The following is a 55,085-nucleotide window of genomic DNA, read 5'->3' on the forward strand; positions in this document are numbered from 1 at the left end:
GCCTTAGGCAGAGGTAGACAGCAAGTTATTGATTTAATGAGAATATTTGAAACACGCTCGCCGCAAAGCCGCATGGATGCTTGCTCGCGCTACCGTCGTAATCTGCAGTAAAAACGAAAGCACCCCTTTTACCATGTTTGCGATAGGGAAATAGATCGCTTCGTATATGACCGAGGAATCGGTACCAGTATCCACTTTGCTCGCATCGTTTGACTGTTGATGGGAAGGGGTTACTGCTACGCCCAACCAGCCCAAAGAGGTTACGCTCTATCCCCAGCCACCGTGTGTTCTAAGCCAAGTCAATTCCTGCTTACCAAGCAATATTCTGATCCCGCGCAAAAAAAGCCTGTTGCGCGGGATTCCTTTGACAGCATATGCTGTCTGTGGAATACTCGCGCTCCATGACATGGGAAGTTGAATACATAGATGAGTTCGAAGCGTGGTGGGACGGCTTAAAGGAAGATGAACAGGTTTCCATTGCGGCATCTGTACAACTACTGGAAGCGGAGGGCCCTCACTTGGGTCACCCACACACCACAGGCATCACGACGTCCAAGCATGGGCATATGCGTGAACTACGTGTGCAGCATGAGGGGCGACCATACCGCATCTTGTATGCCTTTGATCCGCGCCGCGCCGCGATCCTGCTCTTGGGGGGCGACAAGACCGGAAACGACCGTTGGTACGATGAAAACGTCCCGGTTGCCGATGTTCTGTACGACGAGCACTTGGAAACGTTGAAGAAGGAACAACAGAGGAATCGCCATGGCTAAAAAATTCACAGAATTGCGCGCGAAGCTGTCGCCGCAAGCCCAGCAGCGCGTTCAAGACAAATTCGAGCAACTCAGGGAGGAGATGCCGCTCCATGAGCTGCGCCGTGCGCGCGGCCTGTCGCAAAAGGCCTTGGCTGAGGTGCTGCATGTCGAGCAGCCGGCCATCGCCAAGATAGAAAAACGCGCCGACATGTACATTTCTACCTTGCGCAGTCACATTGAGGCGATGGGTGGTGAGCTGGAGATCGTGGCGAAGTTTCCAGACGGAGCGGTCCGAATCAAAAATTTTGTCACGCTCGATCAGGCATAAAACGGTGCCCGCCGTTCTACGGTAGGACAGGAGCACAGGGGCACCCGGGACATTCAGCCGTCAAGCATCTCTGAAATACGTCTCCTATATCTCCGTCCAAAGGCCTCTGTTAGTCATGCTAGTCCATGACAACGCAGACTTGGCCCACATAAATGCACAATCTTTCAAACTCTGAAGCTGCCGCGTTGTGCTAGCTGAGGATTCCGGCACCACCCTTCAGCTGTCAGAAACAGGAACTCATACGCCCACTCACTGATCACCGAGGTGTCCCAAAACGCGGCTATTACTGCTAACGCATCAGGTGGATTTCCCTTCGGTAAAAGCAACTTGTAATCGCGCACTGAGCAGCAGGCAGGATCACTCAAAGAATCGACCACCTCTAAGTAGGCACTAGCCACGACCCTGCGGGCAAACGCGTAAATGTGCAGCAGGGCAGCGCAATGGCACTTTGGGCTTCTGAAATCGCGGCCCGTAGCAGCGTAATGGTCGGCAGTTGTTTACATGATGAACTCGATCACTGAATCGTCGAGGAAAATTACCGACAACATCAGAGTTATTGGCAGTACCGCCTTTCGGACCAATATTGCCTGCTCCTCGATAAGCACAGTGGTGATCTGAACTTACAGAGGCGGAGCGGTTGTGGAAACAATGGATGGATCGTTTTGCTAAACCAGTATTTCTTTAATCAGACCGCGAAGAAGCTCGACCTACAGATCAAATTTATTGCCATAATGAAATATTGGACCTACAATTGTTTAATTGCTTGGCACATGATCACAAAACGATCAATGTTGACAGTACCTATCTTGAGATAACGTCTGGAGAATAGTTTGAATAAAACCGAAATCATCGATAAAGTCGCTGGCGACCACGAGTTGACCAAAGTGAAGGCGAAAGAAATCGTGGAGCAGGTATTTGGCTTCGTCGGAACTGACCTGAAAAAAGAAGGCCGTTTCTCTTTCCCGGATTTGGGCACGTTCACCGTGTCGCAGCGCGCCGCGCGGACTGGCAGGAACCCTGCAACTGGCGAGACAATCAAGATCAAGGCTTCCAAGAACGTCCGTTTCAAAGCGGCACCGGCGCTTAAGGAGCTCGTAGCCAAGGTCAAAGTGAAGTAATTCAAAATCAGGGCGACACTCGTCGCCCTATTTTTCAAGCTGCGTCTCATGCGCGCTCTCATTCGGTACGCTAGAACGCTATTGATCGAACCGCCCCCATTAGCTTTTTCACTTCGATTAGCTCAGCCGCAAGCTCGATAAGACGACACGCTTTTCCTTACGTCGGATAGGACAGTCGTGCAGCAAGCTCGTCTTCGTCTAGGCTTGAATCTATTCACCATGGCCATTCCCAGTTCTGCCCTCAGTGCGCTGGCGAACCGCTAGAGATAACATCCCGTTATGCGTTTTATGCCGGCATTGTTCGAGAATGTCAGTGCGGCGCGACGTTCAGGTACGTCTCCTCCCCCCAGATCATTCAAGTCGCAAGTTTGTCCGCCAAGGGCCGGTAAAGGCGGTAAGGACCTATGGCTGCTTTCGCGTCGTCGGTTTTGTTGGGACTGCGGCCGGATTCGGTTGCGGCCTGCCTACGGCATTTGCGTTTTGAAGCATCTGGACGGTTATGCGGGTCCTAGCGGCATCAGCAATGCCATAGCGGGCAGGAGAATCCATCGTCCCCTTTGGAGCCTTGGTGTGTGTCATCGATATTTGCCTTTCCAATACTGCACGCGCATTCTATCGGTTCACCTCTTCGCCCGCTTCAGGCTTGCAACGTTTGTCTAGCATCACGAGTTGAACAACGAGTCGGAAAGCGTTTAGGTGCAATTTGGCGCCGCCGCTCGTGGTCGCTACCTGGCATGCGTTGGCAGGCATTGTATCGTAAGGATTGCAAGGAGCTACCACCTCTGAAGTGGTCCGGCTGAGACATTTCCAAGCCATTGAAGTGAAAAACCCAAGTACCAAGGGACATTGCACCACGACAGTGTTTTATTCGTGACCGCGAATAAGTAGACTTTAGTTATACCCCTATCTTTCCCCTTCATGGACCTAGGAGGTCAGATGCGCCATACCGAAAAGACATTGGACGATATCTGGCATAGCAATGATTTGCATAGTGATGAAGAGGCCAATGCGCTGATGTCAGCGATTCGCATTCTGGCGCGGCACATCGCTCAGCTATTCGCGCAACTCGAAGCCGGCTGTGCTCCAGACACGCCAGTTCCAGAGAAACTGGTGCGCCACGCTGCCGCATGCGCAATCGCGAAAACAACAGGCGCCGCAATTCAATCGAGCGCGATAGAAGCAAAACTGAGAAAACACTGGGAGCCGTTGTTTCACGCCGTGCAGCACGATCGCGTCGAAAGCTGGCAGGCACGCCAGATGTATCTGCGATTGGGCCGCGTCGCTCCTTCGTCCGATACCGGCATGACAGGAACACTTGACAGAGGTAGAGCAATACTGCCACGTATCAATTTATTCAATCGGGCGACGCTTGAGGATCTGCTCAGGCGCGCCATTGCGCGCCGCTGGACTGCCGCGGACATGGCACGCGCCCTGGACGATCTCTATGACGCGAGTCGGATCCATGCCCAATCCCAGTTGCTGCATCCACCGGGGGGAACCCATTTCGATTCCATTCTTGCCGCCTTTTACGATTGGCTGAAAAGCGAACCTTATGCTCCCGAGGCGTTCGCTGATCACTGGCTGCTTGGTTATTCAATGGCACGTGGTCTCACGCCTAAATACTATTATCGGTTCATGCATGACGAAAACCGTCTTTGCAACCGACAACGATTGGATGCCTCAGCCCTGCTTTCCCCTCCTAGTTGTATTTGGCAGCTGCGCGGGGAGCACTGGCGCAAGGAGCATAGCGCTACCAGGTTGTAACAACGATGAAGTCCTTGAACCAGGCTAATGGCAAGGTGTCGATGGGATATTTCTCGTGGCTGGCACGATGCGGCGCCGCGTGTACGGCGGTACTGATGACAGTAGACCGAATGTACCAGTCGAACATCTAGCGCGGCCTCTTCCGGGGCGAGATACGGTCCGCCGAGTGCGTGGCGAAATGAAAATACAAATACGGCATCGTACATACTACCGTAGAGCGTACGATTTCAGGAGGGTAGTCTGGTCGCGATGGGAGCGGAAAGTCCTATGCGCTTTGCCGCCGAGCGTAATCCATTTGCTTCGCGAAGAGGGTAGTCCGAATAGATGGATTGCGGGTTGGGCCACGCAGCCCTGTGTCTGAGTGGAAGGTTGGCCCGCACCTGTTGCGATGTCAGATACGGAAAGCATATTTTTTAGCGGCGACCGAAACACTGCGCGAATTGCGGGCGGAGCAAGAGTATTAGGTCGTGGATCGGACGCCCGGCGCCGTCAGTAATCAACGTCTCCGCGATAGCGCGGCACCAGGTGGTGAAACGCCGCTTCCAAGTCGTCGCGGAAATTGTCGTTACTGAAGTCACGATATGGGCCCGGCTCGCGCTCGACCACGTCTGCGAAACACGCCGCCAATGCGATGTCCTCGGGGTCAGCATGGCAGTTGGCCACCAAGTGTACGCGCGTGCGTGGTGCGCTGACGCAGATAGATTTGTCAGTGACGATCCGAGTGCCTGCCGTCCATATCAACCTGTTGCGTTTTAATGCAGCGGGTCGGTCGAGCGTCATACAAAATGATGGAACACGTAAATGATGTAGGCCGGCGAGCACTTGGTCGAGCAGCGGGATGATGATGTTCTCTGCCTTGTGGCCCTGCATTTGACGCAGTAACATTTGCACGGTCCGGCGGATCTGAATGTCAGTCATGGCGCGTCCTTTCCTGGCTAGTTGAGTGAGTACGGTTTAACTGAGTGCATGGGTAGCTGCTGCATTTCCCGTATTACGTCGTTTGTGTTGCTAAACGATCCGAAAAAGATTCGGGTCACGTGCGGCGCTTCGCGCATTACGACGGTTGTGTGGATGTCTATCTGCATCGATCCAGCCTCGGGCGGCAGTTCGCCCGTTAGCTCTGGTTCAATGGCGGCGATCACCGGCCCCGTGTTGTAAACGTAGTTCAGCGTTACCCATACGCCGATGATGCTGTAGGCGGGCATGACGCGGAAAATCATATCAACGGTTCCCGCGTTGACCCCGGTGAGTTTCGAGACGCTGACGCCGATGAGTGCTTTGGCAAATTCCTCGATGATGTAAATGCCTGGCTGCTGGGAAGAAGGCCGCATCGCGCGGACAGGTTCGTCAAAAATAGTGTTCATGCAACCCCCGTTTTTCACGTTGAAAAGCAGTGTAGACGAGGTTCGCGAAAAGAAAAGCCGCGGCTTACTGCCGGCCAATTTTTATCAGGAAAAACTCCTAGATCGCGGAGTGCGTGCGGCGTGCGCCGGCTTCCCGGTCCTGCCATCTACGCGGGGCTGGGTGCATCAGGGCGCCGGCCTCAGTTTGCGTCACGCCGGCCGCTTCCCGCGCTGCGCGGACAACGGCCGGATATGGAGTCCCCGACGGGCGCTGGACTCGCCGGCTGCAGTTGGAGTGGTTAACGATGGATCTTCCGCCAATCGTATAAGTATTGGTACGCTTCGTATTTTTCGGCCAACAACTTCAGATGCCTCGGGTCCTCCGCGGCGCGGGAGCGCATCATCGGCAGCATTTCCAGCAGAATTGCGGCGACCTGCTCTGCGTAGCGATGATTGACCACGATCATCATTATGGAGCGCAATGCGTAGTCCGTTCCGCTAGCCAGATCGTCGGCGACTAGCGCTTTCTCTTCTTCGGTGAGGTTCAGGTCTTGCACCTGTAGCCAGTGCCAATCGACGTCCTCGCTATTGTCGATAACGGAATCCAAGGCGATACCGGCCGTAATCGCTGCCCGTTCTTCGTCGGTTCGACATGTCGAGTTATCAAAGGCCGGGTGCATCAACGATAGTTCCCAATAGGAAATAGCGAGATACTCCACGGCAGCCCTAACGAATTCTTCCGCAAGGGTGGTCTCCGGCAGGAGGCTAGCGTGAGCCTCAAATGCACTTACTACGGCGGCATAGTGTTCACCGTGAGTGGTCATGTTTATCTCCTGCCCCTGAAGCCCGAGGCGCGGCATCGAGATGATTACCAATCTGCGCCCAGGCCGCCCAGGGCGTCCACGCTCTGGGCCAGATGCCTATCGTTTCCGCGTTCGGCCGCACTCATCACGCCAAGAACATCGCAAAACCGGTGCAGATCACAGTCTTGCTCGCATCGCGCTTTTGCTTCTGCACGCATGCTTTCGATGTGATCGCGGACAGTCAGCGCTGCCCGTAACTCCTTTGTCCAATACGGTTTCAGCTCATCCATGTTTGTCTCCAGACCCTATTCTCCAAGGCGTGGTCGTAGGGCACCCACAAGGATTAAAATACACGCATTGCGTGGACTGCGTACCACCGTTCGCCGGAAAAACCAAGTTTGATTTGAACAATGGCCGCAGTATTTATCTTGGCGAGGAACATGCGCGCCGCGCACTTCAACTATATGCAGAGGCTGCGGATTGCGAAGTACTCCATTGGGTATTTTTCAATGGTCCATTTGGAAGTCTCTGCTTACTCAGCAGATCATAGTTCCGAACTTGCATAGTTCAAGAAATGCGCCGAGTGCGATTCTTTCCATAGCTAGCTGGAAGGTAAAGGCAACGGATTGTTAATCCGGAGATCAATAACCGTCGTGCTGGTTGGAGTCTCGCATCTTCCGCAAAAGCCCATGCATAGGTGTCCTGTCAGGATGTCTATGAAGGGCTTTTCCGGTTTATGGCTCTCCCAAATCTCAGCTACTTGCGTCACCGCGCCGTCTCCCTCGCAATAATTCGATAACCTCTGCATGTGGTAGATGGCCAAACTGGATACCGTATGGACATATCAGCTGCTCAAACAAAAAGCCGGCGTCCATGGAAAGACGCAAGCATTCGTGCTCATAAGAGCTCTTGACGGTGAGAATGGCTGCTGTCGTGTGATCTAGCAGTTCACTCGTTTGACTTCAGTTCAAAAGGGTATTACTTCATAAAGCAAGTTAAGGCTACAGGTTGGGAAGGCTATAAAAAATTGGATTTCCTACTACGAGTTATACAAAAGCCGCGACGTCTACGTTGAAACGTTCGGCAAGAGCCTTTGCTAGTCGCTTACTAATCTCGCGCCGACCGGCGAGTATGTCACTGATTAAAGTGTGCGACGCAATTTCACCTAGATCTATCTGTTTGAGATTATTGGTCTCTAGCAGATTACGTAGTACGTCGCGCGGTTCTACATCTGGAATCACCACATTTCTCGATGCCCAGTCACTAATAAGTTGCAAGACGAGTTCGAACATCGAGAAAAGAGGATGACTCTCGTCATCCCCTACCTCGTCTGTCAGCTTGTCGGCGAGTGCGTGAATTCGCTCAAACTCAGCGTTGTCCCGAATTGGACGAAGATGAGTTATGGATTGAACAGCGGTATGCACGCCGGTTAGCCTCCTCCGAACACGGTTACTTCGCCAGTTTCAAACAAGTGCGTACCATGCGTGCGACTACCTCCGCCTGGCTGTTCAGGCCGTAAAGAGCCTTGAGCTTGTGCAAGCCCGCCCGCGTGGCTTTTGTTACGCCGACATTGATATGTCCATCCAAGGTCGCCGCCGGCGTTGATTGCCGCCCCGCGCCGGAGCGTACACGCGTTACCTGCTCAACGCCGGTCGTGCGTTTGCGCTTCGGCTCCGCTACGTCCTGCTCGTTTGGAGACCTGTTTTTGACGCGCTTGACTGCTGCCTTCTTGGCGGTCTTTTTCGACGCAGCCTTTGGCTGCGGGATGTTTACCGATGTTCGTGCCATTTTTAGCTTTTCCTTCCCGATTAAACTCAGACGATTGCTCTACGTGCAGACGCTGGCTAGTACAACCTGATTGGCCGCACCACAATTATGTTATGTTGCTCCGTTTGCGGCACAATCCGATTGCTGCGCGTCTTTGATCATACCCAATCTCATCGCAGTTCTAAAATTCAAAGGCCGCCATGCCCTTGAATTTTCCATCCCAGTCTTCAATCAAACCGCCTCTTGCAGACCAACTCAACAGTGAGACAAATTGTACTCGCACGCCGCTGGCTGCATGCAGTATTTCCCCGTAGCGTGAGAAATACTGCATTGCTACCCTTTCCTCACATTGTTATTCCGGCGACGTGTGTTATTCATGCATGCAATTGCCATATCGGCGAGGCCTCAATTCTATGCTCCGCATAAATTCGCACAAGATGACAAACGTCATCTATCTTTCTCGACATTGAGTCCCGCAACTTCCTGCACGCTCCGCACCAGCTTGGCAGCTTGGTCACGATCCCATTCGTTGGCAAGCGTCACGTAAATGAAACCCCCTTTGCATGGGCTTTTGTTTTACTTGACACGATTGCGCCGAATTCCACGTCGAGCTGCTCACTATCTCTATACATGCGCTGCGAGCCATGCCCGAATTAGAGTCGCCTCCACCTCGACGGTCGGCATTTTCGGCTGAGGTAGATCGGACAACATCTGGGCCATGAATTCAATTTTTGCGAAGGTGATGTGCGGCTTTTGAAGGACCACCACGCCGGCGCCGGCAATACCCAGCCTCCGAACAGTATCGGAGGCCTGTGCCAATCGCATCTTCAAGTTCGCCGGCACCGTGGATTGCGCTGCGAGCTTTTCGCCAGCGTCCGCCCACCGACGCAGAATACTGCCAATTTCATCAGGGATCTCTGGCATTACATGCATGACGAACCTCGTAGTAGAGAAGGTGAGGCTTTAAGTCTAACGCCGGAAATCCTTATTCAGTGCTCGATCACAAGCTTTTTACGCCGGTTAATTTAGCCAACCGTATCCAGAATGCCGCGAGCAATCTTGATGGTGTCCTGATTATTGCCATAATCAGCATTGCGATTTGCTCATCAGTCCTGTGTCGATAACCCGTTGACTTCTGTTCACCGCAAACGGCGGGCGCTTTACCCAGTGTAACGTCAACAAGCTGCAGGGCTCCTTGAATCCCGTGAGATGCGACTGCGTTTCTTGCACTCAGTCTCTATACTCCCCTCTCCCTCGCATAGCGAAGCTGTGCCGTATCGCGACTCCCGTAGATGTTTCCATATTGCAATATATTTGGCATGATTTCAAACCTTGCCCATGCACTGGTTCCGTAGTTGCGCCGGTCGTCAAATTCGCTGTACATCATGATTTCACCTCCCCTTCCCGCCAACGAACACATACGCTTGTCAACGCTACGCAGCCTAGTGTCCTGTCCCGCAAATAACTTTACACAGGCGGTGTACTTTTTCTAAGAGCGTCTAACAAAATGGAAATGGTTCACGCAGAGCGTTGCGTAGCGTAGCGTACGCCAGCAAATGATCACGCATCCCAAGCGGAGAAATCCTTCATGCATGTCAGCCCGACGTTCGTAGCGCACACGCAGGCGACGAAACTGATGCAGCCAGGCGAAGGTGAGCTCGACCACCCAGCGCGTTATGCCCAAGTGGCTGCCATGGCGAGTGAGACGTTTGCCGATCTGCGGCGTAATGTGACGCTGCCGCAGGATACGGCGATACCGTTCGCAGTCGTAACCGCGATCGGCTTGTACACAGTGAGGCTTGCTCAGTGGCCGTCCACGTCGGCCAGCGATCGACGGTACACCGTCGAGCAGCGGCATGAGCTGCGTCGAGTCATGGCGGTTGGCTGCCGTCAGGATGACGTTGAGCGGCGTGCCATTGCTGTCGACGACAAGGTGATGCTTGCTGCCCGCCTTGCGCCGATCAGTCGGGTTGGGGCCAGTTTTTTTCCCCCATGCACTGCGCGTACCGACGAACTGTCGGCGATCACGCGCGAGAAATCGAGGCGGTCGGCGTTACGCAACTTGGCCAGCAGTACGCGATGCAGCTTTTCCCAGACACCTGCTTTCTGCCAGTCGCGTGCGCGACGCCAGCACGTCATGCCCGAGCCGCAACCCATTTCCCGGGGCAGCATTTCCCATGGCAGGCCAGATTGCAAAATGAAGACGATGCCAGTGAACACACGTCGCTCATCGAATCTCTTGCGACCGGCTGGCGTCTTGTGTGGCGGTGGGGGCGGAAGCAATGGGCGAACGATTTCCCATAGTTCGTCATCAACCAGTTCGCGGGCCATGATGTCTCTCCACGGAACAACTTGGAAAGATCATTGGACCGCAATCACCCCATTTAGTTAGACGCTCTAAGTTGCGCACCGTGCGTTCGCTGCCGGCAAAGCCCATTTGCTGGATCTCGCGCAACAGTACATTAGCCGGAATCCAGTTGGGGGCGGCCGAGGCGATTCGGTGTCGCAGATAGTCCTCGAACAGTGCGATCTTGGTCGGACGTGGCATCCGGCCCTTGAAAGCAGGTGCCTCGTCGTCAGCCAGATACTTGCGTACCTATTGACTGAGCAGCCCAGTTCGCACGCAATGGCACGAAGGCTCTTACCCTGCTTGTGCAATATCCTGATTTGCATGTACTCCTCGTATGAAACCATTGCCGCTCAAAAAGCGACAATTATCCCTATGTCGAGGTTTATCAATTCTCACCTGCCGACTCTGTGTCAATTTACATGTGCCGGTGACAAGCCCGATGCATTCACTGCGATGTCGCAAAAAAACGACTGCATAGTGCATGTGATATCTGATAAGCGATTCGGCTGGTAAATCATATATTTCATAAACCACCGCTGTTTTACAACGGCTTTTGTTTGTGAGAAGGTAGATCAACTTTCTATCTGGAGGCTACCGTGATCACCAACAACCCAGGCATTAAAACTCTGAATTACGCAAGCGCGCCTGAGGCTATACTTGGCCTCAAATGCGACGCTCACAACATGAGCAGCGACGCCCTGCTGCCAATCACGCATTTGGCAAAGAGTGCATTGGCGCTACGCGACACGCATCGTAAGCGTTACAGCGAACTTCTTGTGGAGGCCTTTAATGCGGCGCGGAGCATTTCCGTTACAGGTGGCTATCGCGCGCTGCGCAAGTTCATCTTCGACCTGGAAGGTCAGAGCCCGATTGAGGAATTCTTGCATGCGCTGGATACCGCCCATTATCTACAGGGTATGGAACTTCTGCGTAAGTTTCGAATGATCGGCACTAGCGAACCTTTCAACAGCCTGCATGCTAATGCACGCTAGGCCTTAGGAATAAAAAATTCAGCGATTTGACTCCTGCATTGGCCCAAAGCATGCATCGGCCATGAAGACTAGATCCATGCCTCGTTTAACTTCATAGAGCGCTTACAATGACTACTTACAAAACCGGATGCGGTGGCACAATCAACATCTCAGCAAAGGCAGTAAATCATCTGCTAGCGCACCCAGAAGTTTTCGACCGGCTCGAGAGTGCGATAGGAAAAATATCGCTTCCGCCCATCCCTAAGAAGCATGAGTGGGAAATTGACTTCGGGCAGATAATTGGGCGCGCTGGTGTCATGAACACATCCACGCTAAAGCTCACAGATGAAGCATTGTTCGCAATCCGCGAGAAGCGAACGATGCCTTCTCGTGTTGCGCCAATTGGGTACGTGGGCGAGGAAACGCAGAAAATGGTCGTGATAGCACGGCCGAGCACTATGCTCAAGCAATACGAACTTGTAACCTCATGGATTGGCACGCTGTCCAAGAAAGAACCTTGGGACCCGTCTATAAGAAGCGCCGACGAATTTAACGACTGTTTGACTTACTGGCGGTCAACTGCATTAATTTACGACCCAAATGTGATGGGGCTTGCGTTCAAAAGTAGCTGGGCTGAGATACTTCAGGGAAACCAGTATTTACAGCTGTAGGTGCATCGCAAGCGCGGCCGCTTCAACTTGATGGTCGAACACATATACAGAACAGCTTGTTATTGTGTCTATGGCTATCAGCCCAGAAACAAATCAACTGCACAGCTGGCTGCGGTGCGAATGTTATCGATCACAGCTCTAGCTTCCCTTGGCAATTACATTCCCGTTTTTGTCCCAGCCACAAAACAGAGCGAACAGACCCAGCATCAAATTTTCTTCCATTCGCCTTTGTGAGATTGGCTAGAACTCATTTCATACATAGGCAATGTCTCTTTCGACATGACGGAGTTTTCACCATGGCGCGCGAAGAGAAGAACTTACTGATGAACAATGGGCACTTCTAGAGCCGTTTATTCCGTCTCCCGTGCGACGGGCCGACAGACTTGGCTGGCCAGTAGTCCACAGCGATAGAGTTGTGCTTAACGCCGTTCTATGGCTGCTGCGTACCGGCGTTGCATGGGCTGATTTACCTAGCCGCTTCTCATCTGGCTTTACATGCATCAGACGTTTCACCCGATGGGTCAAGGCTGGCGTCATGAGGCAGGTACTCGAAGCACTGGCGCGACACCTAGAACAAGCAGGAAAGCCAGAATCGGTGTTTTTTCGCGGTGAATCCGCTACAGAATTGCTTGATTCTTGATTCGCTTCGACCCAAGGTTGCAAATGGAAATTTCCTGCAGGTTATTTGCGATGTTGTCCCCAGGATAACGTTGTCTTATCCCAATCGATCCGCCAAAACACTGGCGTTTTGCCGTACAAGCAGTACAGTGGTGTTGCAGTGATTGCCGGGCGCTGACCGGCGGGGCATCGTAGCCCAGAGTTATTAGCTGCTCGGCCTAGGGGGAGCAGCCACCATTATGGTGGGGGTCCGCCAACGGCGACGAGGTGCCGCAAGGCATGCTTGAGGTTGGCAAGCGGGAGATCAGCGCCCGCCGCCGCTTTCACCGGCCCCGTTTGTGCCGGAAGCACTATACTGAACGCGGCGGCGCGTGATTAAAGTCGCCCGCGATGTTGCGCTTACCCGCATAAACGGGTTCACGACGCCGCCCTTGCCAGATTTCATTATGGGAACTTTGGATATTCTTGAACGCTATTCGCGCGGCGCAATGGGGCGTCGCCAAGCCCTTGCGGCGCTGCGAATGGGCGAGCGAGATTGTCCCTGTTTGTTGCGTCTGCTGGGCGGGGCGGGATTGCCGATTCCGACCGCTGCCGAGGACGAACTGCGGCACCTGGCGAGCCTACTGGCGGCGATTCTTGAAACGCCGGACCGCACAATTTAGCGTTTACCGCCGCATTGAACCCAACATGGAATAAAGAGAATGCGCCCATCAGAAGCGTGGCGAATTCACCGAGCCGCCATCATCAATCTTGTCAAAGAGCATCACTGTGCCAATCCTCGTGTGTTTGGGCCCACTGCGCGCGGCGAGGACACAGAGCAGAGCGATCTTGATCTACTGATCGACCCGACTGAAAAAACGACCTTGATAGAGATCCATTACCTGAAGCGGAAGCTACGGACCGCTCTTGGTGTGCGCGTAGACGTTTGCACTCCCAACTCTATCTCTGGCCGCATCCGCGACCGGGTGCTCAGTACGGCCATCCCGATATAAACGCAAACCCCTTCGCGCCGCATTGCAACCAAGAGTGGCGGCTGCTATCTTATAAATGGCAGTGTTTACGCGCGAAGGCGCGGGGCGTTGGAGACGGTCGTTCATCGACAGAGTCAGCGCTTGTCTCGGTCCGCCAAAACCGATTCGCCGGTAGTACCGGCCCCGCGGGTTAAATTCCCGACACTGCCGCCAGATTTCCGGCACTCATGCGGGCGCGGGGCGGCATGGAGCATGCGCCATGCCGCTTGGGAAGGGGTCACACCCAACCCGGACGGACTAGTTACCCGTCCTGCCTGGTTCAACTCCAGCGTGTGCCGCCATACAACGATGGAGTGGAGCGCGTGGACAAAGATCTCGTAAGCACGGCAACGATCGTCGGTCCTTTGAAGGTGCCAGGTCCGAAGGACTGGCGAGAGAAGTACCGCGGCGCCGGAGAGATCCAATGCGCCGAAAATTTGATGTTCAAGTGCGCAGCGTGCGGGTGGATTCACATCGCCAGCAGCGGCCCGAGCGCGGCCGATCGAGTCGAGTGTTCTTCGTGCCGGAGTAGTTACGCGCAATTTGTCCGCGCGACCGTAGGCGAGGTATTGCAAACCGTAGGCGCGGCGGTGCAGGTCATAGCCTTGCCGCCGCAATTTGCCGACCAGGCCGCCGGATGATCCTACGTCGCCTGAAATGGCAAAGTGTAGGTTTCTACTCATTTACACCGTAATGCCGTAGGAATCTACACTTTGGATAGGGGGAGAAAACCCCTCAAAAAGCCTTGGTTGAACCATTACAATCGATAATTGAGATTATCACCGCCAAGAGAAATCGGCGCAAACCCGCATGAATACTGGGTTTCCGGTGATTTCGAGAAACCTTCTCACTTGGAAGTAATGATGCGCGATGTAGTTCCGCAAAAGCCCGTTTTTATTAAGCCCGACGGCTCGCTCTCCCCTCCGGCCATGCCAATGCGTGCGCCGTTTTGGAAATTGGTCGGTTTGCCGGCGCCAGCGCCGCTCGATGTTATCCGGGCGCACCTCAGGGCAAAGGCATTGAGTCAAAAGTAAGCCCCGCTTTGCGTGCTAGCCAGCAGCTGCTTAATGACCTGACGGCCTTCAGCAGTTTTAAGAAAATTCGCCGGGGTCTGGCCGCCAAGCGCCGACAACGGGCGTTGCACCCACTCCGCGACCCATGCCGCTGCATCGAACCTAGCAGGGTTGCCGGATTCGCGAACCATGCGCCGCACCAAGGTAATCAGGTCATCAATCTCGTTCATGCGGCCTACGATACTACATCGTCAGCGCCAGGCACAGTGCTGCCCACTCACGCGTTGTTCGACGCCTTTTCAATTGTCCTGGTCATCAGCAAATAACCGCGCGCCACATGGCCCTGCTGTGTGAGCACCGCGCCCTCGACTTCGCGGATGAACTCGCATAGCCCCATGAATTTCCCGCGCAGGTATTTCTCAGCCAGCCAGGCCACGTCTTGCTCGTTCAATGAGCGCTGCGCATTCTCTGCCATGCCGGTCTCCGAGGTAAGGTAGTTGCGCGCATCCGAGCCAGAACCGATCTACGAACGGCCTCAGCCAACTACCAGGCGTTCGCCTCGCTGCGCGCTGCGGTATATGGAAATCGCCTCCACCAACAACGCCATTCTTGGGCTTGGTGCGATTTACAGCCGCCCTGCTTTTCCTAAACCTCACCACGGATGATGATCCAAAACTGGATGATCTTTTTGGGAGCCGCCCGCGCGCCCTTGCCGCAGCCGCAGTGATATCGTTTAGATGTCATCCATGCCACTGGAGGATCCCATGCGAAAACAGCGCCAGCAGCCAATTCATGAGATTTGCGAGCCGAGCAAGGTAGTGGAAACGATCGCTCGTCTGGCCAAGTTGTTCAAAGTGCAGCCGCCCGCATTCTACGTAGTGCACCACGGCGACGGCACGCATATGCCGCACGTCCATATGTGCCGACCCAGCGGCGGTCATGAAGCCCGGATTGTCAGCTGCAGGAGGCTCTATGCCCAAGCAAACGAAGCTGAACGCCCCCGAGGCGATTCTTGAGATCATCAAGGATTGGACCGGCGTGCTTGCAGAATATGGCGCGGACTCGGATATTGCGCGCGCCTATGTGCTCGATGCGCTGGCTATCGCCGTTCGCTGGCGCACATTGCTTGAGCCGGCCGGGATTCCCGGTTCTGGACGGGAGGCGGCGGCCGAGTACCGACGGATCATGTTCGAGCGCCAGGCCGAACTCGTGGTCAAGCTGCTGATGTACCCCAGTGACGGCATTGAGCCCGAGTATCATACGCTCATCGTCGCACAGGCAAAAGTCGTCTTGCGATGGTTGTCTGAGCCTCGGTCGTGACGCGCATTGCACGCCAAGCGGCGCCGTTACCGCGCCGGCCGGCGTGGGAAGCGCCCCACCCGGCTACTTTGGACTGGCTTTTTTCCTTGTACTAGTCGACGGCGCGGGCTCTAGAGACTTGTAGCTGGGCGTGCGTTGCTGTCGCGGGTTCAGTTCCGCGCGGAGTTTTTCAAACTGGTCGTTGAACTGTTTGCTTTGGAATCGAATTTGCATTCCACGTTCGGCGGCGACCCGTACAACTCGCGCATTGAACGCATCGCCGCCCAGCGGATCGAATTTGCCGTTGCCGAACCTCTGTTGTGCGAGCAGCAGAGCCAGCTCGATGCTGTCGTCTGATTCCTCGATGACCCAGATCGCCTCGCTTGTGTCGCGCAAAATCTCTTGGTTATGCTGATTGAAATAACTGACGTCCCCGTTGCGCCGCACTTGGTACCTCAGGTTCTCCGTCGGATCGATGAGGGTAACGGTAGTTCTGACGCCGATCATCACAATGGCACTGACGCGCAGCTTGCTCCGGCGCTCATGCTCAATGCGTTGGCGCCGGAGTTCCATCAAGGCCTCCAGATCACCGGCCTGCGCACGCTCCATGAGGAACCCGCGATACCGATTGCGCGCCGGATCCGATCGATTAAGCTCTGCCAGGCGTTCGCGTGCGGCCCGCATGTTGGCCTGCAGCGCCTTTTCTCGCAGCGCCGCCTCTATTTTTATCCGTGACCGCCTTGTCCGAAATTCAGCGTAGGACAGGCGCAACCGTCGCAGCTGCGCCATCTCCAGTCTGTGCTGCTCACGGACCTGCTTTAATTCGTGCTTGGCCTTGCGGATCGCCTCGCGCTCAATAGGGCGGAGATCGATTTTTTTGGTTGCGCGTGCGGAGCGGTACTGGCGCCACATTGCTGGGTTAGGAGGTGGCGGTACGATCGGGGCCTGCGTGTTCAGCTTCTGCAGGTTATATGCGGTCTGAAGCAGCTGACTAGCCTGCCTCCAATTCAAATGCATATGCCGCGTCAGGAAGTCATTCATTGACAGGTTGTGCGTGGAATCCTTGTGGCGAATGCGCGAGCCACTTTCCCCTGGCGTCACAATGTAGTCGTCTCGGCGCAAACCGTATTCCTCCGCCAGTCGAGCCAAGAGAAAATGCGGGTCGATGTTGCGCTTGATCTCCCGGAATAACGCGCGTTGCTCGTCCTGCGTCTGCGCTTCAGCCTCTTTGTGATCGCGTAGCAGCTGCTCGTAATGGTTGTCGGCAGCGCGGCCCGTGCTTTGGTTGATAACCCGCTCTACTCCGGCTCGTTCGGCATCTGGTGGCTGTCGCACGCGGTTATCGGAATCTCTTGGTCGTCGTATGTCACTACCAGCATATCCCGACAAAACGCCTTGATCCCGTCCGGCGTCGTTGTCCAAACGGCGTGTGTGCAAGCCTGGCATAGTGTGAATACTGGTGGGCGGCGCTCCACTGGCAAGCTTCGCAGCGTTCTGCTTAATAGCGGCAGTTCTGGCTGCTGCGCGGGTCCCGACGGATGCGGTACCGGCGTGTTTGCCGGGGTCGACGTGGATTTCGTCGTCGGCGCCACGACGCTTTGCTCGGTCTTGTCCTTCTTCATGGATACCCCCTTTGAGGTACTTGTCGTAAAACTTTTGTTCCAGATCACCCAGCATGACCAGCCGGGTTTCCGGGTCTAGAGATTTATACTCGGCGTATTCCTTGCGGCGTCCCGTGCTGATCAGCTTAATTTCCCGCTGGCGCTGCACTATCCAGTCCTCCACCAGCGCGTCGAGTTCCGCATCTGTGCGCTTGCCGACGCCAACCTGGTTCGGCGCATCCGGGGGAATGAATCGCGGCGTCGCGCCCATGCAGTCCCGGAAGATGCCACTCGATAGATTCACAAACTTCTCGAACCCGGGCGGCTTGATCGCAACGTACTCGCGTTGCGGGCCTTTGCCCTCGTTGCGTACGCGAACCTCGCCGTGTCGCTTTGCCAGTGCAATAAGCCCTTGCTTATCCGTGATCCCCTCCTGAATAACCAGCTGCTCGAGTTTGGCCTTTACGTCCGCAAAGCTCCCCTTCTTGAACGTCGTCACCCGGTCGCGGGCAATGATGTCGGCCTTGGTCGTGCTGTCGACGCGAGGCCGGTCCTTTGGCGACACGAGCTGGTGGCGCCGGTTGATATCTTCCTGCAGTGCGTCCAACCAAATTTTGTTTTTCTGGACACGTCCAAGTGGGTTGAGCGCCTTGCCGGACATTAAATTTATATTCGGAATGACAAGGTGGATATGGTCGAGCCGGGCGATCCATTCCCCGGTCGTTTCGTTCATGTAGCCTTTGATCTTGGCCCGGTGCGCTTCCGCATAGTACAAATATTCCTCAGGCAGGAACGCTGGCATGAGGTTTTGCATGTAGTCATCCAAGACTTCTTTCATCTTCTCGGGTGACAAACCGATCTCCGAGAAGGAGAGCGTTAAATGCAGATACTTTTCCCCGTCATGGTCAATGGACTTGATCAGTTTCCGGGTAGCGTCGGCATCGCCGGCCAGCACGACGCGCTCATCAAGTTCGTCACGGGTGTATGGGCGCCCCTGTTTTTTCCCGTGTTCAAGATACTCAATAACCCCGTCCTCGCCCCCGCCCTGGCGAACGATCATGGGGGCAAGCGTGACACTATCACGCGGGTAAGAATCGCCAGCTGCTCCGCAACTGCGGCGTAGGTGGTGTTCGACACCTTGCCATTCAGATGATCATAGTGGAGCCGCTTCGCGATCTGGTTACAATTATTTGACGCTGCCGCGAAATGGCGGTACATGTCCCGATTCAAGGCTTTCATCTTTTCCGGCACCGGCGGCGGCGGGTGTATCTCCAGCTTTTCGCCATTCATTGCCGCCGTCACCAGGTCGCGGATGAAACGTGATGGCGTCACGTTCGCTGTCTTGCATGCGTCCTGCAATTGCATGTGCACGGATGGCGGCAAGCGACTCGCCACGATGATCGACGCCTCATCGGCTACGTCGGATTCGATGCTGTCGCCGGCCGCTACCGGCATTTGCGGCGGCTCTGCCGCACTTGGCTGCGAAGGTTCCATGCCGCCCTCCGTGGCGGTTTTGGCGTGCGTCAGCACGCGGGGTTTTTGGGAGTTTCTAAGAGGGGCCCACCCTCTTAGGCAGCAAAGCGTTAATGTTGTCGCTAGACAACGTTAACGCTTTCGTCGTGCCTGGTTTTGTTCGTGTATGGCTCCTAGGAAATATCTTAGCGTTCCTAGCATCGTGTGGGCTTCAAAAAGGCTTGCAAACCCCTTGCGGTCAACGGGGTGGCAGTGCGCTGGCGCCCTTGACTTTGCGTTCGTCGGCTGGCGAATCCCGGCGGCTGGAAACTGTGACGACCAACTCGCGGATGCTTCGGCGTCGCTAAACGCGTTTAAATAGCCTGGTGCGCTTACGGTACCAGCTGGTGTGATCTCAACACCGTTTGGCGCGATGCTTGCGTTTTTGGAAAAACCGGATAAAACAAATGCATCTCTATCAGGAAAGGAACGCCATGCGGAAGGCCATGAACGCGGGAGGAATGCGCGCGAAACTTCGGTATATGCTCGGGGAGTGCACCGGTCATCCGGTCGGCTGCTTGAATATCGCTAAGCTGCACGACATCCAGGGAATCTTGAGTCACTTCAAGGTGCCGGCGCTGGCGCTTAAGCTCGACCGTCCGTCCAACGGCAACTACAATCGGGTGATCGCTGCATGCGGCACGACCTTCGGCGTTCCAGATACTGCGCACGTCGCCGAGCCTGGCCACGTTGTATATGTGATCGTCGGGACGAATGTGGAGCCGGAAGAAATCATCCGCTTAGCCTTACAGGCAGAAGTGTGGCCTAGCACCCCGCTCTCCTCGCATCGCGCGAACGAGCTGAGCCCCGATGCGTTCAAGGCATTAGTGCGAGAGGCTTTTAAAGACCATCCCCCGCCGACACCGCCGACGCCGTATCAATATGGACTGTTCTAAGGCTCAGGGTTTGGTCTGGATTGATCCCGAACGCATGGGAGGCGTACCGTGCTTTCGCGGCACGCGCGTACCTGTGCGACTGCTATTCGCCAACTTGGCGGCTGGGTTGACAGTAGGTGAGATTGTGGATGACTACCCTACATTGGCCAAAGACATCCTGCTGGCTGCGCTCGAGCTGGCCGGGGAATTGTTGGAAGCGGCTGCAGATCAGCCGAATGGCGGCGCGCAGAAATGACAGGTGCGGCCTAGTCGCCGCCAATAGAATTTAGCCAGTCGAGTACCCGGCTGGCGCTGGCCACTGCGCCTTCCATGTCGTTGTGATCGCTCGATACGAGCGTGTGGCAGCAAATGCGGGCACACCAAAAGGAATAGTCGGGTCTGACAAGGACCCTTGTGTTGTAGCCATCGAAGGGACAGACCGTCAGGCGCTTATAACAGCACGCGACTTCCTGTAGCGCCAGCGTCTGCCTGGCAGGAAGTGGGGACGCAAGCTGGTTGGCATACAGGAGCAACGCCCGCACCGTCACGCCAAGATTCGCATGCACTCCCATCGGAACAGCGTACGTGCCATACGGACCCTGATCCACACCAGCTCCCGTGTCTTACATGCCAAATTTCCAGAACAGCCCTTTCCCCGGCTGCACAACACGGCTCGGGCCACCAAGGATCGCCGGCACGCGCGGCCTCCATCTGCGCCACCAGTTTTTGCCCTTGGTACAGCACCTCCACGTCCTTCGAGCACGCGCTAGGTCTGTCGCGGTCGATACACTCGGCGACTTTCACGCAGCACATCTGCAGCACTTCGACGCGTGTCTCAATGCGATCGCGCTGCAAGTCGGTCGCATTCGGATCTTTAAACGCCGCTTCAGGCTGGCGGGCGCTTGCTACCAGCAACTTGGTCAGTTCCGATTTCATTTGCTCGTTCGTCGGCTTGGCTTGCATGGCTTGCCCTCCTTTGGTCAAGTCCCCGCCTCCGACCTTCACGTAACGGCCCGATTGCGGCGATGTTGCCGTGGTCGCATCCAACTTCCATTGGCGTGCGCCTCCATTCGTCCTTTGCGTCTAGGAGTGCCAAGTCCTCTGCGAGCAGTTGGTCAATCCGAACCCAGTCTCCGATGGGGGCAGCGCGATGCAGATCAGTCGTACGATTCATCCTAGTCCTTTCCATGTCGGTTGTGCTCTACCGAAACCGCACTCTATCTATTGCTGCCATTTTGTTAACACTGCCGCCGTCGGTTCTCATACGTAAAAAAATTTCTACCCCGCTCAAAAATCCGCTACACAAACTCGAAACCTTCACTACAATAATAGTGTGAGCGCATACAATAACAAGGCGAATGTTTAACTTGATTGAGGGCAAGCAATGAACGACCTGGTCGACCCCATCAGCATTACCAGTGTGATCTTGGCTCTTTGCGAAGCGTGGAAATCGTCATACCCAACTGGGTTGAGTTCGATGACATACCGCTCGACGCGACCAGGATGCCGGTGGCCAGCGACCCGGACGGTGAGCCCGTTGAGCTGGCAAAGCTTGTAGTGTGCAACCTGACTGGCGCCAGCATCTTTTTCATCCATCCGCTGCAAAAACAAATGTCGTGTGCGCATGCGAAACATATTGTTCCGATACTTTTAGTACGCGTATCAATAAATTGTGGATACACTACAGCCGCGCCTCGGGATCGGGGACACAGGAAATCACTATGACTGCAACAATTGCTGCTGGAAGTGACGGCATGCCGACGGCAGCCCAACAGCAAAAGTGTTTCGACATTCGGGAGGTGCCCGGAGCGGATGGCAAGCGTTACGATTTCGGCCTTTATCTTGGCGTGGATGCTGCCAGCGCTATCGATCTTGCGGCTAACTGTTTTGGCAGCGCTGCTGCTGACGTGGATTGGCTGAAGGGCAAAATGGTCGCCACGGAAATCCCGACGCCCGGGTTGGTCAAGGCTAATTGGGCGCGGCTCAATTTCTTCACCGATCGCGGCGTGCGGGCGTTCCTGAGCCTGATGTGCGACGACAAAGGGTTCTACGTCATCCTCGACGGCAAAGATAATGTGAATGCCCCGCGCTTCGATACGCCAATCCTGGCGATGAGAGATGCCTGCCTGCGCTGGGCCGACCCCGTGTGGCAAATGGAAAGTTTAGATGACCATGGCGAACCTTGTCAGCCCGCTTAAGGCGATCAGCCCGTCATCTTGGGAGCTTTTCCTAATCAAGTCGGCCCGGTTGGGCTAGGAGATAGCATGACAACCACAACCGAGGCCCCCGGCACAATCGCAACTCGCGTCTTTGATGTGCTCGTTGGGCATGGTCAAACGACGGTCTGGAAAATCAGCGCAATGAGCGCTAAAGTGATTGCGGAAGCGACGCATTAGGTGGCGGCATCGCAAGGCGTTGTGATTAGCGCCATCGACGCGCGTCTGATTGCGCTACTTGTGGGCCAATACTATGACTATGGCCCGAACAATTATCTTGGAACCCTGCGGTCAATCCGAAATTCAGTAGTCGGGCTTTGCGACCTCACGGCGTACCACGCTCGGCTTGATGGCGATCAGATGCTGATGAATCGGCAGACCGGCTCCGTTGACACCCGCGCGAACTGGCTTGCGGAAGCGCCAGCCTGGGATGTGGATATTGCCGAGGACGTGCTCATACAGTTCAACGAGTTGTTGATGCCGCTTGTTCTTTCCCCGGAAGGCCCGTACATCGAAGCCGACGGCGCAAAGTAGAGCATACTGAATCTGAAGGCCTGACATGATTGCAACCGCTACCATCGCCTATCCCATTCAAGACAGCAACACCCGGCGGCCTACGCTGTTCCGCGCCTTCTGCCACTCCAGCGCAAGTCGACTGGAGCATTACACGCCGGGCGAGGAAACAGTCTTTATCGACGCGGTGGACAGGGATGATGCGGCCCGTCGTATTACTCAGCTGCTCGCGATCCTATGGCATGTGCCCGCTGATTCAATTGGGTTTTACAACCTGTCGGACGAAAACGAGCTGTTCGAGCAATTGGGCAACGATCATGGCGGTGACGTGCGGCTGTTCGAAGCTGGTTGGTGCGGCGCGAAAGGAGCGCTGTACTTTTCCGAGAGCCACATGCCTTACCTTCTTGTCCGGCCGGAGACGGTGAAGCGCTTGAAGCAAGCGTGGGCCAGCATTCCGGCTGACGCGTGGCGTGGCGTGCTTTAAAGCGAGGTGGAGATGCCATACGTATTGATTGTGATGACGTTTTTGGGCGGCACCGGCACTTGGGGCCCGACGGTAAGCATGCAGGAGTTTTCGACGCAGCCGCGCTGTGATCAGGCGAAAGACGCGATCCTGGGGACGTTCGAGGACATGAGCAAAACCAACATGCTCGGCCGCACGTCGTTTCGCCAGATCCTCTTGGCCGAGTGGAAACCGAAATAATTGGAGTGAAGGACATGAAGAAATATTGTGCGACGCCGCCTATGGTGGCGAACGAGCAGGATGGTGTCGTCGCGGTGTCGTTATGCCAGGCGCCGTACTATCATCAGCCGTGTCAGGCAGCATTTCGTATGGGAGGTGTGAATTAATGCCTGGGCAATCTGATACCAAGCGGGCCGGCTCACTTGCGCCGCAGGATCTTTGCAAGGCTGGCAAACTGGCGGGGATTAGGCAGACCGAGGCGGGCGCCCGACTTCACACGATGGGTGATGTTTGGCAACAATGGGAGGCTGGCAACCCGGGCGTCGTCGTGCATCTTGGAAGATTTTCTCGATTAAACGGATTCGGCTAGGTCCAGGAGAATCGAAAGCCCATTGCAAAAATGGTGGTCATCGCGCTTGCAGACGACGGCATCAAGCGCATCACGGAGGGCCATGTTCCACCCCAACGGATCACTCCGCCGTTATCGGTACCAGCGAAGACTGCATTGGCATATATCTGAAGCACCGCGCCGATTTTGATGCGCTCCTGTCCCCTCAAGAGGCCGACGCGAGTTGGCTGGAAAAGCCTGTCTGTGACCACGCCCCAGATCGGCATAAATCGTTTCGTGCGATGGCCGCGTCACAGTCGGACGGGCGGAAGTCTACGTCGAGCTCCACAAGCCAAAGGCGAAGCGCAAGCGTCCTGATGCTGAGACCGACAAGCTGCTTTTCTGTACCGGCGAGGCGCGGGTAGAAACCATCGCGGGCTATCAATGACAAGCGCAATCGGAACAGAAAAGAGCGCAATCGCAACGCATGGAACCGCGTGGGCTTGGCCTCAGCCCTTGTTTCACCATCGACCGATGCCACATCCTGCTAGCCAGTAACGAAACCGCGCCCGTTGCTGTGTCCGGTTTCCAGAGGCTCATGCGACTCCTGACATCGCTTCACTGTTCCGAACGACCGCCTATGCCGGCGCGAAGTGCGTGCACAATCCGACTCTGCGCGATGGCGCAGATCAATGCATCGAACCGGATGATTCAGTACGGCCTGAGTCCGACAAGCACCTGATGGTGGCATGGGCTGCCATCCCGCCGACGCCTGGTACAACGCTGCAGAATTTCGGCTTGCCGATGTTCGATGAAGGCCTGCCGTCACAATCCACGGGGCGGATCAGCTGTCAGATCTGGCTTGGTGGTCACAGCAGCGAGATGAGTCCCACTGTCGTAGGGTTACGTGCGATGCGAGAATGATGATGAGGTGACAAATGTCATCTTCAGGAATTGCGGACGAAATCATCCCGTGTGCATCTAAGAGCGTCTAACAAAATGGAAATGGTTCACGCAGTGCGTTGCGTAGCGTACGCCAGCAAATGATCACGCATCCCAAGCGGAGAAATCCTTCATGCATATCAGCCCGTCGTTCGTAGCGCACACGCAGGCGACGAAACTGATGCAACCAGGCGAAGGTGCGCTCGACCACCCAGCGCGTCATACCCAAGTGGCTGCCATGGCGAGTGAGACGTTTGCCGATCTGCGGCGTAATCTGACGCTGCCGCAGGATACGGCGATACCGTTCGCAGTCGTAACCGCGATCGGCTTGTACACAGTGAGGCTTGCTTAATGGCCGTCCACGTCGGCCAGCGATCGACGGCACACCGTCGAGCAGCGGCATGAGCTGCGTCGAGTCATGGCGGTTGGCTGCCGTCAGGATGACGTTGAGCGGCGTGCCATTGCTGTCGACGACAAGGTGATGCTTGCTGCCCGCCTTGCGCCGATCAGTCGGGTTGGGGCCAGTTTTTTTCCCCCATGCACTGCGCGTACCGACGAACTGTCGGCGATCACGCGCGAGAAATCGAGGCGGTCGGCGTTGCGCAACTTGGCCAGCAGTACGCGATGCAGCTTTTCCCAGACACCTGCTTTCTGCCAGTCGCGTGCGCGGCGCCAGCACGTCATGCCCGAGCCGCAACCCATTTCCCGGGGCAGCATTTCCCATGGCAGGCCAGATTGCAAAATGAAGACGATGCCAGTGAACACACGTCGCTCATCGAACCTCTTGCGGCCGGCCGGCGTCTTGTGTGGCGGTGGGGGCGGAAGCAATGGGCAAACGATTTCCCATAGTTCATCATCAACCAGTTCGCGGGCCATGATGTCTCTCCACGGAACAACTTGGAAAGATCATTGGACCGCAATCACCCCATTTAGTTAGACGCTCTAAGTCAAAGGGACGGACACCGCGGGTTGTGCTGTCGACGTGAGATGTGTCCGGCCACATCGAATGCCTGCATACCCAGCCATTGCTGGCTTGGTCGCAACGTCTTGCCCTTTGGGTGACAGGGTCTCGTGGGTCGTAAAAACCGGAAGGCAAGTATGTTTTACTTAGTTCGCGTTCCCTTTTCAGCAGACAGATCATCTAGAGCTTGGGCTGAGGCCATGGAGCTGCGGTAGTTGTTCCCAGAAGGCTCGGTTCCTATGAAATTCCTCACGGACGAATCGAGGAATACCACTCATTGCAATGAGCCGCAGTAGGGCAATGCAATCTTCTTCGGTGGCGTAGTCAAGCAGCGCAAGGCTCAGAACGTTGAACCGGAACCGTCGTTGGTCAAATAAATTCATCAGCAATGCGGCAACGACCCGATGCTGATCGGACCGAGAGCGCACACGTGTCGAAAGGCGTTCGAACGCCGTAATGCCTTGGTCTGCAATTCTTGCGTTCTCTGCTTCCCGCCGCATCAAGTCTACGATTTCCTGTGGCGAGAGTAGTGCGGTGTTTCTTTCCTCTTTATAGGTCATGCGGCGCCCCTTCAGATTGGTACCCGGTATATGCGTCTAGCGAAGTCAGTGTTCGCTCGGACAACGCAGCAATGGTAACGAGAAGAGTTTGCGGTTCTGCAGTATCAGTACTTGCAGTTTAATTTTCTTATCTACAGCAAGTAAAAGAGACGATGCGCGAACAACAAAACTTCAGCAAGGATGCACTGCGCGACCGTATGCCGAATGTGATCTATTGGCGGCGCCATATCTGCTCGCCAAGACAGACAACCTCCGTGTCGGTTGATCTGGCCAACGCCAGTGCCATGTGCGGTCGGTCCTTGAAGTCCAGCACGGAAGCATCCGGCACCGCGACTCTGGGCATGGTTGTAAGGTCCGGCTGCCCCGCATATTTTTTGGGTCAAAGGCCACAACATGGGGCTGCAACGGAATTACTGCAGCGGTGCATATCGACTGGTGTAATCTCCGGCTATTGGCAGTGATTATTTTGAAGGCGCTGTCTCGTGTTACGCACCACTGCCCCTCGGCTAAAAAAGACAGCAAGTCGGTGAGGATGAAAAGGAGAGCTATGCAAGACGATCAGTTGACTCGCCAAGGCGGGCGTAGCGGCGAAGCGGCGCTCGCGATGATCTTGAATTGGAAGGGCCAGCAGCGTGAAGTTGTTCAGGCGGGAATCGAAGCCTTTGACCGATTACGCGCTGTCGCCGATGGCGACAGCAAGCAGCCACGTGTAGTCGCGTCCCTGCTGCTACATATTTTTGACAACCGCCGCTTCCCTTTTTCCATCGGTTGGCTCGGCGTGCTCGATTTCGAGCGCGCAAATGATTGTATCCTGGTACTTACGATGGTCATTCAGTATGGTGTCAACGAAGAATTGCGCCGGCGTTTTGCCGTTGTCGAATATTGGGATAACCTATCGCAACGCCATCAGATCAAGGCAAGGCGGCGATGCAGTTGGGATTTGTGATGCGATCTATCGCGCGCTTTGAAACGCTGTCCTTGTCAGGCAACCAGCCCTTTGTCGCTGGGGTGCATAGACCGGTCCAATTCCGGTCCGGCTATGGATGCCCGAGTGATGGCCTGCCGCAAGAAGTCGTCATGCCAATTTGGTCATCACGCCGCGCGAACCGTGTTGACGCCGTGTCTCTGGCGTCTGACGGCGCGAGCGGTTATGGCGGATCCGAGTGCAGAGACAATTCGAACAGGAGAATGGCGAGGGTGACCTGCATGCTCGCTAAGCATCAAAGGTTCGGCAGTCCAACCCATCCTGCTGTGCGTGATCATCGCGGCCCTTCAATGGCAGCTCCGGCAACATTGCGCTTACCAGAGAAAGCGAGGGTCTTGCTGCATTCGTCGGTACTGTTGCCGTTCTTTGATGCGTCCGGCGTTGGCATGATCATCATATAAATCAACGGATTCAACGTCGTGTAAGCCGAGAAGCTGTTGCAAGGTCGTCGCCGGCGTTTGCTTGGCGAGCTCCCGTTCCGCGAAGGTGTTGCGTAGAGTCCTGCCCCCGAGGTGGGCAGGTGCTAGCCCTGCCCGTTCAAAAGTACGTCGAACGCATGAATATAACGTCGCGGGATCGAGCCGCTCGTGCGGTGTCTTCAATTGTTCCGCCGGTGGGAATAGGCGATTGGCGGGAAGTTTTCGCGCCCGGTGTTCGCCGACCCAGTCCATCACAATCGGTATGGCAAATGCATGCAGGATCGTAGTATGGCGAGCCCGAAGACCATCGGGGCTCTTTTTCACATCGATGGTGACTTGATTGCCGTGGCGATCGAAAATGACCGCAGACCGCTCCAGCCTCAGCACTTCGGAAGGCAATAGACCTGCTCCCAGCATCGTAATAAGCATTGCACCGTCTCTGCGTTTCTTCCAATGCGTTTTCGGCCCGCCTGGTAAAGCCAGAATGAATTGTTCCGCCTGTGCTTCAGTGAGCGCCTGGCGTTCCAAGTTTTTGCCGGTACCGTTGGGCGAGCCGGACAAGATAGCGCTGGCTTGATGGGCTGGATTAGGTTGAATTCCGAGTTCAGCAAACACCCGTTCGAGGATTTGCAGGTACTTGACACGAATACGGCTAGTAACCCGCCTGGCATCGACCGCGCGCGAACGGCCTTCCAAGAAGTCGAAAATATGGCCGCTCGTTGCGGTCGTCAAGTCGACACCATCAGCGTCGAGGTGCCGGATGAAGCGGGAAAACATGGCGACGACCACCTTGATTGACGACGGGGCGAGTTGATATGGGCGCCCGGTTTTCGTGTCAATCGGGGGTAACCGTCTTCCAAGCCGTTGGTACTGCGGTGACATCACAAATGAGGTAAACGCCTGCAGAGGATCTGCAATCCAGTCCGGATACGAGACACCTGTCATGTTAGTCAGTTGGTAAGAGCCCAATATACCGGATAGTTTATCAGGCTTGACGCCCACTAGAACGTCAACTATCTATTAAACGCAATTAATAAAGTGATTCAGAACTATTAGGAAGAGCCTGCGCGCTGAATACGCACCGCAATATGCATGCAGCTGTCAGGCAAGGCCCTGCCAGCTATTCGGTAGCCCCGCCAGCAGCAGCTAATCGGAGCACCCCTAACCCTTTCTTTATTAATTGTGTTTTTTGCTAAGGGGTTGCGCGCTATTCTACCCTTGCTACGGTGGCATTGCCGCCCTTCTGGCGTTGGTCCGGGTTGTGAATCTCTGGTGCCTGCCTCGTACGCTATTGGATTTAAGCGGTCAATCTCCTGTACAAGATGCCAACGTCAGGTAACCTGGGGTGGTGATACCAAGCCAGTACGAACCGCAGGCATTCAGACTAGGGTTCGAACATGTCTTCAACAGCTACTATCAACTGGCCACAGAGGATCGTATCGGCTCCGATTCTTATCCGGTAGGAAGCCTTGCTGCACTTCGGGAGTCTCGTAGAACAGCGAAGCGATCGCCGGCGTTCTAATTATTCAGGGCGCGGTGAAGTATCGGATTCCCAAGGAAACCCAATGCGCGTCGTCATTCTTGTCTTGGACGCCAGTTGACACAGAGTCCGCACCAGGGCAATTGGCAACCGTCCGAATGCTGACCAGCTGAATTCCTTGCTGCAATATCTGCATGGGGAGCACTTTTGCATGGAGAGTCAAGATAAACCGGTTTAAAAGTGTCGATTTATCGTCTTCAAAGCCCTGGTCCGCGATAAAGTTAACTGGATTTCCATAAAAATACTCGTTACTATTCAGATACGGAAGTCTACGCGGTTGGGTATGTTCTGCGCTTCATCAACCAATTCGATGCGTATGTTGAAATTCTACGCAACCGAGTATGGTTGCCTATTTCACGTAGAATTCTGCATGCTTGGATTCAGGAGAGTTCGATGTTGAAATGTAGTGAGCATCTAGAGAGGGAAATTTCCGGCACTGTAACCGACGCCACTGGTCGCGGGCACCGTTTTGCCGGTTCTACGGCAGAACGGTCGGCGCTTACCGACCTGTCTGAGCGGTGCATTCTTGACATTGCGCCCGGTTTCTTGTTGAACGTACAAAACACCAAACGTGGCGTTGGCAAGACCACTGTAGTCGTTGGCCTTCATCAGTGTCTATCATCACCGCCCCATCGTGTTTTGACCATTGACGCAGACCCCGCAATCCAATGCAAATATGCGGACAGCTAGGATACCAGGTAGGAGAAATATATGCTGTTAAAGGATGTACCGCTGGCACGAAAGTCCATCGACATTGACAAGGTCATATCAGTGTCAAAGCGTGCGCGCGCGACGCTACTCGAGGTACGCGACCGGATGCTTGAACCTCACCCGCGTAAAACGCCGCCGGTGATATCGAGTACCCGTTTGATGCAATTACTGGATGTTGACCGCTCCCGCTTCAACTATCTGATCCAAAAGGGAGAAATTCCGAACGGCATCATTAAGGGGAGTAACCGCGGGCGTGAGTTTCTACTTGCGGTTGTGCAAGACACTGTTCGTCGGCTGGTGCCTGAGCGACTTCGACCACCGGGCGCACCTGGCATGACGTTGTGTGTAGGAAATTTCAAGGGTGGGGTCGGTAAGACCACGCTCGCCGTTGCCCTTGCGCAAGGCCTTAGCCTACATGGCCACAAAGTTTGCATGATGGACCTTGATCCGCAGGCAAGCACAACTACGCTGTTTGGCAAGGTACCTGAGGCGGAAGTTGAGGAATCGGAAACGGTAATGCCTCTTGTATATGGCGACGTGGAAACGTTAGCCGGGGTGCCACAAGAAACTTACTGGCCCGGCATCGATTTGATTCCATCGGCCCCATACCTTTTTGGTGCTGACTATTTCCTTCCTTCGCGGCAGGCGGATGACCCGTCGTTCGAGTTTTGGGAACTGCTCAACGGGGCCATGGATCCGTTGCGCGATAAATACGACGTCATCATTATCGATACACCGCCAACCCTGAGCTATCTGGCGACGGCCGCGTTCATGGCGTCGGACGGCATGATCGTCCCCGTGCCGCCGGAAGCGCTCGACTACGCGTCAAGCACCATGTTCTGGGGTCAATTCGCCGAACTCTTCGCGAGCCTGCGCGACTCACGCAAGCTTTCCAAGACATTTGATTTTGTCAAAATCGTGCTTTCCAAGGTGAAGGCAAAGAAGGTAAAGGACCGCATGGATGCCACGGATGCGACCCGTTCACTTTTGCAGCATACCTATCCAGAATTCATAGGCCGTTGCGAGCTGCCGGTATCCGACGTAGTAAGCAATGCCGCCGCCGAATTCCGGACGTTATACGATTTATCGTCGTATGCCGGATCCGCGAAGGCGGTCGCCGCCTTCGACGCATTCGTTGAAGAGATTGAGCTCGAAATGCTGGAAACATGGAAATCAGTTCAGGAGGAGGTCACCGATGGGGTTAGCTGACCGGATGAAGAAAACGACCGCAGGCTTGTCCGATGCGGTCGAAAAGCGCATGAACAGTGACACGGAGGCGACCCGCAAGCCGGTCACCATGCCAGGGCAACTTGGCGCTTTTCGGCTGGAAGCGCAGCGTTATGCCGACCGCATTGAGGAACTGGAAGCGAAGCTTTCCAATCTGCCGTACAGCAAATTGAAGCTTAGCGATTTGCATGAGCTGGAGGGACGGCGACGGAAGTTAAGCAACGAACAGTTTCACGAACTGGTCGAGAACTTGCGGAACAACGATTTAATGACGCCGATCACGGTACGACCTCGCGAAACCGGTGGCTTCGAGATTATTTCAGGGCATAACCGGGTCGCCGCGTATCAGCAACTTGGGCGTGATGAGATCGAGGCGGTGATCCGCACGATGGATGATGACAAGGCATTGATGGGCGCCTTTTACGCAAACCTGCTGCAACCGCAACTGCCCGACTTCGAAAAGTTTCTTGGCTTTATGGCCGTGCGAGCGCTCAATCCGTCTCTCACGGTGGATCAACTGGCAGAGCAGGCAGGCATATCATCAAGCCATGTACGCCGACTGATGTCTTATGAAGACCTGCCCGAGGCTGCCATTCGCATTCTCGAAGCCAGTCCTGGGTGTCTAGGCTCCAGCGCTGCCAGTGAGCTGGCAAAGTTTTCCAAGGCGGGTAAGAGCGATGCGGTGATCGAAGTTATCAAGGGCTTATCGGAAGGAAAGCTAACCCAGGAAGAATCGGTACGTATTGTCGCGCAGACACAGGCGACCCAAGCACCGAAGACCGCTGAGCGACCCAAACCGATTTCCATCAAACGTGGGAAGGAAAAGTTCATGACGATCCGACCCACTGCATCGCCGACCGTCTTCCGGCTCGATTTCGAGGACGCGGGTGATGCCACCACCGTGATGGCAGAGTTTCAGGATTGGCTGAAACAGCATTTTTTGAAGTAAGTGACGCTTCACCGACTTGGAGTGCCTTTAAAATCAACGACTTATCAAAAAACGTTCTTTGGAGAGCTGACATGACCACTTAGAACCGAGCGTTTGACTGGGGCCTAAAAGACAATCGCCCGCTGGGGAGCGGGCGGTTATCTGTAATTGAAGAACCCGGGGAGATTCTTAATCACTCAGCAGATTCGAGTCTATCCCGAAGTTCTTCAGTTCGCAAGAAGCCACCACGACTTTTTGCACATTGACTGAAGAATTATCGCGGCCTTGCGCATTCGCGCGCAGCTTGCTGCCCTTTTTCTTGATCGATGTGTGCCATTAAACCATTCCGCCTGGCGCCAGGCATTGGAGTGCGATTGTGCACGCGTACACACTGAAGGAATTAGTCGAGCGTTTCAAGACACGCCCGGCTGCGATCCTTGAAGCCATCATCCGGGCGTACACCTTCCCGGACGTTATCCATGCAATGACCAAAACCGAAGTGCGAGTCCTGCTGGCACTGATGTCGCGAATGAATCAGAAGAACGGTCTGACGCCTGTAAAGGCCAATTGCGACCGACTCGCCGACGAAGCAGAATGCTCGGAGCGCACCGTGCGCCGGGCCATCGGGAGTTTCCGCGCCCTAGGTTTTCTCGCCCTTGACGGCGACATACCCCGGGATGAATTCGGCCAGTTCGATAGGAAAAATACCTACTCGTTCACCGAACGCTTCTGCACCCTGGTTCGCCTGCCCTACCCTGACTGTCCTAGCACCGCGCTATCACCGGCGGCAGAATTGGCCAACGGTGCTGTATACGTGGATCTTAGTTATAAAAAAGATCTCCAGGAGATTTCGAAAGAAAACACCAAAACCCACGGCTTCGATTTGCCTGACGAGCTCAGGCAGGCTGCACTGGAGTTCGCCATCCTGGAGAGTGGCATTGCCAAACTGCGGGGGCTCGCACGCCAGGCCGGATACCAACTGGAGTCAATCATCATCTGCGCACGTGAGCGCCTGCGTACCCTCGGCCTAAGCCGTACCCGCGCGTACCGTTACCTGCTCAGCCTGATCAACAAGCCCAGCGACTATGACGCCCGCGCAGCACAACTCGCTTCCAGCCAGCAGCAAGCCGTCGCGGACCAGCCCGCCATCGACCGCTTCCTGACCGAATACGACGGACGTGTATTCGAAACGCCTGACTTGCGCGAACTGGTCGCCGTCAATGCCGCCAAACGAACCGTGTTTCATCGGGCCGGCGGCAAGGACTCCACCTACCCGGTCAGGACATCGCACGATGTCGCACACTGGCAGACCAAGCTCGCCAACCCGGACCTGGTCGACCGTGCCTCGTACGTCAAGAAAGCCCCTACCCCACCGGCGACTCGGTCTGGTCCGCGTCCGAATCTCAAGGCCTACCTCGCTAGCATAAACGCCACAAAGGTTAAGGATTCCGGGTGCATTGCCTATGCTCCTCCCCCGAGCCAGCTCCTTACGGCGGCGGCGTGAGCGCAATGGCACACACCAAGCTTCACGACCCTGCTCGTGCCCGAATCCGGGTCTTCTGGGCGCAAGCCGTATATCGCAGTCAATTGCGAATGAATCAGAAGAACGGTCTGACGCCTGTAAAGGCCAATTGCGACCGACTCGCCGACGAAGCAGAATGCTCGGAGCGCACCGTGCGCCGGGCCATCGGGAGTTTCCGCGCCCTAGGTTTTCTCGCCCTTGACGGCGACATACCCCGGGATGAATTCGGCCAGTTCGATAGGAAAAATACCTACTCGTTCACCGAACGCTTCTGCACCCTGGTTCGCCTGCCCTACCCTGACTGTCCTAGCACCGCGCTATCACCGGCGGCAGAATTGGCCAACGGTGCTGTATACGTGGATCTTAGTTATAAAAAAGATCTCCAGGAGATTTCGAAAGAAAACACCAAAACCCACGGCTTCGATTTGCCTGACGAGCTCAGGCAGGCTGCACTGGAGTTCGCCATCCTGGAGAGTGGCATTGCCAAACTGCGGGGGCTCGCACGCCAGGCCGGATACCAACTGGAGTCAATCATCATCTGCGCACGTGAGCGCCTGCGTACCCTCGGCCTAAGCCGTACCCGCGCGTACCGTTACCTGCTCAGCCTGATCAACAAGCCCAGCGACTATGACGCCCGCGCAGCACAACTCGCTTCCAGCCAGCAGCAAGCCGTCGCGGACCAGCCCGCCATCGACCGCTTCCTGACCGAATACGACGGACGTGTATTCGAAACGCCTGACTTGCGCGAACTGGTCGCCGTCAATGCCGCCAAACGAACCGTGTTTCATCGGGCCGGCGGCAAGGACTCCGCTTGCCCGTTCAACGCCCTGCCACACGTCGCACGTCAGCGCCTTCCACGATGCCCGCTGCATTTGCAACGGGTACGGCGAATACATCAGTCGCTGGCTACATCTCTACCGACCAATGGAGACCGCTTTTGAGCATCCCGATCCCAACCATGCGCGATGTCATGCAACAGGTCAAGTTGTTGTTCACGCTTGACGCCGTTGCTCCTGTTTGTGTTTCGCCGTGACCCGTCGTTGGATCCAAGCACTTTCTTGCCGGAAAATCCTCGACCTTGGTTTCATTTGATGACCTGCCATCGATTTAACTGCCGAAGCAAGGAAAATGATTTGCCATTCAACCGCCATGTCTTGACTCTTCTAAGAGCGCACTTATTGCTGAGGTCGCAACGCCGTGTATCGACAATGACCGCATTATGCGTATCTTGCAGTTAGTCGACGGGAAGTGCCAGGAGCGGTGTGCTACGCGATACCGGGTTCATAGTTCCACGGCCAACTGATGATAATGACGATCAATGGTGCAAGGTGTTAATCGGTGTCCCGGCCTGTTTTCGGAATCGACAGAAAACAAGCCAGTCCATTGTAAGCGTTGCTTTCATCAGTCATCCAAGCTGTGCAACCATCGCGGCATCAGTCATACAGCGCCTGAGCGATGTCAACCCAAGGACACTCCATGAATCCTGGTATGGCACAGTGTAATTTGAGCGTCAGAAGACCATAGCAAAGACCCAGCTGCCCAATCCCGATCACCCAATGCTGGCAAAAAGATCGCTCCCTTTTCTTTTGGGTACCACGTCGGTGCTGCGTTGGGCGGTGACTGTACGCGCGCTGGTACTCGCCGCAAGCTGCCTCGTTCCAATAGCCCTATAGGAACACCATACACTGGTACCGTCGCTTTGGCGACCGAATGATCATTACCTGCCAATTTGTCGTGCAAGCGAAGCCGTGCTGGTCAGTCGCTTACCTGTTTGCCATACCGGCCTCTAAAGGAGGTAAGCCACTGCATCAGGGTGTTCTTAAAGTGATCGCAACATGGAGGCAAGTGGAAATCAAGGGTAGCTGCCGGAACCAGTGTAAGTGTTTGATTGGAAAGGTTTTTCGGAAAGTAACCAGAAAAAACCATCGGCTCTGCAACATTTTTTGCGATGAATGATAATGAAATTTTCATTTCAGGTCTGTTGTCACCTGTCGCAGCCCGCCTGCTTGTGCCTGATACGGTCAAGAATTTCGAGACCGCATAGGCGATTTCGATTCTCTTGAAAGACGCCAGGTGGGATAGGAAAAAAATGAATGCAACTATTGAGGCGGCATGATAAAAACACCATGCGCAGACTGCCACCCAATAAGAAAGTTCGTTCGCAATGCCACGCAAGCCCATCGCTGTCACCGCAATGTCTCCCGCTGAACGCCGTCGCAAGTCGGACGAAGAAAAGCGCCACCGCGGTGAAGTGCGGATCACCGCATGGATCAGCGCAGACGCCGCTGCCGCGCTGATGGTTCTCACGGAAGGCAGAACCGAGCGCGGTGCAATTAAAACGGCGATTGAGCAGGCGCTCGTGAGAGCCTCAGTGCGGGTGAAGGTATAGCCAAGAATTTTGCTGCCGCCGAATCACTGACTTGGCTAAGGGTTCGACGGGTCGTCTGGCGCAGCAGGGGCGATACACGCTATCCTGGCCTGGTGCTCGATTACCGCAAACAGTGTTCATCCGCTAGTCGAGGTGACGGTGACTGCATGATGTACTTCACTGACATCACGGTGCAAGGGTGAATGCTGGTGGTCGAAAGAGCCAAGCTTTCGGGCGGGCAGGGCGCAAGGTCTCCGCGTCAACAATGGTAAATCGTCCATCATAGACCGCTCTGGTGTCGATGTAGAGGTGATTTCCCAGCGTCGTATGCCGGTCAAGCACATAATGACCGACCACGTCTGCGCGTACGCTCTCGACAGGATGCACGTACTTGCTATCGTAGCGACTGCGTGACCACAGGCATGCGGCGATGTCGTAGAGGAAAGCAAATTTGTCTGCACGCGCAGCCCGTTTTCCAAGGGAACCGATGATTTGCAGACAAATTTCCTAGCATAAAAAAGAAAGCAAATTTATCGGTTCGCATCAGAAGCAAGTAAATTTGTCTATTCGTAGCTTTGACTACTCAATGAGAGGCGTACGTTGTCGGAATGACGAAATCGACAACAGGCTTCCACGCTCCAGTTTCCATGACTCGACCGCGAGGTAGTCGCCGCGTCGACGTCTACGGAATCAAACTCAACCGTCGAGTCCAGTGCTTCAGCGATGCCGCATACCTTCAATGGGTATGTCTTGAGGCCGATCCAAGGGTGCATGCATATTGCGAACGTCCTGCACTTGTCGAGTACGGAGAGGATCGGCTCATGGTCGATTACTGGGTCAGAAAATGCGACGGTGATTCCTTGCTAATTCTGGACGAGGAGTGCCGCTTATCGAACGCAGTAATAAGTGGTACGCGCTATGCAGTGACGACCATATCGCATGCTGAGTTGGCAGCTTTCGAAGTATGGGTAGAGAACTGGGAACGCATTCTGCCAGTAATCACCTCATGCCGGACATTGGTTCCGGACACACTATTGAAGTCGGTACAGCGCGTGGTTCGTGAACCAATACAGCTTTCCCATATTGAAAGGGAACTAAGCCCTGCAGAACCGACAATCGTACGTGCCGCTCTCTTTACCTTACTTCACCGCGGTACGTTGCATGCCCCTCAATTGATGACCGAGCCGCTTTCGTTTTTGACTCAGTTCGCAACCACGGAAGACAAGTCATGAGTCGACGCCGTGCCAACTTTCTGGAAATCGACACCTGTATATGGCCCGCTGTCGACTACCACGCGCTGTCACCAGAAAATCAAAAGGTCTATGCTGCACGATGCAAAGCGATCGAGTTGTATGTTGCGGGAAGGACGTTACGTGACATCGAAGAGGAAACCGGCATCAATAGCCGTCAGTTGTATTGGCTCCTCGACCGCTGCTTGAAATGTCAGATGAACCGCCCCGGCTTTTGAGGAGGCTGGTTGGTGTGAGTCAGGCCGGGACGGCTTGACTGCTCAATTGCCGGTAGTAGTTTGCCTCAGCTTCTGCCGGCGGGATATAGCCAAGGGGTTCCATCAATCGGTGGTGGTTGAACCAGGACACCCATTCCAAGGTGGCCAGCTCCACCGCTTCCCGGGTCTTCCATGGTGTCCGTCGATGGATCAGCTCGGCCTTGTACAAGCCGTTAATGGTCTCGGCAAGGGCATTGTCATAGCTGTCGCCCTTGCTGCCCACAGACGGTTCAATGCCAGCCTCTGCCAGGCGATCGCTGTAGCGGATAGACACGTATTGCGACCCGCGGTCGCTGTGATGAATCAAGCCATCCTGCGGCCGCCGAGCGTACAGCGCCTGTTCCAGTGCATCGAGCACGAAGTCTGTCTGCATTGAACTGCTGACGCGCCAGCCAACGATCCGACGAGCAAACACGTCGATCACGAAGGCCACGTACACGAAGCCTTGCCAAGTCGACACGTACGTGAAGTCGGACACCCACAGTTTGTTGGGCCGATCTGCCCGGAACTGCCGGTGGACCCGATCCAGTGGACAAGGCACCGTCCTATCACCGACTGTTGTACGAACCGGCTTGCCTCGTACGGCACCGCGCAAGCCCAGACGGCGCATGAGCCGCTCGACTGTACAGCGGGCCACCGTAATGCCTTCGCGCCTGAGCTCACGCCAGACCTTGTCTGCCCCATAGACCCGTAGGTTGGCATGCCATACTCGCTCAATATGGGGAATCAGCATCTCGTCACGGCGGTCGCGTGCGCTCCGCAATGCCGGATTACGAGTCCGCGCTGCATGACGCCAATAGGCCGACGGGGCAACCTGCAGTAGCCGGCAGATCGACTCGACCCCGAATGCCTCCCGGTACCGGTCAATGAAGGCATTCACGACTTGAAGCGGCGGTCGAGCTCCGCCTGGGCGAAAAACGCGCTGGCCAACTTCAGGATCTCATTGGCCTTGCGCAGCTCGCGTACTTCCCGCTCCAGCTCCTTGACCCGATCCTGTTCGGTCGTCGTGGTGCCCGGTCGCTGGCCGTGATCACGCTCATGCTGACGAACCCAGCGCCGCAGAGTCTCGGCAGTACAGCCAATCTTGCCGGCAATGGACTGGATGGCTGCCCATTGCGATGAATGTTCTTCTTTGCTCTCGAAAACCATCCGCACTGCGCGCTCGATGACTTCCGGGGAATACTTGATTGCTTGCTTCTTCATAGGCTCCATTATCTCAAACGTTGGAGCCTCCTCGATTTCCGGGGCGGTTCACGCCAGCGGTAATAGCTTTGTTCGGAAATACCAGCTTCCTTGCAGGCCAATGGCGTGCTCTTGCCACTGCCCATGGCCACTTCAATGAGGCGCAGCGTGGCGATGATTTGTTCGGGGGTAAAACTCTTGCGAGGCATCTTATGGTTCCTTTCCTAAGTTGAATTCTCTCTCAACCTGGACTGGAATCAGCCGGTCACGTCAGTCGCAGACACGTTCTCCTATGCCGAGCCCTATCTGCTGCTGGGATTGATTTATTGGGTGCTGGCACTCTCGTTCGGTTTCGCAGGACATGCCTTGGAGAGGATCTCAGCTCCCGTTTTTCGAAAGGACACCCCATGACCAACGTTTCCCTTCCTATGTTGAGCCTGCGCGGTGTGGGCAAGTCCTACGGCTGCAACCGCGTACTCAAGGACTTCAACCTCGACATCCAGCGCGGAGAAGTCGTTACTCTTATCGGACCGTCGGGTTCCGGAAAGACCACTGCACTGCGCTGCATGAACTTTCTCGAAGAGTATGATGAGGGCGAGGTCTACATCGGCGGTGCGCTGCTCGGTTACGAAACGATGCCGAACGGCAGTCGGCGACGGGCAAGCGAACGTGCAATTTCCGAAGTACGCGCGGCTGCAGCGATGGTATTCCAGCAATTCAATTTGTGGCCGCACATGCGTGTTATCGATAACGTCACCGCACCGCTGACGCTTGTCAAAGGCATGCGCCCAGACACGGCACGCGAGCGGGCCATGCGTGTACTCGACCGCGTCGGCCTCGCCGCCAAGGCCAACAGCTACCCCTCACAGCTCTCCGGCGGCCAGCAGCAGCGCGTTGGAATTGCGCGTGCGCTGGCCGTTGAGCCTCAAGTGATGCTGATGGATGAGCCAACATCGGCGCTCGACCCGGAACTGGTGGACGAAGTGCTCGAAGTGATCCAGTCGCTCGCTAGGGAGCACATGACCATGGTCATGGTCACCCATGAAATGGGCTTCGCAGCGAAGGTGTCTGACCGCGTGGCCTTCATGGAAGGCGGCCGCGTGGTCGAATGCGGCCCCCCGCAGCAGTTGTTTTCCGATCCGGTATCCGAGCGCTTGCGTGCGTTCCTGCGTACCTGGTTGTCGCGAAACGCCAATAACGACCTTGCCGCATTCGATTCCGTGGCCGAGCCGGGGTGCAAATGAAGTCGTCAACCAAACGAAACGAATTATCTCCGGACTCCCTACACGCGTTCGATGCAGTGAACCAGGAGCGCTTGATCCGCATGCAGCGAGAGCTGGCCGGCTTCGGTGCCGCTGCGGATGGCGGCGTTTGCCGGGAAGCGCTCACTGAAATCGACTTGGCGGCACGTTCCTGGTTGTGCCGGCTACTGCCGGCGGCCAGTTATGAATGGATGGTCGACGATGCGGCAAACCTCATCGTCAGGCGGGCAGGCACTGTTCCAGGACTGGCACCCGTGATGACGGGAAGCCACATGGATACTCAGCCGATGGGAGGATGGCTCGATGGTGCATTCGGCGTCATTGCCGGCATCGAAGCACTCATGGCGCTCGACGATGCCGGCATCCATACCCGTAGGCCGATCGAGGTCGTCGCATGGACCAACGAAGAAGGAACGCGTTTCAAGCCTGGCGCGATGGGTTCATCGGCTTTCGCCGAGCCTGGCCGGCTGGCGGGGTTTCTCCAGACGCGCGATTCGAAGGGCGAGACATTTGAGACGGCCTGCAATGCTGCCATTGAACGGATACTTCCATCGGCGAAGCGGAGCCCGCTTGGCCACCCGGTGCATGCCTATATCGAGGCCCACATCGAGCAAGGCCCGGTACTCGAAAGCGGACAGTGCCGGCTTGGCGTGGTCACTTCGATTCAAGGCGTGCGCTGGTATGAAGTCGAAGTGCGGGGCGTCAGTGCTCATGCCGGCACGACGCCGATGCAGCTGCGACATGACGCCGTGCTTGCCGCTGCGGAATTGGTCGTCAGGATTAATGAAGCGGCCGCAGCTCGCGACGACGGCAATCTTCGCCTCACTGTTGGAAGGTTCGACGTTCCAGGCTCATCCATCAACACGATCGCAAGCCATGTCGGTTTCAGCATCGACCTGCGTCATCCTTCCGATGCGTTTCTCGCCGACATGGAAGAACTGATCAAACGCGTTATCCGGAAACAGACGCGATGCGCTGCAGAAATCCGAACCCTGATGCAGCGTGCTCCGACGCAATTCGACGCCGACGTCCTCAGTATCGTCGAAAACGCTGTGGCAGCGACTGGAGCGCCTTACTGCAGTCTGGGCTCGGGAGCATTTCACGACGCGATGTACGTCGCTGAAGTCGCCCCGGCCGCGATGCTGTTCGTACCTAGCAGGAATGGCATCAGCCACAACCCGATGGAAGACACCGATGAAGCCGATCTTGTCCTCGGTACCCGCGCGCTTGCGGCGGCATTGGTAACTCTCGCCAATCAATGAACAACTTAACCGACCTTAATCAAGGAGCCGCAATGATGACAACTGAAGCCACACTCACCATGGTAGACAACAGCGAACCCGCCGGCACGAACGATTCACTGAAGTCGCCAATCTCCGCCGATGGCACGCCGGAACTTGGACGTGTCTACGAAGTGCCCGCCCGGCATGGACGTGCGGTGCGCCTCAAACGTGGACAAACTATCAAGATCATCAACACCTATGGGACGCAGGTAGCGGACATGTGGGCCTTCAATGCGGGGCAGATGAGCGAGTTCATGTCGATGGAACATCTACATGCCTGGATTGACCGGGTCAATCCCCGCCCGGGAGACCAGATGGTAAGCAACCACCGCCGTCCGATACTGACGTTCAAGACCGACACTTCGGTCGGTGTGCATGATACGCTGATCGCGCCCTGCGACATTTATCGCTACCGTACGCTCGGCGTCGAGGGATATCATGACAGCTGCGCCGACAACCTGCGTCTGGCGTTGAAGGCGATCGGCTTGCGCACGCGCGAGGTTCCGGGGTCGCTCAACCTCTGGATGAACATTCCTTTCGACGGCGAGGGCAAGATTCAATGGCTTCCAACCGTAAGCAAGCCGGGCGACTATGTCGAATTCGACGCAGAGATGGACTGCATTGTCGTCCTGTCAGCCTGTCCTCAGGATATCGTGGCAATCAACAGCAACAAACCATTGCCGGTGCATTTCTCGGTACACTGAACGACATTCGAATAAACCGGGCCGCCGCCGCAAGGCGCGCCGGCCATCTCACCGACAGATATGGCTCATCCACGTACCTCGATTGCCCCGCAAGGGGATGCTCCTGCGACCGAAAACCCTTCCGCGCCAACCAGGCTGGCGCTTGCCTTGGGCGCGCGCATACGGCATGCCCGCATCTTGCGCGGATACACGCTCAAGTCGCTTGGCCAGGCTACCGACTGTACGGAAGGGATGCTGTCGAAGATAGAGCGCGGTCTGGCATCGCCGTCACTGTCGCTACTGCACCGTATCGCCCAGGCCTTCCAGACCAACATCGCGGAGCTGACCAGCGTGGAAGAGATGAGGCACAGTCCCGTCGTGCGTGCCGGCGAGCGCCCTGTGGTCGAGTTCGGCGAGGAGGCGCTAGGAAGCAAGGGCATACGGCTTGAGCGCTTGGTGCCGCCGCAGCGGGGACAATTGCTGCAGGGCGATATCCATGTTTTGCCACCGGGTGCGAGTGCTGACGAACGCATTCAGCACCAGGGTGAGGAAATGGGTTATGTGTTGGAAGGGGCGTTGACCCTGACGGTGGACGATACTAATTATCTGCTACAGGCAGGCGACTCGTTCTACTTTGCCAGCGAGCAGCCGCACAGCTACAGCAATCCAGGCAGCGTCACCACAAGGGTATTATGGATCAACTCACCGCCGACCTTCTGATGCGATCGTCGTTGGCCAGTTAAAGAACGCCATGGACGAAATCCGGTCGGCAACAAGCAGTAAGTAGATGGGAATCGGGGCTCGTATGAAACTACCGGTGGTTTATTGAACTTGGTGGAAAAGGCAGAAAAGCGATGACATGGAGTATCAGGGCAGTATGTTGTGAGAATTCTGCAGCGCGCGGCGAAGTTTCGCGGTCTGCCGGGCGCCATTCGCACCGCTCAGGGTCCAGAGTTTACTGGCAAGATGCTGGACCAATGGGCATATCAGAATGGTGTGCAGCTCAAACTAACCGAGCCAGGCAAACCAACGCATAACGCCTGCATTGCAAGCTTCAGCGGCCGGTACAGGGATGAATGCCTCAACGATCACTGGCTTACCAGCTTGGCGGAGGCACGCATTCGGATAGCCGCATGGCGGCGGGATTGCAATGAGCCCCGGCCGCACAGTACATTGAACTACCAGACCCCGGCAGATGATGAGCTTCGAGTCCGTTTTCTGACGCGTAGCTTACAATCTCCTCAGTGACTATTACATCGGAGGTGGCCCAGCATGAATCTATCGCGCGTGGATCTTAACCTCTTCATTGTGTTTGAGGCGATCTTTGCGCTTGGCAGCATTACCGCTGCCGGACGCAAGCTGAATATTACGCAGTCGGCGGTAAGCCATGCACTTTCACGTTTGCGCACCTTGTTCGAGGATCCTCTATTCGAGCGCAGCAGCCGCGGCATGACGCCGACACCGCTCGCACGCATGCTGATCGTGGATGTTCGTAACGCGTTGCAAAGCATGGAATGCACTTTGCAGAAAACCGTACACTTCGACCTGTCGACGACCCAACGCCGTTTTACGATTGCCATGGGCGATCCCTTCGATGCGGTCCTGCTGCCCAAACTGATGGAACGCATCGGTCCAGTGGCGCCAGGCATAGAGATTGAATCGATCTACAGTGACCGTCGTCGAGTCGAGGCGGCATTGCTCGAAGGCTCACTGGACATGGCAATCGATGTACTGATCCCTACCAGTCCGGAGATTGGCCATGCAGCAGTGCTTTCCGAACCTCTTGTGATTCTTGCCTGCAAGGACCATCCCGACATCCGTGGCAGCGTCGACCTCGATACTTATCTAGGGCAAAAGCATATCCAGGTTTCGTCGCGTCGCCGGGGCCTAAGTATCGAAGACATTAGCTTGCGGCGAGCCGGGTTAACAAGACAAGTGCGTCTCCGCTGCCAGCATTATTCCGCCGCCGCCCACATTGTTAGCCGCACGCACATGCTGATGACGATGCCGCGCTGCTTTGCGGAATTGACGAACGATGCTTTGGGCAATCAGATGTTGGCAGCACCGTTTCCGTCTTTACGGCTGGAGTTGTTTCTTTACTGGCATGCGCGTAGTGACAAAGATGCCGCCGCACGATGGCTGCGGGACCAAATCCTTGCAGTTATATCAACATCTGTTTCCGGACTTCCTTCATCAAGTAAAGAAGCCGGCATTCCTCAAGTAGCTCTTTCGGCGAAACTACCCTTAGGTGTAGCGTCCAAGACCTTATGAATTGTATTCATATCACTTCATATAGGAAAATCATTGGATTCAAGCCTCACAACGTTCTAAGCTTGTTCCCCAAGCGGAGCTGAAACTGCGGTCTTGCCTTGGTGCAATTAAAGTTGGTCGCGCCGTCTGAAGGTAAAACAAGGGGACAAAGTAACTATGCAGGATTTACCTTGGTCAAAGGCATATCCGCCAGGCTTGCGATGGGACGCTGTTGTCGATACCCAGCCGGTGTGCCAAGTGCTGGACGATGCGGTACGGCAGGCTCCCCAGCACATTGCAATCGAATTCAACGGAAAGCAGCTTACTTACGCTGAGCTGCAGCAGTATGTTGCGCAAGCAGCCAAGGGGCTGCAGCTTCTTGGTATCCGGCCGGGTACCAAAGTCGGACTCTTCCTTCTCAATACTCCACATTACGTCATCAGCTTCTTTGCTATCTTGCGCATCGGCGCGGTCGTGGTGAATTACTCGCCGCTTGATGCGGAAAAGGTTCTGGCACATAAGGTGGAAGACAGTGAAACCGACGTCATCATCACGCTTGATACCCCTGCACTTTATCCGGTAATGGACAAGCTGCTGGAGGTAACGCGACTGCAATACCTCGTTATCGGAAATATGGCCGAGATGTCCGCGTGGTCATCCGCGGGCGGCGATGCAGCATTGCATGAGGCGCCCTGCCAGATACAATGGACTGACCGGCATGTCCGGTATGCGGAACTGCTTGCCAATGACGGAGATTATGAATCGGTGGCCGTATGTGACCTGCAGGAAATCGCGGTTCTTCAATACACCGGCGGTACGACGGGCATGCCGAAAGGGGCAATGCTCACGCATTCCACGCTGACCGCAGCCTGCATGCAGGCCAGGCTGAATCTGGCGAGTGGAGGGACCGGTCTGGCATTTGGCAAGGAAACCTTTCTTGTGGTCCTGCCTTTGTTCCACATCTATGCATTGACGTTCAATCTTTTGCTTGGCATACACCTCGCCGCGAAACTGGTTATCCATGCAAGATTCGACGTGCGTGCAGCCGTAACCGATCTGACCGAAAAAAGAGTCAGCGTTTTTTTCGGCGTTCCAACGATGTTTACCGCTGTCAACGGCCTCCCGGGTGTCGAGCATGCCGACTTCTCAAGTCTGAAACTTAGCAACTCCGGAGGGGCGCCGCTCCCGGTTGAAGTACACGAACGGTTTCAGCAACTGACAGGTTGTACGTTGCGGGAAGGCTGGGGCATGACGGAGGTGTGCGGCGTAGGGACTAACACGCCGCCGCAGCGGCCGCACAAAATTGGTTCCTGCGGTGTTCCGATGTGCGGCGTGACCATCAAGTTCGTCAGCGTCGACGATCCAGCAGTTCAGGTCGACTATGGCAAGCAGGGTGAGATATGTATTCGTGGTCCGAACGTGATGAAGGGGTATTGGAAGAATCCCGAGGCAAGCGAATCTGCAATGACATCCGACGGATTCTTGCGTACCGGCGATGTCGGATATATGGATAACGAGGGCTTCTTGTGGATCGTCGATCGTATCAAGGACATGATGCTTGTCAGCGGCTTCAATGTCTATCCACGCAATATCGAAGAAGCTATCTATAAACATCCGTCGGTCGCCGAGGTCATCGTGATCGGCGTGCATGATGAGTATCGCGGGCAAAGCCCCAAAGCCTATGTACGACTGAAAGAAGGTGCCGATGCAATTTCACTAGACGAGTTGAAGACTTTCTTAAAGCCGTATCTCGGCAAGCATGAAATGATTCAGGCACTCGAACTGCGTTCCGAATTGCCAAAGACGGCCGTTGGCAAGCTGTCACGCAAGGACTTGCACGATGAAGCTAAGCGCAAGGTACAGACAAATGACGGCTGAATAGTGCTTCGGTCGGGCGGCGCATGCTGGTGATCTGCCATTTGCCGTCAATAGGCCCGGCACGATAAATACAACAACCCAACCAAACCGGAGACGATGACATGACTATTTCCTTACGCAGAATTTCACTTTCCTGTGTGACGGCTGCTGCATGCGCCACGCCGGCAGTCTATGCTGACAATGTAAAGATTGCCTTCATCGATCCGTTGTCAGGTGCCTTTGCGCCGCCTGGCCTCAATGCCTTGCATAGCTTGCAACTCATCGCTGGTATGGCAACCGAGCAAAAATGGGCCGGGCCGGGACATACCATCGAGGTCGTTGGGTTCGACAACAAGGGAAGTCCGCAGGAGTCGCTCAGCCAGTTCAAAACGATCGTGGACCAGGGTATCCGGTACATTGCGCAGGGTGCGGGGTCCGGCGTCGGGCTTGCCTTGCTGGACGCGGTGAATAAACATAACGAGCGCAATCCCGGAAAGGAGATTGTCTATCTCGATTACGCTGCGCTCGATCCCGATATGACCAATAGCAAGTGCAGCTTCTGGCACTTCCGATTCGAACCGAATTCGGATATGCGCATGGAGGCGCTTACAACCTATATTGCAGCCAATCCGAATATCAAGAAGGTCTATGTCATCGGTCAGAATTATGCGCTTGGACACCAGGTAAGCCGTGCGGCAAAGGATTACATCAAGCGCAAGCGCCCGGACATCCAGATCGTCGGCGACGACTTGCATCCTATCGCTACCGTAAAGGACTTTTCTCCTTATGTGGCAAAGATCAAGGCGTCGGAAGCAGACGCCATTATTACCGGTAACTGGGGGGCCGATCTTGCGCTATTGATTCGCGCAGCCAAAGACGCCAATCTGAAGTCGACTTTTTACACCTATACGGCCTACACGAGCGGCGTGCCTGTGGCTATGGGCAGTGCAGGGGAGGACCGCGTCAAGAACGTGAGTTACTGGAATGCGAACTCCGATCCGGCGGGACAACCTGTCGTCGACGCCATGAAGAAGAAATACAATGAAGACTACTGGCTCATGTCTAGTCACAGTGCGATCGGCATGTTGGCCAAAGCGATCAAGGAAAGCGGGTCGACTGATCCGGTGAAGGTTGCTTTTGCGATGGAGGGCATGAAATTCAAAACCCTGAGCGGCGAGGTCGAGATGCGCAAGGCAGATCATCAGTTGCAGCAACCGATCTACATCAATACTTGGGTCAAGACAGATGGCAAGGAGGTGAAATACGATCAGGAAAATACCGGTTATGGATGGAAGACCGAAAAGCGGATCGATGCCTACGTCGCGACTCAGCCGACTTCTTGCCAGATGAAACGCCCGTCGCGATAAAGTCCTCCGGCACACATACGGGTTGTCCTGGATGAAGAACAGATCCTGCTGGCAATAAAACAAGCTTGCGTCATCTGGGATAGTATCTTTATATGATTTGCCGAATGTAGATGTACGGCTTTCCAGGTGCTACAACGCTGACACAACACAAATTGAACGATGACTACCATGCCAGACGGGTTGATTGTCATTGCCAAGCGCGAATGTCCTACTTGCGCATTGGTAGAGCCATTATTGCCGGCGCTCGCGGATTCGGGGGTCCCGCTGACAGTCTATGTACAGGACACGGACGACTATGCGCGCGACATGTCCAACGTCATCTATGACGAGACGCTCGAGCACTCATTTCGGTTGAATGTCGAAGTGGTGCCGACATTGATCCGTGTTGAAAACGGCGTAGAGGTCGAGCGTACTTACGGCTGGCATCGTGACGACTGGCGGCGCTTGAGTGGCAATGCCTCATTGGGAGAAACCTTGCCGGTACTCCGCCCTGGTTGTGGTTCCAAGACACTGGAACCTGGCATCGCGGAGTCGCTGGTGATTCGCTATGGCAGTCCCGGCTTCACCTCGCGCCCAATGGAGATCGCCGCATCGGAAGATCTTATCGAGACATGTTACGAACGAGGCTGGACGGACGGACTGCCGGTGGTCCCACCGACCCGTGAACGTGTTCTGCGGATGCTGGCAGGCACGACGCGCCAGCCAAATGAAGTCATTGGCATCGTGCCTCCCGACCTGGCCGAATGCACTGTTGAAAAAGTGGCGATCAATGCTGTGATGGCGGGCTGCAAACCTGAATATCTGCCCATCGTACTGGCCGCGGTGGAAGCAGCCCTTGTCGATGAATTTGGCATGCATGGCGTGCTTTGCACAACAATGTTTGCAGGACCGATGATCATCGTGAACGGGCCTGCTGCGAAAGCCGTCGGCATGAATTCGGGCGTCAATGCACTAGGTCAGGGAAATCGCGCCAATGCAACCATCGGTCGCGCACTTCAACTTGTCATTCGCAATATCGGCGGCGGACGCCCAGGCGAGCTGGATCGCGCAACCCTTGGCACACCTGGAAAATATACCTTCTGTTTCGCCGAAGCTGAAGATCCTGCATGGCAATCATTGTCTGTGGAACGCGGTTTTCCCGCAGAGTCGTCAACCGTCACCTTGTTTGCCGGCGAAGGCGTGCAAGGGATCGTCGACCAGAAATCACGTACTCCCGAATCGCTCGCGCGCAGCTTTGCCCTTTGCCTGCGCTCTGTAGATCACCCGAAACTTGCTATGGCTGGCGACGCCGTACTGGTGGTGTCACCGGAACATTGCCGCGTCTTTACCGATGCCGGCTGGTCGAAAATCCGGCTGCGTGAAGAATTGGACCGATTGCTGACCGTGCCGGCCGATGACATGATCGTTGGTGCGGGCGGCATTGCGGAAGGCCTGCCGGCCGCCATGGCGGGTAGTATGGTGTCCAAATTCCGACCGGGCGGGCTGCTTATCGTTCGCGCCGGAGGGACCGCTGGTTTGTTTTCTGCCGTCATTGCTGGCTGGGCCGCATCCGGCCCTGTCGGCTCCACACCTGTTACAAAGGAGATTCTTTCATGAAAGAACCTACTATCCTGCTCGATCCCACATCGGAACGGGCACCGGCGGTGCGACCGCTGCTTGCCCGACCTGCAAGTCTGGAAGGGCTTACCGTCGGCATACTGGACATTTCCAAGGCGCGCGGCAATGTATTCCTGGACCGCCTCGACGAACGGCTTGCCGCACAAGGCATTGCGGTCAAACGGTATCGCAAGCCGACGTTCACACGGGTGGCCCCAACTGCGCTCAAGCAGCAGATTGCCGCTGAATGCAATGTACTGATCGAAGGCCTGGCAGACTGAGGGTCTTGCACGTCGTGCTGTATGCATGACATTGCAGACCTCGAAGGCCGAGGTATTCCTGGAGTAGCGATTGCGTCCACGGAGTTTCAACAAGCAGCTGCGTTGCAGTCAAAAGTGCTTGGGTTCGACCCGGCAATGGTCTTCGTACGCCATCCTATCCAGGACAGGACCGATGACGAATTGCGTGCGCTTGCCGACGAAGCATTCGAGCACATTTTGCGAGGCATCGCAGGGAAGTAAGGCGGACCGGAGAGGGGGCTTGGCATGAGCGTTGCCAACTCTGCCGTCCAGTTCCATCTACCGTCAGTAGACCGGGTACTTCGATGGCCAGCAATCGAGGCACTGATAGCAGCACATGGTCGAACAGTGGTCCTGATGGCAATCCGTGCGGAACTGGAGGCATGCCGTGTTCATGCCGCCATGGCTGGTGGCATCAGCAATGCGGTAATGGCGGAAGCCGTAGCGCAGAGAATAGCAACATTCGTGTCGCCGTCTTTGCGCAGGGTGTACAACCTGACCGGGACGGTCCTGCATACCAATCTGGGACGCGCTCCACTTCCGCCCGAGGCGATTGCTGCGATGGTAGAGGCGGCATCCGGCGCATCCAACCTTGAATATGATCTCGGTACCGGAGAACGCGGTGACCGCGACGACCACATCGAAGCCTGGCTATGCCGCCTGACCGGTGCCGAAGCCGCAACGGTGGTCAACAACAATGCGGCGGCGGTGCTGATATTGCTCAATACGCTGGCGCTGCGCAAAGAGGTCATCGTATCCCGTGGTGAACTGGTCGAAATCGGCGGTGCTTTCCGTTTACCGAACATCATGACCCGTGCGGGATGCAAACTGCATGAGGTAGGCACCACCAACCGCACGCATCTGCGGGACTACGCGGATGCAGTAAGCAACCGGACCGGCTTGCTCATGAAGGCGCATACCAGCAATTACCGGATAGAAGGTTTTACTGCCTCGGTGGACGAGACCCTGATTGCCGATGTGGCCGGCGCCAAAGGTCTTCCGTTTGCAGTAGACCTCGGTAGCGGGACACTCGTCGATATGACACGATTCGGCCTGCCGCACGAGCCGACGCCAGCCGAAACCCTGGAGAAAGGCGCTCACCTGGTTACATTTAGCGGCGACAAACTGCTTGGAGGACCGCAGGCCGGAATCATCGTCGGTCGCAAGGAACTGATCGCGCGCATCAAGAAAAATCCCATGAAGCGCGCCATGCGCTGCGACAAGATGACGATTGCCGCGCTTGAGGCGGTGCTTCGCCTGTACGCCGACCCGGACCGGCTGATCCAGCGGCTTCCGACGCTGCGCCTGTTGGCAAGGCCGGTGGACGAGATCGAGGCATTGGCCCGTCGGGTACGGCCCGCCGTGGCCGGATGGGCCAGTGCCCAAGGCAATGTGGACGTGGTACCGCTCGATAGCCAGATAGGTAGCGGCTCCCTGCCTACTAATCTATTACCCAGCTTCGGCTTGCGCATCACACCGGCGAGCGTAAAGCGGCGTTCAGGCAGGATTCTGGAAGAGATCGCCAGCACCTTCCGTTCACTGCCGACGCCAGTTATCGGTCGCATATCCAATGGTGCCTTTCTCCTGGACTTGCGCTGCCTTGAAGCGGAGCAGGATTTCATTGCACTCTTTGCCGGTGCTCCTGCAATATGATCATTGCGACTGCGGGCCACGTCGATCATGGCAAGACAACGCTGGTTAAAGCGCTGACCGGCATTGATACCGACCGTCTTAAGGAAGAAAAGCAGCGCGGTATGACGATTGAGCCAGGCTATGCGTATGCCGATTTCGGATGCGAAGAACCACTCGCATTCGTCGATGTCCCCGGACATGAACGATTCGTGCGTAACATGCTTGCGGGAGTGGCGGCGATCGACTTTGCGCTTCTGATCATTGCCGCCGACGATGGGCCTATGCCGCAAACTGTTGAGCATCTGGCGATTTTGCAACTCCTGGGCGTACAGCGTGGTGCGGTTGCACTGACAAAGACTGATCGTGTAGCGCCGGAAAGAGTCAATGAGGTTGCAGTGCAAATCGCAACTCTGCTATCGACTACGCCAATGCAAGATGCAAGGGTCTTTCCAGTGGTCGCAACGACGGGCAAAGGAGTGCAGGCTCTGCGGAATCATCTTGCTGACGCAGCGGCAAGTATCCCTCGGGTAGCAATGGCAGGAAACTTTCGGATGGCGATTGACCGCAGTTTTACGTTGTCAGGCGCGGGCCTGGTGGTCACAGGTGCCGTCACTTCAGGCAGGTTACGCGTGGACGAAGAGGTTGTCGTCTCGCCGCAAGGCGAAACACTGCGTGTCCGAAGTATTCACCAGCACAACCGTCCGACAGACGTTGCCTCAGCCGGCCGGCGCTGTGCGCTCAATCTTGCAGGCAGCAGTCTCAAGCGAATTTCAGTCGAGCGCGGAGACTGGCTCGTTGCGGCGGCCGCCCATGCGCCGACCGAGCGCCTTGATGTTCGTCTAGTCGTTCATGCATCCTGTCCATCGTCTATCGAGCACTGGACGCCGGTGCATGTGCACATTGGCGCAGCGGTGGTCAACGCCAGAGTCGCCATTCTGGGAGCGAATTCAGTTGAGCCAGGCCAATCAAGTTTTGCCCAGCTGGTTCTGGACCGCAGCATATCGGCAATGCATGGCGACCGCTTTATATTACGCGACCAGTCCGCACGGCGGACTATAGGCGGCGGCCGGGTCGTTGACCCGTTCGGCATCCATCGTGGTCGTGCGAAGCCGGAAAGAATAGCCCAGTTAAGCGCGATGGAACGCGCGACGGCTTCCGAGGCGCTCGATGCCTTGCTCGCGATCTGCCCAGATGGCGTTTCACTGCAGCCGTTCGCACAGGCATGGAACCTGACCCCCGACGAACAGACAGTTTTGCGTGAACGCCATGCAATGATATGTTTTCATGATCGTGACGTGCTTGTGGGGATTGCTGCACAACGGTGGACCGCAATGCGTGGCCAGCTGACAAAGGTGCTGCGCGAATGGCATCAGAGCGAGCCTACATCGGTTGGGCCTACTGATGCTGCCCTAGCGGCGCAGATGCAGTTTCAACGGATGCCAACGGCATGGCGGGCTGCCTGCAAGGCCCTATGCGACGATGGGTTGGTAGTCCGGCAGGGTGTGAGCCTGCGTCTAAAGGAGCATCAGCCCGTCCTGTCTGCACTGGACGCCCTGCTACTTGAACAGATCAGCTTGCTGCTAAGCCGTGCCGGATTGCGGCCGCCGATTGTGGGCGAGCTTGCACGGGAGCTCGACATGAATCAGGCGACTTTGGTCGAATTTTTGGAGAGAGTAAGTCGCATGGGACATCTGGTTCGCGTGGCGAAAAATCGGTACTTTTTGCCGGAGACTTTGGACAAGCTTGCAGGTATCGCAGCACAACTCGCTGTGGAATCGCCGACAGGACGTTTCGATGCGGCTTCATTTCGAGACCGGTCCAGCATCGGTCGAAATCTGACCATTGAGGTGCTCGAGTTTATGGACCACGCGCGCATTACGCACTTTTCTGGTGGATCGAGAAAGATGCTTGATTAGCGCAGCAGCAAAGCAAGCGGAGATGTAATAATAGTGCTGGCAATGTGACAAAACGGAAGGGAATCGTATCCCGGTGGAGCGCCCGGACTTCAAATTCGGCGAGATGCGCACGGCGTGTCTGGTGGGTTCGACTCCCACTCCCTTCCGCCATATAAGGCCTATAAAGATGAGTGCTAAATTTGTGTAGGATTTTTTCGCGTACTAGTCGGTCATTTGGTAAAAAAGCGGGATAAGGCGGTCAAACGTTAGAGCAATAATGTTTTGAGTTGTACTCGAACCTTATTTTTCAGGCTGCGCGAGGCTCCTCTGCGTCTGACGCGTGTTGGCTTGCCTTTGCCTGGGAGCTAATGGCTTGATTCAGTAAATTCAGATGAAGCAGCCTGCGGACTGTTCGTCGTATATCTTCATACGCGTCTTCCTTACCCATCTCCGAGACTAACTCCAACATATTGATGAACGCCTTTGCGCCAAGTGATTCGGCCGCAGTTTCGATACCTTGCAGGATCGCCGGCGAATATTTGACTTCACGTCCCAGTGCAAGCAGGAACGGCACGTCCTGAAGCTTCGGTGTGCGCCTGACACGCTTCAGCAGGTCAAACATCCGGCCGCGATCAAAATGAACCCCACAGGTGACCAAATCGATGTCTTTGCGGAGGAACGCTTCGGCTTCCTGGAAAGAATGACAGATCAATAGATTGAACTCATCATCCAGGACATCATGGACAAGCGGAGTGTCTTGAGAACTGACGGCAATGAGTAGGGTAGGCTTCCCCATTCGTTCCATAAAGGGTCTTATGCCACGGACTATTGATATTATGCAACATAGACGCCACGACTCGCTTTGTCAAAGTTTTTCGAAGCGAAGAGACCTCGAGCGGCAGCATGGATGATGGGTCATTTGCCTGTTACTCTTCGCGAATACTATGGCTTTACTCTAGCTTTTCCGAATGAGGCGACCTTAGCGGAAGAAGCTGTTTATACCCGAGCTGGGGGTTTCGAAACATTCCAGCACCAATTTCATCTGTAGATGTGAAAGGGATTTCCCATCTACGCCCAAGAGTCGGCGTGCGCCGGCTTTTTCTACTTTTGCATAGCGCAAAACAGCGTCGCATTGCCAAATTCTCATTCGGTAAACCCTTATTGTGCAATGCAACAGCGTTGCAATATATTCCTCATCGTTTTTGAAGGAGGAAATATGTCAATTTTGCAATACGACGCTTATAAGCTTGGATCGAACGGCAGTGGAACCAGTGAAGAATGGCATGGCGCCCCTGTGCCTCTTGAAGAGCTGCCTGCGGGCTTGATCGAAGACGAGGTCTAAGTACTTCGTCATCCATGATCTTAGTGGACCCCTTCCTTCATTGCGGAAGGGGCCTTGCTTCCTGCTACTACCCATTTGGATACTTTTGTGTGAAGAGCCCAATGCCTGCTTGTATAGGCGTACTGACGTAAATTTTGCCGGGACGTCCTTGCACTGCCTTGCCGCAAGCGGGGCACTCTACAGTGTCGGTCATGTCTTCATCGACAAAAGAACAACTCACTTCGACGACTTCAAATTCCCTATTGCAACCTACGCACTCCATTGAAACTGTTGGCATTGCATCTCCTGTCATTTACAACTGAAGTGAGAGCAGAGTCAGTATGTATGGTTCGCCTAGAGGAAGGATAAGTTCGTTGTCGACTGACGAATGACCTGTTCAAAAAATTGCCATGTCTTCATTGATGGGCCGAAAATCGCAAAGCGAACAAAATTCGACACTCCCCGAGCTGGTATTGAATGTTTGTCGGAAGAAGGTAAGCGGGTTATAAATTTATTCGGCAATTAGATGGAATTGGCAGGATAAAGCTAGACCGCATGCATGCTTCTTTCGTGTACCCACGTGGGCGTGGCACAGTCAAGTTCGAGGAGAAGGTGAAGGTTTAGCGGAGGCCCCTCTTTACCCAATGCTATCGAGCCTCTCGGGAATGGTATTGCGAGTTACTTAGTGCGAAATACGATGCGCGCCTTTGTGAGATCGTATGGGGTCATTTCCACCTTGACCTTGTCGCCTGGGAGGATCTTGATATAATTTTTGCGCATCTTGCCAGAGATGTGGCCTAGTACCTTGTGCCCGTTTTCCAGCTCGACAGTGAAGGTTGCATTAGGCAGGTTTTCGAGGACCTTCCCCTCCATCTGTATCACATCGTCTTTTGCCATTCCATTCCTTTAAAAGATTGCGGCGCACGTTGGGCGTAAGCCGCCACTAATAGGATTAAAGTGACCTGCTACCCAATTTAGTCCGACATTGCGATGGAATCCGCGGTTAAAAATCCTTTTGCAAAATGGTTGGGCGGCAGGTAACCGAGCGAGCTATGTGGCCTCGCATCGTTGTATTCCTGTCGCCACGTGCTAATGACTTCGCGTGCATGCCGTACCGATAGAAAGTAAGCGTCGTCTCTGAGCCGTGTGGACATTGTTTGCAGGAGAAGCCAAAGTACCTCCCACCAAACGAGTAGTGGGAACCACAGTGTCCATTGAAGCTAAACGGCCTTCCCGCAAGGGTCGCCCGAA

General features: G+C 55.4%; 62 protein-coding genes, 1 tRNA gene, 3 pseudogenes and 1 other annotated feature. Of the genes and pseudogenes, 40 read left to right on the plus strand and 26 right to left on the minus strand.

All coding sequences use genetic code 11. From position 1 onward, the window contains the following. Positions 1 to 401 precede the first annotated feature (401 nt). The 4 genes from FH061_RS27325 (at position 402) to FH061_RS27340 (ending at position 3,965) form a co-directional block, all read left to right on the plus strand. Positions 402 to 773: a type II toxin-antitoxin system RelE/ParE family toxin gene (locus FH061_RS27325; protein ID WP_151639000.1), complete on the plus strand. Its 372-nt coding sequence runs from the start codon at positions 402 to 404 to the stop codon at positions 771 to 773. Continuing rightward, positions 766 to 1,083, plus strand: a complete 318-nt coding sequence (locus FH061_RS27330; RefSeq protein WP_151639001.1) for an XRE family transcriptional regulator — start codon at positions 766 to 768, stop codon at positions 1,081 to 1,083. Before FH061_RS27325 ends, FH061_RS27330 begins: the two co-directional genes overlap by 8 nt. An 830-nt stretch (positions 1,084 to 1,913) precedes the next feature. Then, positions 1,914 to 2,201 (plus strand): HU family DNA-binding protein, encoded by a 288-nt coding sequence (locus FH061_RS27335; RefSeq protein WP_151639002.1) that lies wholly within the window; start codon positions 1,914 to 1,916, stop codon positions 2,199 to 2,201. Between the two features lie 936 nt (positions 2,202 to 3,137). Next, positions 3,138 to 3,965, plus strand: a complete 828-nt coding sequence (locus FH061_RS27340; protein ID WP_151639003.1) for a hypothetical protein — start codon at positions 3,138 to 3,140, stop codon at positions 3,963 to 3,965. A 489-nt stretch (positions 3,966 to 4,454) separates the two neighbouring features. Here FH061_RS27340 and FH061_RS27345 read toward each other — a convergent pair whose 3' ends face one another. The 10 genes from FH061_RS27345 to FH061_RS31915 form a co-directional block, all read right to left on the minus strand. Further along, entirely contained in the window at positions 4,455 to 4,883 is a 429-nt protein-coding gene (locus FH061_RS27345) for a hypothetical protein (protein ID WP_151639004.1), read from the minus strand. 17 nt (positions 4,884 to 4,900) lie between these two features. After that, positions 4,901 to 5,329 (minus strand): hypothetical protein, encoded by a 429-nt coding sequence (locus FH061_RS27350; RefSeq protein ID WP_151639005.1) that lies wholly within the window; start codon positions 5,327 to 5,329, stop codon positions 4,901 to 4,903. Between the two features lie 278 nt (positions 5,330 to 5,607). Next, positions 5,608 to 6,132, minus strand: coding sequence for a hypothetical protein (locus FH061_RS27360; RefSeq protein ID WP_151639006.1), 525 nt, complete (start codon positions 6,130 to 6,132; stop codon positions 5,608 to 5,610). A 44-nt stretch (positions 6,133 to 6,176) separates the two neighbouring features. Then, on the minus strand, positions 6,177 to 6,401 hold the full coding sequence (locus FH061_RS27365; protein ID WP_151639007.1) for a hypothetical protein: 225 nt from the start codon (positions 6,399 to 6,401) through the stop codon (positions 6,177 to 6,179). 756 nt (positions 6,402 to 7,157) lie between these two features. Then, the gene (locus FH061_RS27370; RefSeq protein WP_225984924.1) at positions 7,158 to 7,535 is read right to left on the minus strand and encodes a helix-turn-helix domain-containing protein; all 378 of its coding nucleotides are present in this window, start codon (positions 7,533 to 7,535) and stop codon (positions 7,158 to 7,160) included. A gap of 25 nt (positions 7,536 to 7,560) precedes the next feature. Then, a complete protein-coding gene (locus tag FH061_RS27375; RefSeq protein ID WP_151639008.1) occupies positions 7,561 to 7,899 on the minus strand; it encodes a hypothetical protein in 339 nt (112 codons plus the stop codon). Between the two features lie 160 nt (positions 7,900 to 8,059). Further along, positions 8,060 to 8,209, minus strand: coding sequence for a hypothetical protein (locus FH061_RS30745; protein WP_192805282.1), 150 nt, complete (start codon positions 8,207 to 8,209; stop codon positions 8,060 to 8,062). Positions 8,210 to 8,502: 293 nt separating this feature from the next. Further along, entirely contained in the window at positions 8,503 to 8,811 is a 309-nt protein-coding gene (locus FH061_RS27380) for a hypothetical protein (RefSeq protein ID WP_151639009.1), read from the minus strand. Between the two features lie 556 nt (positions 8,812 to 9,367). Continuing rightward, positions 9,368 to 10,209, minus strand: a protein-coding gene (locus tag FH061_RS27385) for an IS5 family transposase (RefSeq protein WP_151639010.1) whose coding sequence is annotated in 2 segments (ribosomal slippage) — positions 9,368 to 9,870 and positions 9,870 to 10,209 — 843 coding nt in all. Because the reading frame shifts where the segments join, the coding sequence is not laid out codon by codon here. Positions 10,210 to 10,275: 66 nt separating this feature from the next. After that, on the minus strand, positions 10,276 to 10,572 hold the full coding sequence (locus FH061_RS31915) for a helix-turn-helix domain-containing protein (RefSeq protein WP_225984925.1): 297 nt from the start codon (positions 10,570 to 10,572) through the stop codon (positions 10,276 to 10,278). A gap of 252 nt (positions 10,573 to 10,824) precedes the next feature. Between FH061_RS31915 and FH061_RS27395 the strand changes: the two genes are divergently transcribed. The 6 genes and pseudogenes from FH061_RS27395 (at position 10,825) to FH061_RS27420 (ending at position 14,139) form a co-directional block, all read left to right on the plus strand. Beyond that, complete coding sequence (locus FH061_RS27395; protein ID WP_151639011.1) at positions 10,825 to 11,220, plus strand: hypothetical protein; 396 nt, start codon at positions 10,825 to 10,827, stop codon at positions 11,218 to 11,220. Between the two features lie 107 nt (positions 11,221 to 11,327). Then, on the plus strand, positions 11,328 to 11,870 hold the full coding sequence (locus tag FH061_RS27400) for a hypothetical protein (RefSeq protein WP_151639012.1): 543 nt from the start codon (positions 11,328 to 11,330) through the stop codon (positions 11,868 to 11,870). A 328-nt stretch (positions 11,871 to 12,198) separates the two neighbouring features. Continuing rightward, positions 12,199 to 12,510: pseudogene (locus FH061_RS31920) on the plus strand (transposase); the annotation flags it as partial. Between the two features lie 349 nt (positions 12,511 to 12,859). Beyond that, entirely contained in the window at positions 12,860 to 13,150 is a 291-nt protein-coding gene (locus tag FH061_RS27410) for a hypothetical protein (protein WP_151639013.1), read from the plus strand. Positions 13,151 to 13,189: 39 nt separating this feature from the next. Beyond that, positions 13,190 to 13,480, plus strand: a complete 291-nt coding sequence (locus tag FH061_RS27415; protein WP_151639014.1) for a nucleotidyltransferase family protein — start codon at positions 13,190 to 13,192, stop codon at positions 13,478 to 13,480. Positions 13,481 to 13,821: 341 nt separating this feature from the next. Then, the gene (locus tag FH061_RS27420; RefSeq protein WP_151639015.1) at positions 13,822 to 14,139 is read left to right on the plus strand and encodes a hypothetical protein; all 318 of its coding nucleotides are present in this window, start codon (positions 13,822 to 13,824) and stop codon (positions 14,137 to 14,139) included. A 383-nt stretch (positions 14,140 to 14,522) separates the two neighbouring features. Here FH061_RS27420 and FH061_RS27425 read toward each other — a convergent pair whose 3' ends face one another. Beyond that, positions 14,523 to 14,741 (minus strand): MbcA/ParS/Xre antitoxin family protein, encoded by a 219-nt coding sequence (locus FH061_RS27425; RefSeq protein WP_151639016.1) that lies wholly within the window; start codon positions 14,739 to 14,741, stop codon positions 14,523 to 14,525. A gap of 47 nt (positions 14,742 to 14,788) precedes the next feature. Continuing rightward, positions 14,789 to 14,986, minus strand: a complete 198-nt coding sequence (locus tag FH061_RS27430) for a hypothetical protein (protein ID WP_151639017.1) — start codon at positions 14,984 to 14,986, stop codon at positions 14,789 to 14,791. A 497-nt stretch (positions 14,987 to 15,483) separates the two neighbouring features. Here FH061_RS27430 and FH061_RS27435 point away from each other — a divergent pair, with 497 nt between their 5' ends. Beyond that, positions 15,484 to 15,831, plus strand: coding sequence for a hypothetical protein (locus FH061_RS27435; RefSeq protein ID WP_151639018.1), 348 nt, complete (start codon positions 15,484 to 15,486; stop codon positions 15,829 to 15,831). Positions 15,832 to 15,894: 63 nt separating this feature from the next. Here the strand turns inward: FH061_RS27435 and FH061_RS27440 are convergent, their stop codons facing one another. Together FH061_RS27440 and FH061_RS27445 are read right to left on the minus strand one after the other, a co-directional pair. After that, positions 15,895 to 18,471 (minus strand): LPD7 domain-containing protein, encoded by a 2,577-nt coding sequence (locus FH061_RS27440; RefSeq protein WP_151639019.1) that lies wholly within the window; start codon positions 18,469 to 18,471, stop codon positions 15,895 to 15,897. Further along, positions 18,468 to 18,905: a hypothetical protein gene (locus tag FH061_RS27445; protein ID WP_151639020.1), complete on the minus strand. Its 438-nt coding sequence runs from the start codon at positions 18,903 to 18,905 to the stop codon at positions 18,468 to 18,470. The genes FH061_RS27440 and FH061_RS27445 overlap by 4 nt, the downstream gene beginning before the upstream one ends. A gap of 425 nt (positions 18,906 to 19,330) precedes the next feature. On the opposite strand from FH061_RS27445, the gene FH061_RS27450 reads away from it, so the two are divergent. Together FH061_RS27450 and FH061_RS27455 are read left to right on the plus strand one after the other, a co-directional pair. Next, positions 19,331 to 19,819 carry a hypothetical protein gene (locus FH061_RS27450; protein ID WP_151639021.1) on the plus strand — a complete coding sequence of 163 codons (489 nt, stop codon included), beginning with the start codon at positions 19,331 to 19,333 and terminating at the stop codon, positions 19,817 to 19,819. Further along, a complete protein-coding gene (locus tag FH061_RS27455; protein WP_151639022.1) occupies positions 19,806 to 20,054 on the plus strand; it encodes a DUF433 domain-containing protein in 249 nt (82 codons plus the stop codon). The genes FH061_RS27450 and FH061_RS27455 overlap by 14 nt, the downstream gene beginning before the upstream one ends. Positions 20,055 to 21,160: 1,106 nt before the next feature. Here the strand turns inward: FH061_RS27455 and FH061_RS27460 are convergent. Further along, positions 21,161 to 21,424: a hypothetical protein gene (locus FH061_RS27460; protein ID WP_151639023.1), complete on the minus strand. Its 264-nt coding sequence runs from the start codon at positions 21,422 to 21,424 to the stop codon at positions 21,161 to 21,163. Positions 21,425 to 21,519: 95 nt separating this feature from the next. On the opposite strand from FH061_RS27460, the gene FH061_RS27465 reads away from it, so the two are divergent. From FH061_RS27465 to FH061_RS27480, 5 genes are all read left to right on the plus strand, one after another. After that, positions 21,520 to 21,996: a hypothetical protein gene (locus FH061_RS27465; protein WP_151639024.1), complete on the plus strand. Its 477-nt coding sequence runs from the start codon at positions 21,520 to 21,522 to the stop codon at positions 21,994 to 21,996. A 66-nt stretch (positions 21,997 to 22,062) separates the two neighbouring features. Beyond that, entirely contained in the window at positions 22,063 to 22,194 is a 132-nt protein-coding gene (locus FH061_RS31555) for a hypothetical protein (RefSeq protein WP_264158762.1), read from the plus strand. A 21-nt stretch (positions 22,195 to 22,215) separates the two neighbouring features. Then, positions 22,216 to 22,548: a hypothetical protein gene (locus FH061_RS27470; RefSeq protein ID WP_151639025.1), complete on the plus strand. Its 333-nt coding sequence runs from the start codon at positions 22,216 to 22,218 to the stop codon at positions 22,546 to 22,548. A 25-nt stretch (positions 22,549 to 22,573) separates the two neighbouring features. Further along, on the plus strand, positions 22,574 to 23,011 hold the full coding sequence (locus tag FH061_RS27475) for a hypothetical protein (RefSeq protein WP_151639026.1): 438 nt from the start codon (positions 22,574 to 22,576) through the stop codon (positions 23,009 to 23,011). Between the two features lie 12 nt (positions 23,012 to 23,023). Then, complete coding sequence (locus FH061_RS27480) at positions 23,024 to 23,230, plus strand: hypothetical protein (protein WP_192805283.1); 207 nt, start codon at positions 23,024 to 23,026, stop codon at positions 23,228 to 23,230. A 345-nt stretch (positions 23,231 to 23,575) separates the two neighbouring features. Here FH061_RS27480 and FH061_RS27485 read toward each other — a convergent pair whose 3' ends face one another. From FH061_RS27485 to FH061_RS27495, 3 genes are all read right to left on the minus strand, one after another. Further along, entirely contained in the window at positions 23,576 to 23,824 is a 249-nt protein-coding gene (locus FH061_RS27485) for a hypothetical protein (RefSeq protein WP_151639028.1), read from the minus strand. Between the two features lie 704 nt (positions 23,825 to 24,528). Continuing rightward, positions 24,529 to 25,355 (minus strand): IS5 family transposase gene (locus FH061_RS27490; RefSeq protein WP_151639029.1). Its coding sequence is split into 2 segments (ribosomal slippage): positions 24,529 to 25,016 and positions 25,016 to 25,355, totalling 828 coding nucleotides; the frame shifts between segments, so codons are not numbered across the junction. 261 nt (positions 25,356 to 25,616) lie between these two features. After that, positions 25,617 to 26,000, minus strand: coding sequence for a DUF7673 family protein (locus FH061_RS27495; protein ID WP_151639030.1), 384 nt, complete (start codon positions 25,998 to 26,000; stop codon positions 25,617 to 25,619). A 547-nt stretch (positions 26,001 to 26,547) separates the two neighbouring features. On the opposite strand from FH061_RS27495, the gene FH061_RS27500 reads away from it, so the two are divergent. After that, on the plus strand, positions 26,548 to 26,946 hold the full coding sequence (locus tag FH061_RS27500) for a DUF7673 family protein (protein WP_151639031.1): 399 nt from the start codon (positions 26,548 to 26,550) through the stop codon (positions 26,944 to 26,946). A 353-nt stretch (positions 26,947 to 27,299) separates the two neighbouring features. On the opposite strand, the gene FH061_RS27505 is transcribed toward FH061_RS27500, so the two are convergent. Beyond that, a complete protein-coding gene (locus FH061_RS27505) occupies positions 27,300 to 28,181 on the minus strand; it encodes a tyrosine-type recombinase/integrase (RefSeq protein WP_192805284.1) in 882 nt (293 codons plus the stop codon). Positions 28,182 to 29,358: 1,177 nt separating this feature from the next. Then, the gene (locus FH061_RS31330; RefSeq protein ID WP_225984929.1) at positions 29,359 to 29,553 is read right to left on the minus strand and encodes a hypothetical protein; all 195 of its coding nucleotides are present in this window, start codon (positions 29,551 to 29,553) and stop codon (positions 29,359 to 29,361) included. Here FH061_RS31330 and FH061_RS31925 point away from each other — a divergent pair. The 5 genes from FH061_RS31925 to FH061_RS27530 all read left to right on the plus strand — a co-directional run bounded on the left by FH061_RS31925 (position 29,494) and on the right by FH061_RS27530 (position 34,273). Then, complete coding sequence (locus FH061_RS31925; protein ID WP_225984928.1) at positions 29,494 to 29,634, plus strand: nucleotide-binding protein; 141 nt, start codon at positions 29,494 to 29,496, stop codon at positions 29,632 to 29,634. The two genes, FH061_RS31330 and FH061_RS31925, sit on opposite strands and share 60 nt — an antisense overlap. Before the next feature lie 21 nt (positions 29,635 to 29,655). Beyond that, the gene (locus FH061_RS27515) at positions 29,656 to 30,864 is read left to right on the plus strand and encodes a ParA family protein (RefSeq protein WP_151639034.1); all 1,209 of its coding nucleotides are present in this window, start codon (positions 29,656 to 29,658) and stop codon (positions 30,862 to 30,864) included. Continuing rightward, the gene (locus FH061_RS27520; RefSeq protein ID WP_192805285.1) at positions 30,851 to 31,831 is read left to right on the plus strand and encodes a ParB/RepB/Spo0J family partition protein; all 981 of its coding nucleotides are present in this window, start codon (positions 30,851 to 30,853) and stop codon (positions 31,829 to 31,831) included. Before FH061_RS27515 ends, FH061_RS27520 begins: the two co-directional genes overlap by 14 nt. 355 nt (positions 31,832 to 32,186) lie before the next feature. Further along, entirely contained in the window at positions 32,187 to 33,314 is a 1,128-nt protein-coding gene (locus tag FH061_RS27525) for a helix-turn-helix domain-containing protein (RefSeq protein WP_151639036.1), read from the plus strand. 5 nt (positions 33,315 to 33,319) lie between these two features. Beyond that, positions 33,320 to 34,273 (plus strand): hypothetical protein, encoded by a 954-nt coding sequence (locus FH061_RS27530; RefSeq protein ID WP_151639037.1) that lies wholly within the window; start codon positions 33,320 to 33,322, stop codon positions 34,271 to 34,273. 814 nt (positions 34,274 to 35,087) lie between these two features. Here the strand turns inward: FH061_RS27530 and FH061_RS27535 are convergent. Beyond that, a complete protein-coding gene (locus tag FH061_RS27535) occupies positions 35,088 to 35,639 on the minus strand; it encodes a hypothetical protein (RefSeq protein ID WP_151639038.1) in 552 nt (183 codons plus the stop codon). Positions 35,640 to 36,521: 882 nt separating this feature from the next. Between FH061_RS27535 and FH061_RS27540 the strand changes: the two genes are divergently transcribed. Together FH061_RS27540 and FH061_RS27545 are read left to right on the plus strand one after the other, a co-directional pair. After that, the gene (locus tag FH061_RS27540) at positions 36,522 to 36,932 is read left to right on the plus strand and encodes a hypothetical protein (protein WP_151639039.1); all 411 of its coding nucleotides are present in this window, start codon (positions 36,522 to 36,524) and stop codon (positions 36,930 to 36,932) included. Then, the gene (locus FH061_RS27545) at positions 36,929 to 37,168 is read left to right on the plus strand and encodes a hypothetical protein (RefSeq protein ID WP_151639040.1); all 240 of its coding nucleotides are present in this window, start codon (positions 36,929 to 36,931) and stop codon (positions 37,166 to 37,168) included. The genes FH061_RS27540 and FH061_RS27545 overlap by 4 nt, the downstream gene beginning before the upstream one ends. 19 nt (positions 37,169 to 37,187) lie before the next feature. Here the strand turns inward: FH061_RS27545 and FH061_RS27550 are convergent. Both FH061_RS27550 and FH061_RS27555 read right to left on the minus strand, forming a co-directional pair. Beyond that, positions 37,188 to 38,410 (minus strand): IS3 family transposase gene (locus FH061_RS27550; RefSeq protein WP_151639041.1). Its coding sequence is split into 2 segments (ribosomal slippage): positions 37,188 to 38,119 and positions 38,119 to 38,410, totalling 1,224 coding nucleotides; the frame shifts between segments, so codons are not numbered across the junction. Next, positions 38,013 to 38,129: a sequence feature (AL1L pseudoknot), on the minus strand. Its footprint overlaps the gene before it by 117 nt. A gap of 47 nt (positions 38,411 to 38,457) precedes the next feature. Beyond that, positions 38,458 to 38,598, minus strand: a pseudogene (locus FH061_RS27555) (transposase); the annotation flags it as partial. Positions 38,599 to 38,796: 198 nt separating this feature from the next. On the opposite strand from FH061_RS27555, the gene FH061_RS27560 reads away from it, so the two are divergent. From FH061_RS27560 to FH061_RS27625, 13 genes and pseudogenes are all read left to right on the plus strand, one after another. Continuing rightward, a complete protein-coding gene (locus FH061_RS27560) occupies positions 38,797 to 39,633 on the plus strand; it encodes an amino acid ABC transporter ATP-binding protein (protein WP_318841063.1) in 837 nt (278 codons plus the stop codon). An 80-nt stretch (positions 39,634 to 39,713) separates the two neighbouring features. After that, entirely contained in the window at positions 39,714 to 40,913 is a 1,200-nt protein-coding gene (locus FH061_RS27565) for a M20 family metallo-hydrolase (RefSeq protein WP_225984926.1), read from the plus strand. 32 nt (positions 40,914 to 40,945) lie between these two features. Beyond that, positions 40,946 to 41,638: a DUF1989 domain-containing protein gene (locus FH061_RS27570; protein WP_151639044.1), complete on the plus strand. Its 693-nt coding sequence runs from the start codon at positions 40,946 to 40,948 to the stop codon at positions 41,636 to 41,638. A gap of 60 nt (positions 41,639 to 41,698) precedes the next feature. Continuing rightward, positions 41,699 to 42,337 carry a cupin domain-containing protein gene (locus tag FH061_RS27575; RefSeq protein WP_151639045.1) on the plus strand — a complete coding sequence of 213 codons (639 nt, stop codon included), beginning with the start codon at positions 41,699 to 41,701 and terminating at the stop codon, positions 42,335 to 42,337. Between the two features lie 138 nt (positions 42,338 to 42,475). Then, positions 42,476 to 42,865 (plus strand): annotated as a pseudogene (locus FH061_RS27580) (integrase core domain-containing protein); the annotation flags it as partial. 24 nt (positions 42,866 to 42,889) lie between these two features. After that, positions 42,890 to 43,888, plus strand: a complete 999-nt coding sequence (locus FH061_RS27585) for a LysR family transcriptional regulator (protein WP_151639046.1) — start codon at positions 42,890 to 42,892, stop codon at positions 43,886 to 43,888. A gap of 156 nt (positions 43,889 to 44,044) precedes the next feature. Further along, positions 44,045 to 45,745, plus strand: coding sequence for an AMP-binding protein (locus FH061_RS27590; protein ID WP_151639047.1), 1,701 nt, complete (start codon positions 44,045 to 44,047; stop codon positions 45,743 to 45,745). 101 nt (positions 45,746 to 45,846) lie between these two features. After that, positions 45,847 to 47,091, plus strand: coding sequence for a branched-chain amino acid ABC transporter substrate-binding protein (locus FH061_RS27595; RefSeq protein ID WP_151639048.1), 1,245 nt, complete (start codon positions 45,847 to 45,849; stop codon positions 47,089 to 47,091). 159 nt (positions 47,092 to 47,250) lie between these two features. Next, a complete protein-coding gene (locus FH061_RS27600; protein ID WP_151639049.1) occupies positions 47,251 to 48,687 on the plus strand; it encodes a thioredoxin family protein in 1,437 nt (478 codons plus the stop codon). After that, positions 48,684 to 49,208 (plus strand): UGSC family (seleno)protein, encoded by a 525-nt coding sequence (locus FH061_RS31685; RefSeq protein ID WP_273701378.1) that lies wholly within the window; start codon positions 48,684 to 48,686, stop codon positions 49,206 to 49,208. The genes FH061_RS27600 and FH061_RS31685 overlap by 4 nt, the downstream gene beginning before the upstream one ends. Positions 49,209 to 49,232: 24 nt before the next feature. Next, positions 49,233 to 50,639 (plus strand): L-seryl-tRNA(Sec) selenium transferase, encoded by a 1,407-nt coding sequence (gene selA / locus FH061_RS27615; protein ID WP_151639052.1) that lies wholly within the window; start codon positions 49,233 to 49,235, stop codon positions 50,637 to 50,639. After that, positions 50,636 to 52,534 (plus strand): selenocysteine-specific translation elongation factor, encoded by a 1,899-nt coding sequence (gene selB / locus FH061_RS27620; RefSeq protein WP_151639053.1) that lies wholly within the window; start codon positions 50,636 to 50,638, stop codon positions 52,532 to 52,534. The genes selA and selB overlap by 4 nt, the downstream gene beginning before the upstream one ends. Before the next feature lie 54 nt (positions 52,535 to 52,588). Next, positions 52,589 to 52,684, plus strand: a tRNA-Sec gene (locus FH061_RS27625). A 136-nt stretch (positions 52,685 to 52,820) separates the two neighbouring features. On the opposite strand, the gene FH061_RS27630 is transcribed toward FH061_RS27625, so the two are convergent. Further along, positions 52,821 to 53,309 carry a hypothetical protein gene (locus FH061_RS27630; RefSeq protein ID WP_151639054.1) on the minus strand — a complete coding sequence of 163 codons (489 nt, stop codon included), beginning with the start codon at positions 53,307 to 53,309 and terminating at the stop codon, positions 52,821 to 52,823. Between the two features lie 420 nt (positions 53,310 to 53,729). Here FH061_RS27630 and FH061_RS31560 point away from each other — a divergent pair, with 420 nt between their 5' ends. Further along, positions 53,730 to 53,855 (plus strand): hypothetical protein, encoded by a 126-nt coding sequence (locus FH061_RS31560; protein ID WP_264158763.1) that lies wholly within the window; start codon positions 53,730 to 53,732, stop codon positions 53,853 to 53,855. 657 nt (positions 53,856 to 54,512) lie between these two features. Here FH061_RS31560 and infA read toward each other — a convergent pair. Together infA and FH061_RS31930 are read right to left on the minus strand one after the other, a co-directional pair. Then, complete coding sequence (gene infA / locus FH061_RS27635; RefSeq protein ID WP_151639055.1) at positions 54,513 to 54,731, minus strand: translation initiation factor IF-1; 219 nt, start codon at positions 54,729 to 54,731, stop codon at positions 54,513 to 54,515. Positions 54,732 to 54,808: 77 nt separating this feature from the next. Further along, positions 54,809 to 54,988 carry an integrase core domain-containing protein gene (locus tag FH061_RS31930; protein WP_192805286.1) on the minus strand — a complete coding sequence of 60 codons (180 nt, stop codon included), beginning with the start codon at positions 54,986 to 54,988 and terminating at the stop codon, positions 54,809 to 54,811. Positions 54,989 to 55,085 lie beyond the last annotated feature (97 nt).

Source organism: Noviherbaspirillum aerium (genome assembly GCF_008929045.1).
Lineage (GTDB): Bacteria > Pseudomonadota > Gammaproteobacteria > Burkholderiales > Burkholderiaceae_D > Noviherbaspirillum > Noviherbaspirillum aerium.

What these genes read in the sequence shown, in the direction of transcription:
- FH061_RS27570 (WP_151639044.1), top strand. Translation starts at nt 40,946, where the DNA reads ATGATGACAACTGAAGCCACACTCACCATGGTAGACAACAGCGAACCC.
- FH061_RS27590 (WP_151639047.1), top strand. Translation starts at nt 44,045, where the DNA reads ATGCAGGATTTACCTTGGTCAAAGGCATATCCGCCAGGCTTGCGATGG.
- FH061_RS27530 (WP_151639037.1), top strand. Translation starts at nt 33,320, where the DNA reads ATGGCACACACCAAGCTTCACGACCCTGCTCGTGCCCGAATCCGGGTC.
- FH061_RS31915 (WP_225984925.1), bottom strand. Translation starts at nt 10,572, where the DNA reads ATGGTTTCATACGAGGAGTACATGCAAATCAGGATATTGCACAAGCAG.
- FH061_RS27585 (WP_151639046.1), top strand. Translation starts at nt 42,890, where the DNA reads ATGAATCTATCGCGCGTGGATCTTAACCTCTTCATTGTGTTTGAGGCG.
- FH061_RS27440 (WP_151639019.1), bottom strand. Translation starts at nt 18,471, where the DNA reads ATGATCGTTCGCCAGGGCGGGGGCGAGGACGGGGTTATTGAGTATCTT.
- selB (WP_151639053.1), top strand. Translation starts at nt 50,636, where the DNA reads ATGATCATTGCGACTGCGGGCCACGTCGATCATGGCAAGACAACGCTG.
- infA (WP_151639055.1), bottom strand. Translation starts at nt 54,731, where the DNA reads ATGGCAAAAGACGATGTGATACAGATGGAGGGGAAGGTCCTCGAAAAC.
- FH061_RS27520 (WP_192805285.1), top strand. Translation starts at nt 30,851, where the DNA reads ATGGGGTTAGCTGACCGGATGAAGAAAACGACCGCAGGCTTGTCCGAT.
- FH061_RS31560 (WP_264158763.1), top strand. Translation starts at nt 53,730, where the DNA reads ATGTCAATTTTGCAATACGACGCTTATAAGCTTGGATCGAACGGCAGT.
- FH061_RS27325 (WP_151639000.1), top strand. Translation starts at nt 402, where the DNA reads ATGACATGGGAAGTTGAATACATAGATGAGTTCGAAGCGTGGTGGGAC.
- FH061_RS31330 (WP_225984929.1), bottom strand. Translation starts at nt 29,553, where the DNA reads ATGAAGGCCAACGACTACAGTGGTCTTGCCAACGCCACGTTTGGTGTT.
- FH061_RS27455 (WP_151639022.1), top strand. Translation starts at nt 19,806, where the DNA reads ATGGACTGTTCTAAGGCTCAGGGTTTGGTCTGGATTGATCCCGAACGC.
- FH061_RS31555 (WP_264158762.1), top strand. Translation starts at nt 22,063, where the DNA reads ATGACAACCACAACCGAGGCCCCCGGCACAATCGCAACTCGCGTCTTT.
- FH061_RS27375 (WP_151639008.1), bottom strand. Translation starts at nt 7,899, where the DNA reads ATGGCACGAACATCGGTAAACATCCCGCAGCCAAAGGCTGCGTCGAAA.
- FH061_RS27575 (WP_151639045.1), top strand. Translation starts at nt 41,699, where the DNA reads ATGGCTCATCCACGTACCTCGATTGCCCCGCAAGGGGATGCTCCTGCG.
- FH061_RS30745 (WP_192805282.1), bottom strand. Translation starts at nt 8,209, where the DNA reads ATGCAGTATTTCTCACGCTACGGGGAAATACTGCATGCAGCCAGCGGC.
- FH061_RS27515 (WP_151639034.1), top strand. Translation starts at nt 29,656, where the DNA reads ATGCTGTTAAAGGATGTACCGCTGGCACGAAAGTCCATCGACATTGAC.
- FH061_RS27565 (WP_225984926.1), top strand. Translation starts at nt 39,714, where the DNA reads ATGCAGCGAGAGCTGGCCGGCTTCGGTGCCGCTGCGGATGGCGGCGTT.
- FH061_RS27360 (WP_151639006.1), bottom strand. Translation starts at nt 6,132, where the DNA reads ATGACCACTCACGGTGAACACTATGCCGCCGTAGTAAGTGCATTTGAG.
- FH061_RS27330 (WP_151639001.1), top strand. Translation starts at nt 766, where the DNA reads ATGGCTAAAAAATTCACAGAATTGCGCGCGAAGCTGTCGCCGCAAGCC.
- selA (WP_151639052.1), top strand. Translation starts at nt 49,233, where the DNA reads ATGAGCGTTGCCAACTCTGCCGTCCAGTTCCATCTACCGTCAGTAGAC.
- FH061_RS27480 (WP_192805283.1), top strand. Translation starts at nt 23,024, where the DNA reads ATGCCATACGTATTGATTGTGATGACGTTTTTGGGCGGCACCGGCACT.
- FH061_RS27465 (WP_151639024.1), top strand. Translation starts at nt 21,520, where the DNA reads ATGACTGCAACAATTGCTGCTGGAAGTGACGGCATGCCGACGGCAGCC.
- FH061_RS27430 (WP_151639017.1), bottom strand. Translation starts at nt 14,986, where the DNA reads ATGGCAGAGAATGCGCAGCGCTCATTGAACGAGCAAGACGTGGCCTGG.
- FH061_RS27505 (WP_192805284.1), bottom strand. Translation starts at nt 28,181, where the DNA reads ATGTTTTCCCGCTTCATCCGGCACCTCGACGCTGATGGTGTCGACTTG.
- FH061_RS27475 (WP_151639026.1), top strand. Translation starts at nt 22,574, where the DNA reads ATGATTGCAACCGCTACCATCGCCTATCCCATTCAAGACAGCAACACC.
- FH061_RS27425 (WP_151639016.1), bottom strand. Translation starts at nt 14,741, where the DNA reads ATGAACGAGATTGATGACCTGATTACCTTGGTGCGGCGCATGGTTCGC.
- FH061_RS27600 (WP_151639049.1), top strand. Translation starts at nt 47,251, where the DNA reads ATGACTACCATGCCAGACGGGTTGATTGTCATTGCCAAGCGCGAATGT.
- FH061_RS27415 (WP_151639014.1), top strand. Translation starts at nt 13,190, where the DNA reads ATGCGCCCATCAGAAGCGTGGCGAATTCACCGAGCCGCCATCATCAAT.
- FH061_RS27345 (WP_151639004.1), bottom strand. Translation starts at nt 4,883, where the DNA reads ATGACTGACATTCAGATCCGCCGGACCGTGCAAATGTTACTGCGTCAA.
- FH061_RS27450 (WP_151639021.1), top strand. Translation starts at nt 19,331, where the DNA reads ATGCATCTCTATCAGGAAAGGAACGCCATGCGGAAGGCCATGAACGCG.
- FH061_RS27560 (WP_318841063.1), top strand. Translation starts at nt 38,797, where the DNA reads ATGACCAACGTTTCCCTTCCTATGTTGAGCCTGCGCGGTGTGGGCAAG.
- FH061_RS27445 (WP_151639020.1), bottom strand. Translation starts at nt 18,905, where the DNA reads ATGGAACCTTCGCAGCCAAGTGCGGCAGAGCCGCCGCAAATGCCGGTA.
- FH061_RS27365 (WP_151639007.1), bottom strand. Translation starts at nt 6,401, where the DNA reads ATGGATGAGCTGAAACCGTATTGGACAAAGGAGTTACGGGCAGCGCTG.
- FH061_RS27340 (WP_151639003.1), top strand. Translation starts at nt 3,138, where the DNA reads ATGCGCCATACCGAAAAGACATTGGACGATATCTGGCATAGCAATGAT.
- FH061_RS27435 (WP_151639018.1), top strand. Translation starts at nt 15,484, where the DNA reads ATGCCCAAGCAAACGAAGCTGAACGCCCCCGAGGCGATTCTTGAGATC.
- FH061_RS27380 (WP_151639009.1), bottom strand. Translation starts at nt 8,811, where the DNA reads ATGCATGTAATGCCAGAGATCCCTGATGAAATTGGCAGTATTCTGCGT.
- FH061_RS27500 (WP_151639031.1), top strand. Translation starts at nt 26,548, where the DNA reads ATGCAAGACGATCAGTTGACTCGCCAAGGCGGGCGTAGCGGCGAAGCG.
- FH061_RS27485 (WP_151639028.1), bottom strand. Translation starts at nt 23,824, where the DNA reads ATGCCGATCTGGGGCGTGGTCACAGACAGGCTTTTCCAGCCAACTCGC.
- FH061_RS27540 (WP_151639039.1), top strand. Translation starts at nt 36,522, where the DNA reads ATGGTCGATTACTGGGTCAGAAAATGCGACGGTGATTCCTTGCTAATT.
- FH061_RS27350 (WP_151639005.1), bottom strand. Translation starts at nt 5,329, where the DNA reads ATGAACACTATTTTTGACGAACCTGTCCGCGCGATGCGGCCTTCTTCC.
- FH061_RS27495 (WP_151639030.1), bottom strand. Translation starts at nt 26,000, where the DNA reads ATGACCTATAAAGAGGAAAGAAACACCGCACTACTCTCGCCACAGGAA.
- FH061_RS27595 (WP_151639048.1), top strand. Translation starts at nt 45,847, where the DNA reads ATGACTATTTCCTTACGCAGAATTTCACTTTCCTGTGTGACGGCTGCT.
- FH061_RS27545 (WP_151639040.1), top strand. Translation starts at nt 36,929, where the DNA reads ATGAGTCGACGCCGTGCCAACTTTCTGGAAATCGACACCTGTATATGG.
- FH061_RS27630 (WP_151639054.1), bottom strand. Translation starts at nt 53,309, where the DNA reads ATGGGGAAGCCTACCCTACTCATTGCCGTCAGTTCTCAAGACACTCCG.
- FH061_RS27460 (WP_151639023.1), bottom strand. Translation starts at nt 21,424, where the DNA reads ATGCGCACACGACATTTGTTTTTGCAGCGGATGGATGAAAAAGATGCT.
- FH061_RS27400 (WP_151639012.1), top strand. Translation starts at nt 11,328, where the DNA reads ATGACTACTTACAAAACCGGATGCGGTGGCACAATCAACATCTCAGCA.
- FH061_RS31930 (WP_192805286.1), bottom strand. Translation starts at nt 54,988, where the DNA reads ATGTCCACACGGCTCAGAGACGACGCTTACTTTCTATCGGTACGGCAT.